Consider the following 47,264-nt stretch of genomic DNA (forward strand, 5'->3'; position numbering starts at 1 on the left):
CCGCGAACCCGATCCGCGGCAGGTCCCGGGTGTTCGGGTAGACCAGGAACCGCGGCTCCCACTCCGGCTGGAACTTCGCGTTGAACTTGTACAGCGACTCGATCTGGAACCACCGCGACAGGAACACCAGCAGCCCGCGCCAGGCCCGCAGCACCGGCCCCGCACCGATCCGCTCGCCGCGCGCCAGCGCCGAACGGAACATGGCGAAGTTCAGCGAGACCCGCCGCACCCCCAGGTTCGGCACCTCCTGCAGCGCGGCCACGATCAGCAGCTCGTTCAGCCCCGGATCGGCGGCCCGGTCGCGACGCATCAGCTCGAGCGAGATGCCGTCAGCGCCCCAGGGCACGAAGTGCAGCACCGCCTTCAGGTCGTCACCCGCCGGCTCGCCCTCCTCCGGCGCCTTGTGCGCGGTCACCACCACGCAGCCGTCGTCACCCGGGTCGCCGAACCGGCCCAGCGCCATCGAGAACCCGCGCTCGGTGTCGGTACCGCGCCAACGGGCCGCCGCGTCAGCGATCCGCATCTTCTCCTCCAGCGTCAGGTCGCCGACCCGGCGCACCTGGCAGGAGTACCCGTTGCGCTCGATCCGCTTCACCATCTGACGCACGTTGCGCATCGCCCGGCCGGACAGCGAGAAGGTGCTGGCGTCCACGATCGCCTCGTCGCCCAGCTCCAGCGCGTCCAGCCCCGCCTCGCGGGTCCAGACCTCGCCGCCGACCTCGCTGCAGCCCATCACCGCCGGCACCCAGGCGTGCTCACGGGCGTGCGCCATGAACACCTTGATCGCGCCCGGCCAGGCCTCCACGTCACCCACCGGGTCACCCGAGGCCAGCATCACCCCGGACACCACCCGGTAGGAGATCGCCGCCTTGCCGGTCGGCGAGAAGAGCACGCTCTTGTCCCGGCGCAGCGCGAAGTAGCCCAGCGAGTCGCGCGCACCGTGGCGCTCCAGCAGCGCCCGCACCCGCTCCTCGTCCTGCGGCGTCAGCTCCGGCTCCGGCTTGCCCGGCCGCAGCAGCAGGTACGCGGTCGAGAAGGCCGTCAGCAGACCCAGCCCGGCCAGCGAGTAACCGACCGCGTCGGCGATCCGGTCCGGGTGGTAGCGCACCGGGCCGTCCAGCCCGAACAGGCCCCACACCGTCTCGTGCAGCCGGTCCCACAGGCTCGGCCGGCCCATCTCCCGGGCCGGGTGCGCGCTGACGATCAGGAAGCCCAGCCCCAGGCTGATCGCACCCATCACCACGAAGTTCAGCAGCGCCCGCCACCGGGTCCGCGGATCGGCCTTCGCGTAGAACTCGCGCCGGTGCACCAGCATCACCGCCAGCAGCACCAGCGACACCACCGCGGGACCGACCTGGTGCCAGCGCAGCACGTGCAGCGCCGCACTGACCGGCAGCAGCACGCAGACCATCCGCCAGGCCCGGCTCTTGCGCCGGCGCAGCGCGTGCGCCAGCAGCACCAGCAGCAGGCCGATCACCAGTGTGCCCGCCGTGGCCAGCGTGGTCGTCATCCCCGGCAGCTGGCCCGCCCAGCTGTGCATCCGGGTGTGCCGCAGCTTGGGGAAGACCCCGCTGAGGATGTCCACCAGGCCGATCAGCAGACAGGCGTAACCCACCGCTCCTGGCAGCCAGGCGCGCGGAACGGCTGCGGCCTGGGTGCGCAACGTCTTCAGGCCCCGTCGGCGGGGCTGCTCCTGGGACGACTCAGCGGACACGGGAACCCTCATGGAAGCCCAGCGTAGAGGCTCCGGGCAACTGCCCGGCCACCCTGGGGAACGAGCCGTCAAGGTCCTGCATGTGTAGTTCCTTCCCTTGACCAAGACAACGTCAAGAGCGAGTAATCCGTGGTCCACCGACGCCGGGCCGGTCCTCCCGCGGTCCGGCCCTGGCCCCCGTGCCAGTGGCGACGCCGAAGTCTAGGGCCTTGGTTCCTGTGGGTGAAGCCGGGCCGCCGCGACGCACCCGACCGTACCGCCCGCCGTTCGACCGGCGTTGCCCCGGTGGACAGCGACGGCTCCGGTGGCCGGCCCCCGATCCGTCTCCGATGATGGGTCAGCCGGGCCCGCCGCAGCCGCACCCGCACCGCACGATCGAAGCAGCCGCAGACCCACTGACGCTCCGACAGCCCGCACGGCGCTCGCCGAGGGGAGGCCCTGGGATGGAACTGACCAGCAGCGCGCTGGTGTACCTGGTCGCCGGCCTCACCCTGCTGGCCCTGACCGCCACCGTGCTGCTCTGGCCCCGGCTGGCCGGCCGCCACCCGCTCCAGATCCTCGGCCGGATCGGCCTCCTGACGGTGAGCCAGCTGCTCGCGCTGGCCGTCTGCGCCCTCACCCTGAACGCCGCCTACGGTTTTTACTCCTCCTGGCACGACCTGCTCCAGCCGACCGGCGGACAGCTCGCCCTCGGCCCCGCGGGCCCCGGCGCCCGCTCCGGACCCCCGGTCGGCGACGCCCTGGTCCGGCCCACCACCGAAGGCGGCCTCGACCAGGTCACCGACCTGCCGCAGGGCAAGCCCGAGGAGGTCGGACAGATCAGCTCCATCCGGGTCAACGGAAAGGAGAGCGGCCTGTCCGACCAGATGTTCATCTATCTGCCACCCGAGTACTTCAACCCGAAGTACGCCCGGGAGCGCTTCCCGGTGCTGCTCACCCTGGCCGGCTACCCCGGGCCCGCCCTGCACCTGCTCAGCGAACTGCACACCCCGCAGACCGCCTGGGACCTGCAACGCACCGGCCGGATGGCCCCCACCGTCGTCGTCATGGCCCGCCCCACCGTCGCCGCCCCCCGCAACACCGAATGCGTCGACGTCCCCGGCGGGCCCGCCACCGAGACCTGGTTCGCCAAGGACCTGCCCAACGCCCTGCGCTCCGCCTACCGGGTCAGCCGCTCGCCCGCCTCCTGGGGCGTGCTCGGCTACTCCACCGGCGGCAGCTGCGCGCTGCGGCTGGCCCTGCGCGACCCGGGCTCCTACGGCTCCGCCGCCGCCCTGCACGCCGACTACCAGGTGCCGGAGGACTGGAGCACCGGCGACCTGTTCGGCGGCAGCCGGCAGCTGGCCCAGGGCTACGACCTCGCCTGGCGGCTGCAGAACCTGCCGGTGCCCAAGTCCCACCTGCTGCTGGTGAGCACCCGCACCGAGGAGGACTACGCCGCCACCCAGCAGTTCCTGGCCACTGCCAGCAGCACCGCCCAGGCCCACCCCGACCTCACGGTCGACTCGCTCTTCCTCCCGGACGGCGGCCACAGCTTCGACACCTGGCGCCGCGAGCTCCCCGCCAGCCTGGAGTGGCTCAGCGACCACCTCTCGCCCGCCCCCGACCGCGAACCCCGCGCGGGCTGACGCACCGCCCGGGAAGGCCTCAGCGGCCGATGATCAGGCTCATCGCCTCGGCCCGGGTCGCGGGGTCGCGCAGCTGGCCGCGCACCGCGGAGGTGAGGGTCTTGGCGCCGGGCTTGCGGATGCCGCGCACCGTCATGCACATGTGCTCGGCCTCGACCACCACGATGGCCCCGCGCGGCTCCAGGACCCGCATCAGCGAGTCCGCGATCTGGGTGGTCAGGCGCTCCTGGACCTGCGGGCGGCGCGCGTAGACGTCCACCAGGCGGGCCAGCTTGGACAGGCCGGTGATCTTGCCACTGGTGGACGGGATGTAGCCGATGTGGGCCACGCCGTGGAACGTCAGCAGGTGGTGCTCGCAGGTCGACACCAGTTCGATGTCCCTGACCAGCACCAGTTCGTCGTGCCCCAGGTCGAACGTCGTGGTCAGCACGTCCTCGGCCTGCTGCCAGAGGCCGGCGAATATCTCCTTGTAGGCCCGCGCCACCCGCGCCGGGGTCTCCCGCAGCCCCTCCCGCTCCGGGTCCTCGCCGACGGCTATCAGCAGTTCGCGGATCGCGTTCTCGGCCCGCTTCTGGTCGAAGGTGCCGACGGTGGCCTGTCCGTCGAGCGTCACCGGGTCGGTCATGCGGGCCTCGCAGTTGCTGAGTAGAGGGATACCTGAGCAGCACGAATGCCGCGCCTCCAGGGTACAAACCCCGAGGGCGCGGCACTCATTCCGCTTACCCCGCTGGGACGGTCAGCTCTCGGTCGACTCGCCGGTGACCGGGGGGAGCTTGAGGGTGTCCATCGGGCCGGTCTCCAGGGAGGCGGCGGCACCGTTGCTCAGGGCCAGCTCCTTGGGGGACTGGACCGGCGGGCGGGTGGACGGGGTGCGGCGGGCCGAGCCGGTCCAGGCGGGCCGGGCCGGGCGCTTCACCACGGGGGCGAAGATCTCGGCGATCTGCTCCTTGTTCAGGGTCTCCTTCTCCAGGAGCTCCAGGACCAGGTTGTCCAGCACGTCGCGGTTCTCGACCAGGATCTCCCACGCCTCGTTGTGGGCGTTCTCGATCAGCTTCTTGACCTCTTCGTCCACCAGCCCGGCGACCTCTTCCGAGTAGTCGCGCTGGTGGCCCATCTCACGGCCGAGGAACGGCTCGGAGTTGTCGCTGCCGAACTTGATGGCACCGAGGCGCTCGGTCATGCCGTACTGGGTCACCATCGCGCGGGCGGTGGCGGTGGCCTTCTCGATGTCGTTCGAGGCGCCGGTGGTCGGGTCGTGGAAGACCAGTTCCTCCGCCGCACGGCCGCCCAGCATGTACGCGAGCTGGTCGAGCATCTCGTTGCGGGTGGTCGAGTACTTGTCCTCCTCCGGCAGCACCATGGTGTAACCCAGGGCCCGGCCGCGGGACAGGATGGTGATCTTGTGCACCGGGTCGGCGTTCGGGGAGGCCGCCGCGACCAGGGCGTGGCCGCCCTCGTGGTACGCGGTGATCTTCTTCTCCTTGTCCGACATGATCCGGGTGCGCTTCTGCGGCCCCGCGACCACGCGGTCGATCGCCTCGTCCAGGGTGACGTTGTCGACCAGCTTCTTGTCCGAGCGGGCGGTCAGCAGCGCGGCCTCGTTGAGCACGTTCGCCAGGTCGGCACCGGTGAAGCCGGGGGTGCGCTTGGCGACGGCCTTGAGGTCGACGTCCGGGGCGACCGGCTTGCCCTTCTGGTGCACCTTGAGGATGTCCAGACGGCCCTGCAGGTCGGGGCGCTCGACGGCGATCTGCCGGTCGAAGCGGCCCGGGCGCAGCAGCGCCGGGTCGAGGATGTCGGGGCGGTTCGTGGCGGCGATCAGGATGACGCCGCCCTTCACGTCGAAGCCGTCCATCTCGACCAGCAGCTGGTTGAGGGTCTGCTCGCGCTCGTCGTGGCCGCCGCCGAGGCCCGCGCCGCGGTGCCGGCCGACGGCGTCGATCTCGTCGACGAAGACGATGGCGGGGGCGTTGGCCTTGGCCTGCTCGAACAGGTCGCGGACCCGGGAGGCACCGACACCGACGAACATCTCGACGAAGTCGGAGCCCGAGATGGAGTAGAACGGGACGCCGGCCTCGCCCGCGACGGCGCGCGCCAGCAGGGTCTTGCCGGTGCCGGGCGGGCCGTAGAGCAGCACGCCCTTGGGGATCTTGGCGCCGACGGCCTGGAACTTGGCCGGCTCCTGCAGGAACTCCTTGATCTCGTGGAGCTCCTCCACCGCCTCGTCGGCACCGGCCACGTCGGCGAAGGTGGTCTTCGGGGTGTCCTTGGTGAGCAGCTTGGCCTTGGACTTGCCGAACTGCATGACCCGGGAGCCGCCGCCCTGCATCTGGTTCATCAGGAACAGGAAGACCAGCACGATGATCACGATCGGCAGCATGGAGAGCAGCAGGCTGACGAAGCCGCTCTGCTTCTCCGGGGTGATCGTGTAGCCCTGGGTGGGCATCTTCTTCGGGTCGTTGGACATCGCCTCGGCGATGTCCTTGCCCTGGTCGCCGATGTAGGAGGCCTGGAACTTGTTGCCCGAGGGGGCCTTGCCGTTGCTGCCGGGGCCCAGGCTCTGGCCGTCCTGCAGCTGGATCTTGATCGTGTTCGAGTCGCCAGTGGTGAGCTGTGCCTGCTTGACCTGGCCGCTATTGATCGCCTGGATCACCTGGCCGGTGTCCACCGTCTTGTAGCCGTTCGAATTCGAAACGACGTTCATCAGCACAATGACGGCGACGACTGCCAGGAGGATCCATGCGATCGGCGCGCGGAAGTATCGCTTGACGTCCATCCATGCGGGGCGTTGCCGCCCCGTCCCTCCTGCCACTCAACGGCACCGCTCGGCCAAGGCCGTCGGCGCATCTGATTTGTGCGAGCGCACCCCGCCCGGTGTCCCGGCGGGGCCGGTACGAAGAGCGGGTAATTTGACCGTACAGCAGTGATGCCGGGCTCCGCGGGAGCACGGCGGTACGGTCTGTTCAGTTGTCCGTCCGCCGACTCCAACGGGTGGAACCGGTGGGGTGTTCCCCGGTGTGACGGGTTCGGCTCAGCCGCCGTACACGTGTGGGGCGAGCGTACCGATGAACGGCAGGTTGCGGAGCTTCTCCGCGTAGTCCAGGCCGTACCCGACCACGAACTCGTTGGGGATGTCGAAGCCCACGTACTTGACGTCGATCTCGACCTTGGCGGCGTCCGGCTTGCGCAGCAGGGTGCAGACCTCGAGCGAGGCGGGGCCGCGCGAGCCGAGGTTGCCGAGCAGCCAGGAGAGCGTGAGGCCGGAGTCGATGATGTCCTCGACGATCAGCACGTCGCGGTCGGCGATGTCGGTGTCGAGGTCCTTGAGGATCCGCACCACGCCGGAGGACTTGGTGCCCATCCCGTAGGAGGAGACCGCCATCCAGTCCATCGTGACCTTGGAGTGCAGGGCCCGGGCCAGGTCGGCCATGACCATCACCGCACCCTTGAGCACGCCGACGATCAGCAGGTCCTTCCCGGCGTAGTCCCCGTCGATCCGCTCGGCCAGCTCGGCCAGCTTGGCGTCGATCTCGTCCTTGCTGATGAGCACCTTCGCCAGGTCGGCGCCCATGTCCTTGTCGTCCACCGGGGATACGTCCTCAAGGGTTCGTGGTCCTGTGCCGGCGGTCAGTCGTTCCGCCGCCGAAACACCAGGTTGCCACACCGGCGGGTGACCTCGACCCCCCCGGGTAGCTGCAGCGGTCCCTGGCCGCGCCAACCGGTGACCAGCTGGTCCACCGACTCCAGGTGCCGGGCGAACAGGTCGCCGGCCGGGGCTCCGGTGCGCAGCGCGGCCCGGCGCAGCACCCGGCGGCGCACCGCGCTGGGCAGCTCGGCCAGGCCGGTCACGGGCAGGGCGCGGCTGCCGTCCTGCGGGTCGGCCCGGCCGAGGTCGAGCTCGGCGCGCTCGGCCCACTGGTCCAGAGCGTCGGCGTCGTCGCGGAAGAGGCGGGCGGTGCGGGCCAGGGCCTCGACCACGCCGGCGCCCAGGTGCTTCTCCAGCACCGGCAGCACCTCGTGGCGGACCCGGGCGCGGGTGTAGGCGGGGTCCAGGTTGTGCGGGTCGTCCCAGACGGGGATGGACTGGGCGGCGCAGGCCTGGCGGGTGGCAGCGCGGTCCAGGTCGAGCAGCGGGCGGCGGTAGCGGCCCTTGCGGCCCGGCATGCCGGCCAGCGAGCGGGCGCCGGAGCCGCGGGCGAGACCCAGCAGGACGGTTTCGGCCTGGTCGTCGCGGGTGTGGCCGAGGAAGACGGCCAGGGCCTGGTGGCGGGCGGCGGCGGCGTCCAGCGCGGCGTAGCGGGCGTCGCGGGCGGCGGCTTCGGGGCCGCCTTGGCGGCCGACGTGCACGGCGACGGCTTCGACCGGGTCCAGGCCGAGGGCGCGCAGGCGTTCGGCCACCTGCTGGGCGCGCTCGGCGGAGCCGTCCTGCAAGCCGTGGTCGACGGTGACGGCCCCGACCCGCAGGCCGAGCTTGGGGGCCTCGAAGGCGGTGGCGGTGGCCAGGGCCATCGAGTCGGCGCCGCCGCTGACGGCGACCAGGACCAGCGGGGCGCCGGGGGCCGCGGGGGTGCGGGGCAGGCCGGAGGGGTGGCGGCGGGCGTTGCCGATCAGCACGCCGACCGAGCCGGCGGCGGCCGCGGTGGCCGGCTGCGGGACGGGGGCGCTGGGGGCGGGGACGACGGCCTGGGCGATGGCGGCCGAGGCCGTGGCGGGGACCAGCGCGGGGGCGCCGGCCCGGCCGTGCTCGGCGACCAGGTCGAGCAGGGCGCGGCGGGCGGCCAGGCGTATCGCCGCGACGGCGGGGTGTGGGCCCATGGGGAACAGCTCCTGGTGGCAGGGAGGGACCGGGGGACGATCTCCGGGTGACCGGATGGTCACGGATCGTCGCAGGCAGATCGTCTCACTTCGGCGGGCACGGCCGACGCGTCCGCGCCACCGGTACGACCACCGTCCCACGGACGGGTGAATGAAGAAACGTTCCCTCGCCCCGCCCCCTCACTCGTCCGGGGGCTTGGGCTGGGACTGGCGTCCGACTCGGGCCACCCAGGCGGCCGGGTCGTGGACCTCCTCCTTGGTCGGCAGGGTGTTCGGCGAGGTCCAGACCAGGTTGAAGCCGTCCATCCCGATCCGGTCCAGCACCCCGCGCACGAACAGCGCGCCGTCCTGGTACTGGCGCAGCTTGGCGTCCATGCCGAGCAGCCGGCGCAGCATCAGGTCCAGGCGTCCGGCGCCCTTGTCACGACGGGTCTGGAACTTCTCCCGGATCTCCGCGACGCTGGGCACCACGGCCGGTCCGACCCCGTCCATCACGACGTCGGCGTGGCCCTCCAGCAGCGACATGACGGCGGTCAGCCGGCCGAGGATCTCGCGCTGGCGCGGCGTCTGCACGAGGTCCAGCAGAGTGCCCGAACCGCCCGGCCGCTCCCCCGGAGCCAGCGCCTCACGCAGCCGCTCCAGCAGCGCGACGGGTTCCACGTCGGTCTCCGCGAGGAAGGACTGGACCTCGGACTGGACATGGTCGCGCAGCCAGGGGACGGCGCTGAACTGGGTGCGGTGGGTCTCCTCGTGCAGGCAGACCCAGAGCCGGAAGTCGTGCGGATCGACGTCCAGTTCCCGCTCCACCTGGACGATGTTGGGTGCCACCAGCAGCAGCCGGCCGGGCCGGCCGGCCGACTCGGCGGCGCGGGGCTGGTCGAACAGTTCGGCGGGGCTGTCGGGGGTGCGGGGAGCCCGCGGTTCGGCGGCGGCGAAGGTCTCGTACTGGCCGAGCACCTTGCTGGAGAGCAGGGCCAGCACCGCGCCGATCTCCACCCCGGTGATCTTCTCGCCGAGCGAGCCGATCACCGCGCCGCCCGGGGTGTCGGCGCGGCGGGCGGCGAGCTTGCGGGTGAGCGGGCCGATCACGGTGCGAAAGCCCGCCACGTTGGCCCGCACCCAGCCCGGGCGGTCGACCACCAGGACGGGGGCGGCACCGTCGCCGCCCAGGCGGGCCGGGTTCATCCGGGTGTGCTCGCGCACGGCGTCCTGGGCGGTGAGCGCGTGTCGGCGCAACTCCGCGACCACCGCCCGGGCCTCCTCGCGGCTGACCTGCGGTCCGGGGCGGGCCAGCCTGGTCGCGGTGGAGACCGCGAGGTTCCAGTCGACCAGGTCCGCTCCGCTGCGCGCGCTCGTCATGCCCTCACCGTACGTGCTGCGGTGGGCGGGTGGCAGCGCCTGGACCGCTTCAGTGGCAGCCGCAGGAGACCAGCTTGGCCACGATCCGGTCGACGGCCGCCCGGGTGTCGCCGGTACCGCCCTTGGTCATCAGGGCGAAGACCAGCAGCCGTCCGTCGGCGTCGACCACGGTGCCGGCCAGCGTGTTGACGCCGCTGAGGGTGCCGGTCTTGGCCCGCACGACGCCCGCGCCGTCGGCCGAGCCCTGGGCGGCGGTGAACCGCTTGTCGAGGGTGCCGGTCAGGCCGGCGATCGGCAGTCCGGTGAGCACCGGGCGCAGCTGCGGATGGTCGGGGGCGGCGGCCAGGGCCAGCAGGTCGGCCAGCACCAGGGGCGGGATCGCGTTGTGCGGGTTGAGACCGCTGGCGTCGTTGAGCGAGACGCCGGGCAGCGGGATGCCGAGCTGGCCGACGGTCTGGCTGACGGCGGCGCCGGCGCCCTCGTAGCTGGCGGGCTGGTGCGCGGCGAGGGCGACCTGGCGGCCGACCGCCTCGGCCAGCGTGTTGTCGGAGTGGGTGAGCAGCCGTTCGACCAGCCGCGGCAGCGTGGGCGACTGGACGCGGCCGAGGGCGGCGGCGCCGGCGGGGGCGGGACCCTCCTTGGGCTTGCCGTCGACCTTGACGCCCTGGGCGCCGAGCAGGTCGGCGAACCGGCCGGCGGCCTGGGCGGCGGGGTCGGGCACCCGGACCGGGCCCTCCACGTCGTCGGCCGGGTTGTTGCGGCCCTCGTCGGACATCAGGGCGGACATCGGACCGATGTTGGTGCCGTCGTTGTTCTTGTGCGCGGCGGCGCCGGTGTAGAGCGAGGTGTCGTAGGACAGGTGGACGGTGCCGGTCCCGGCGGCCTTGAGGGCGGTGGCGGTCTGCTTGGCCAGGTCGATCAGCGAGGCGGGGGCGGTCTCGCTGTCCACCGGCAGGCCGCCGATCCGGATCTGGTCCTGCGGCAGGCCGGTCAGGGTGGGGTCGCCGCCGCCGACCAGCACGATGTCGGCGGGGGTGGCGCCCTGGACGACCTTGGTGGTGATCCGGGTGTCGGCGGGCAGCAGGGAGAGCGCGGCCACCGAGGTGGCCAGCTTGGTGGTGGAGGCCGGGGTGGCGGGGGTGCCCTCGCCGGAGCCGAGCAGCAGCTTGCCGGTGCTGCCGTCGGCGATCGCGTAGGTGAGCGTGCCGAGCGCCTTGTCCTGGGTCAACTGGCCCAGTGCCGCCTGGAGTCCGGCGGTGCTGGGCAGCGCGTCGGCGCCGGTGCTCGCGGCCGGTTGCAGCACCGGGGGCGCGGCGGGGGCCGGCCCGGCCTGCGGGTGTGCCGGTGTGCCCTGGGCCACCAGGGTGAACCCCGCCGCGGCGGCCACCACCACCGCCCGGCCCCTGCGCGTGCCTGCCACTGCCCAACCCCTTTCCACAGCACTCCCTCCGGTAGGAGACACTGGGATTCTGTCAGTCCCTACCTTGGAGGCACCGTTGGAGTTCGACGTCACCATCGAGATCCCGAAGGGCTCCCGCAACAAGTACGAGGTCGACCATGAGTCCGGTCGCCTCCGCCTGGACCGGATGCTCTTCACCTCGACCCGTTACCCGGCCGACTACGGCTTCGTCGAGGGCACTCTCGGCGAGGACGGCGACCCGCTGGACGCGCTGGTCATCCTGGACGAGCCGACCTTCCCCGGCTGCCTGATCAAGTGCCGGGCGATCGGCATGTTCAAGATGACCGACGAGGCGGGCGGCGACGACAAGCTGCTCTGCGTGCCGGCCACCGACCCGCGCTGGGAGCACCTGCGGGACATCCACCACGTGTCGGAGTTCGACCGCCTGGAGATCCAGCACTTCTTCGAGGTCTACAAGGACCTGGAGCCCGGCAAGTCGGTCGAGGGTGCCGAGTGGGTCGGCCGCCTGGAGGCGGAGACCGAGATCACCGCGTCGATCAAGCGCCTGGCCGAGTCCGGCGACGCCCACTGAGGCGCCTGACCGGGTCGGTGGGTGTGGCCACCGACCCGGCTCCCACCTCGCGCTGAGGGCTCGTCAGAGCACCGCGCGGACCTCGCCGACCACTGCCCCGCCGCCGTACAGCGGCGCGGCCGCCACCTGGGCCAGCGCCTGCGCCCGGTGGCCCAGGCGGACCAGCAGGGCCGCCAGCACCGGGCCGAGCGCCCGCCCGTTGCCGTCCTCGATCTTGACGGCCAGGGCCCGTCCGTCCGGCAGCGCCACCGCCTGCACCGCCTCCGCGCCGGCCTTGGAGAGCGCCCCGGGCACCGCCCGCATCAGCCAGGTGTCCAGCCGCGCGGTGCCGGCCACGTACTGCGGGTGGGCCCGCATCGCGTCGGCGACCCGGCGCGGCGCCGAGCCCTCGGGGGCCTGCAGCAGCGCGCGGAAGCCGCGGGCCAGGCCGAGCAGCGAGACCGCGATCAGCGGCGCTCCGCAGCCGTCGGTGCCCAGCGCGGCCGCCTCCTCCCCGGTCGCCTCCTGCACCGCCTCGCGGGCCAGCAGCTGGACCGGGTGCGCCGGGTCCAGGTAGTCCGCGGTGCTCCAGCCGCGGCCGGCGCCGGCGGCCAGCCAGCCGGCGTGCTTGCCGGAGCAGTTCATCAGCAGTGGCTGGCGGGTGCCGCCGGCCGCCAGGTGGCGCTCGGCGGCGTCCCGGTCCAGCGGCAGGTCGGGCGGCGTGCGCAGGTCGGCCGGGGAGAGGCCGGCGCCGGCCAGGATCGCCCGCACCCCGGCCAGGTGGAAGTCCTCGCCGGCGTGGCTGGCGGCGGCCAGCGCGAGCAGTTCGCCGGGCAGCTCGAGGCCGGCCCGCAGGGTGGCCACCGCCTGGAAGGGCTTGTTGCTGGAGCGCGGGAAGACCGGGCGCTCGGGGGTGCCCAGGGCCAGCTCGACCGTGCCGTCCGGGGCCAGCAGGACCAGCGAGCCGCGGTGGTACCCCTCGACGAAGCCGGAGCGGACCACCTCCGCCAGGACCGGGGCCGGGGGTATCGGGGTGCTGCTGTTCATGCGGTCCTCCGCTCAGTCGGCCAGCAGGTCCTCGACCCGCGCCTCGCCCTCACGGTAGCGCCGGGTGATCTCGGCGCTGCACCCGTCGGCGGTGCGCTGCAGCAGCTGGCGGCGGCCGGAGACCTCGCGCTCGTGCGCGGTGAGCCGGTCCAGCGCGGCCAGCAGTTCGGCGGGGGCGTGCGCGGCCAGGTCGGCCAGCTGGACGTCGCCCATCAGGGCGTCCGCCTGGGTCTGGTACTGCTCGCCGCGCGGGGTGCCGAGCGTGACGTGGCGGGCCGACTGGCGGATGTGGGAGGGCGCGTCGGCGAGGATCTGCGGCAGCTGGTGCAGCAGGGTGTCCGGGGAGGCGGGGCGGGGTCGGCCGGCCAGGGTGCGGCGGTCCAGTTCGGCCCGCAGGATGTCCACCCGGCCCTGCAGCAGGCGGCGCAGGTAGGACAGGTCGGCCTCCTGCTCCAGGGCGTCCCTGCGCAGGGTGCGCAGCTCGTCGAGGCCGAGCGCCGCGATCCGCGGTTGCGCGGGGTCGGTACCCGCCAGGCTCTCGCGGGGCATCCCGTTCGTCTCCATCGGCCAACCACCTGCACTCGCGTCCTGGTCCCGCCCTTGCGCCCCCGGCTGCCGGATGCACGCCTGACGGCCGCTCAGGGGTTCCCCACCGGACCGCTTGCACCCACCCGGGCGAGCCGCCCCGGCACTGGTGTGCGATCCGGGCGAACGGCCGTCCCGCACCGCGCGCTGCGGCCACCCTGGCATCGTGCCACCTGCCGGGCGCAGTCCGCGCGCAGATGCACCCGTACGGCCCCCTGGCGAACGGGTACGTCTGATATCACCTGGCAGCGACCACCAGTTGGGCCCGGCACCGGGCGTCCGGACGCCCGGTGCACAATGGCCCGCATGCGAGCAGTGGTGCAGCGGGTGAGCGAGGCGGCGGTCACGGTGGCCGGGGAGACGGTCGGGGCGATCAGCGGGCCCGGGCTGTGCGTGCTGGTCGGGGTGACCCACCAGGACACGCCCGCCCAGGCGGCGGCACTGGCCCGCAAGCTCTGGACGCTGCGGCTGTTCGAGGGCGAGGAGGCCGAGCTGTCCTGCTCGGACTTGGCCGGACCGCTGCTGGTGATCAGTCAGTTCACCCTCTACGGCGACGCTCGCAAGGGCCGCCGTCCCACCTGGAACGCCGCCGCTCCCGGGCCGGTCGCCGAGCCGCTGGTGGCCGAGGTGGTCGCGCAGCTGCGCGCGCTCGGCGCCACGGTGGAGACCGGCCGGTTCGGGGCCGACATGAAGGTGTCGCTGGTGAACGACGGGCCGTTCACCGTGCTGCTGGAGGTCTGAGCGACAGGCCCTACGGCTCGACCACGACCTCCTGGGTGGCCGGCACCGGGCCGGCCCGCAGTTCGGCCTCGACCGGGGTGTTCCGCTTGACCAGGGCCAGCGCGATCGGGCCCAGCTCGTGGTGGCGGGCCGAGGAGGTCACGAAGCCCACCGCACGGCCGTCCGGATCGCTGGCCAGCCGGACCTCGGTACCGTGCCCGGGCAGCACCTCCTCGGTGCCGTCCAGGTGCAGGAAGACCAGCCGGCGCGGCGGCCGGCCCAGGTTGTGCACCCGGGCCACGGTCTCCTGGCCGCGGTAGCAGCCCTTGTTCAGGTGCACGGCGGTGCGCAGCCAGTCCACCTCGTGCGGGATGGTGCGGTGGTCGGTCTCGAAGCCCAGGCGCGGGCGGTGCGCCTCGACGCGCAGCGCCTCGTACGCCCAGATGCCCGCCGGGCTGCCGAACCGCGCCGCGCGCTCGGCCAGTTCGGCACGCGGCAGGAACAGCTCGCGACCCCAGGGCAGTTCCCGCACGGCGGCGGCACCGGTGGCCGCGGCGGTGTGCCCGGCCGGCAGGTGGACCAGCGCGTACTGCTCGGTGGCGTCGGCGAGCTCCACCCGGTACATGAACTTCATCCGCTCCAGGTAGGCCAGCAGCTCGCCCTGGGTGCCCGGCTCGACGTGCGCCCAGCTGGTAGTGCCGTCGTCGACCAGGTAGAGGGCGTGCTCGACGTGCCCGTTCGGGGACAGGACCAGCGCCTCCACCGCCTGCTGGGGGGGCAGTTCGCTGACGTGCTGGGTGAGCAGCAGGTGCAGCCAGGCCAGCCGGTCCGGTCCGGTCACGGTGATCACGCCGCGGTGCGACAGGTCGGTGAAGGCGCGCCCGGCCGCCAGCTCGCGCTGTTCGCGGAACAGGTCGCCGTAGTGCGCCGCGACCCCTTGGTCGGGCCCCTCGGCGGGGACGGCTCCGGGCAGCGACAGCAGCGGGCTCTTCATGCCCGCCAGCTTACGACTGCGGCCCGGACAGCTTGGCGGTGCAGTCGGCGCAGCGGCCGAAGATGGCGAAGTGCTTGAGGTCGGTGTCGAAGCCGTGCTGCTCGCGCAGGCTCTCGATGAGCGGGGCGGCGATCGCGGTGTCGGTCTCGGTCACCTGCTGGCAGTCCCGGCAGACCAGGTGCAGGTGGTGGTGGCGGCCGGCCAGGTGGTAGGTCGGCGCGCCGTGGCCCAGGTGGGCGTGCGAGACCAGGCCCAGCTCCTCCAGCAACTCCAGGGTCCGGTAGACCGTGGAGATGTTCACCCCGCTCGCGGTCTGCCGGACCCGGGCCAGGATCTCGTCCGGGGTGGCGTGGTCGAGCGCGTCCACCGCCTCCAGCACCAGCTGGCGCTGCGGGGTGAGGCGGTAGCCGCGCTCGCGCAGGTCCGTGGACCAGGTCTCGCGCCAGTCGGCCGTGCCGCTGCGTGCTGCGTTGCCGTTCACTGTTGCCGTCCCTAGTCCAGGCCCGGGTGCCCGGTTCAGCGGAAGAAGGCGATCCCGTCGTCCGGCAGGTCGTTGATGTCCTTGATCAGCTGGGCGGGGCTGAGCACCTTCTTCAGCTGCGCGGACATGTACGGGCGCAGCGGCACCTCGGGGGCGGCCTTCTCGCCGACCCAGAGCAGCTCCTCCTTGACGAAGCCGTACAGCCGCTTGCCGCCGCTGTAGGGGGCCGAGCCCTCGACCCGGGCGACCGCGTCGGTGGCCAGGTCGATCTGCGGCTTGCCGTCGGCCAGGCGCCCGTACCAGATCTCCACGGTTCCGTCGTCGCGGACCATCGAGACCTCGACCTCGCGCTCGCCGCTGGCACCGTGCTGGTTGGTGGTCACCCGCCAGAAGCCGTGCTCGTTCTCCAGCGGGCGGATCCGCTCACCGGAGCTGTCCAGCACCCAGCTGCGGGAGCGGTACTCGATGAACGGACGGCCGTCGTGCCGGAACACGATCTCCTGGCCGAAGTTGCACTTCTCGGTTCCAGGGCTGTCCTGACCGGGCAGCGGGGCGTAGACGCCCGCCCCCTCCCAGGTACCGAGGAGGAAGGCCAGCGAAACGACGTCCTTGTGGAGGTCAGAGGGGATCTCGATCATGGTCCTGGTCGCGTTCGGGGGCAGTCGGGCTACCCCTACGGTACTGGGAAGGTCAGCGCTGGCCCTGGTACAGCTTCATCACCGAGAAAGCGGCGAACCAGACGATCACGATCGACATGACGGCCAGCAGGATGTCGAAAAAGAGTTCCAGGCCACCCATGGTGCGCTCCCGGTTCGGCGAAAAACTACGGACGGACGGTAACGGCGCGAGTCTATCGGGCGCGCTCACGCCCATCACGGTGAGGGCCGCCACACGGGGCGCGTAGGCTGACGGCGTGTCGAAGAAGCTGGTCATCAAGGTCACTGCCGGGGCTGACGCGCCGGAGCGGTGCTCGCAGGCGTTCACCGTCGCCGCCGTGGCGGTCGCCAGCGGGGTCGAGGTCTCGCTCTGGCTGACCGGGGAGTCCTCCTGGTTCGCGCTGCCCGGGCGCGCCGTCAAGTTCGAGCTGCCGCACGCCGCGCCGCTGCCGGAGCTGCTGGCGTCGCTGCTGGCGGCCGGCCGGGTGACGCTGTGCACCCAGTGCGCGGCCCGGCGCGGCATCGAGCCGGGCGACACGCTGCCCGGGGTGCGGATCGCCGGCGCGCAGGTGTTCGTCAGCGAGATCATGGCCGACGGCGTGCAGGCGCTGGTCTACTGACCCGGGCCCGGCAGGCGCGGGCCTCGCGCGGCTACGGACCCTCGGGGTCGCGCGGTTCGCGGTCCGGGCGGTCGCGGTCGTGGCCGGGGCGGTCCCAGTTCGGGTCGTCCCAGCGCGGGTCCTGCCACCAGTCGTCCTCGGGGTCGCGCCGGTTGGCGAAGACGGCGGCCACCGGCGGGATCACCATGGCCACCACGCACATCGTGATCGCCGCGGCCACCGAGAAGAACCGCACCACGCCCCAGGCGAGGACGAACAGGGCCAGGCAACTGCCCATCATCGCGAAGTAGTACCGGTGCCTGCTGCGCTGCTGCACACCTCCACGGTAGAGCGACGAGCCCCTGCCGGGGCAGGGGCTCGTCGGTACAGCTCGCGGGGTCCGCGGGATCAGACCGCGATCGGCACCTCGGTCAGCGCGCCCTGGGAGGCGACCACCTTGCGGTCCACGGTCGCGCCCGGGACCAGCGCGCGCACGGTCCAGTTGCCCGGGGCCGCGAAGAAGCGGAACTGCCCGGTGGCCGAGGTGGGCACCTCGGCGGTGAACTCGCCGCCCTCGTTCAGCAGCCGGACGTAGCCGCTGACCGGCTCGCCGTCCCGGGTGACCGAACCCTGGATGATCGTCTCGCTCGCCACGTCAACTCCTGCCAGGTCCGGGCCGCCGGCCTTCGCACCACACATGTCTGGATCTCCTTGCTTCTCGGTACGCCGCGGGGCTCAGTTGGCGCCGAGCTCGATCGGGACGCCGACCAGGCTGCCGTACTCGGTCCAGGAGCCGTCGTAGTTGCGCACGCTCTCCTGGCCCAGCAGCTGGTGCAGCACGAACCAGGTGAGCGCGGAGCGCTCACCGATCCGGCAGTAGGCGATGGTGTCCTTGGACAGGTCGACACCCTCCTCGGCGTAGAGGGCGCGCAGCTCCTCGTCCGACTTGAAGGTGCCGTCGTCGTTGGCGTTCTTCGACCACGGGATGTTGCGGGCGCTGGGCACGTGGCCGGGGCGCTGCGACTGCTCCTGCGGCAGGTGGGCCGGGGCGAGCAGGCGGCCGGAGAACTCGTCGGGCGAGCGGACGTCGACCAGGTTGGCGGTGCCGATCGCGTTCACCACGTCGTCGCGGAAGGCGCGGATCGCGGTGTTCTGGGGCTGGGCCTTGTACTCGGTGGCCGGGCGGGCGGGCACCTGGGAGCCGTCGACCAGGTCGCGGGAGTCCAGCTCCCACTTCTTGCGGCCGCCGTCCAGCAGACGCACGTCACCGTGGCCGTACAGCTTGAAGTACCAGAACGCGTAGGAGGCGAACCAGTTGTTGTTGCCGCCGTAGAGCACCACGGTGTCGTCGTTGGCGATGCCCTTGGCGCTGAGCAGCGCCTCGAAGCCGGCCTGGTCGACGAAGTCGCGGCGGACCGGGTCCTGGAGGTCCTGCTTCCAGTCGATCCGGACGGCGTTCTTGATGTGGTTCTTGTCGTACGCGGAGGTGTCCTCGTCGACCTCGACGATGACGACCTTCGGGTCGTCGAGGTGGGCCTGGACCCAGTCGGCGTCGACCAGGACGTCGCTGCGGCTCATGTGATCTGTCTCCATCCGGGGGCGGTTGGCGGAAGGTGAGGCACCCGGGCGGCAGCGCAGCCCGCCCACTCTCCGGAATGATGTCCAGATAGTGGGACGTACGGGCGCGGCGCGGGCCGACGGGCAAGGAGGATCGGTGCTGGTTCCAGCGATTCGGCCGCAGGCGGAAACCGCCTGCTCAGGCCGGGAGATGGGGTGAGGCGGCGGGTCGATTCTGCCGGAGCGGGCCGCCGGTCAGCGCATTCGACACAGGCAGGCAGCCACGCGGCAGAGGTCTACCGCCCGCCGCTTGGTCAGATCTGCCTGTCGCTTCATGGGGACGATGCTAGGGACCAGGACGCGCCGCTGTCACCAGCGTATCGAATGGCGAGATGAAAACGTTCGCATGCTGGGATTTGACCGGCTCTTGCCCAGGCGGGCCACGGCCGCAGGCCCGGTCGCCGCCGCCGGTCACCCCATCAGCTGGACGTTGCTGCCCTCGAAGTCGAGCTGCAGGCCGTCCGACTGCGGCACCACGCTCTTCAGATTCAGCCCGACCGGCAGCCCCTGCAGGTCGAAGCTCTTGGACCCGATCGCGCTGCCGACCAGGCCGCTCACGCCGGGCAGACCGCCCAGGGCCGGCACGTCGCCGACGCTGTCCACCAGGATCCGGTTGTGGTCGGTGCGCAGCTTGACCGTGGTGCTCACATGCTGGCCCAGCACCTGGTAGCCGACCTTGAGCAGGCCCGGGCCGCCGTAACCGATGGTGGCGCGGGAGTCCAGGCCCATCAGCCGCTGGACCTCCTGGTAGCCGATCCGGCCCGAGCCGGTGCCGGTCGCCACGGTCGCGCCGGTGAGCTTGTCGTCCACCTGAACCCCGTTCAGCTGAGCGCTGAAGCCCTCCAGTTGGAAGCTCTGGCCGGCCCCGCTGAGCTGCATCTGACCGGCCGCCAGGTGGACGCTGCCCAGGTGCTTGTCGAGCAGGTCGGGCAGGAACGGGAAGTCGCCGATGGAGACCGAGGGCTTGCCGGTGATGCCCTGGTGGCCGGCCAGCCGGTCCGCGGCCCGGCCCTCGGCCACCGAGAGCGCGATCCGGTCGGCGCCCACCAGCAGGCCGCCGAGCACCGAGACCGCGATGGCCGCCTTGATCCAGATCCGCATCAGCACGCTCCCCGTCCGTTCACCCGTCTCCGGTACGACGATCCGATCAGATGCATGGTTCCTGGCGCCCCACCCGCCACTCAGCCACCGGCGAACGGCGGCAGCACCTCCACCGTGCCGCCCTCGGTCAGCCGGACCTGCGCGCGGTCGCGGCCGCCGACCGGCTCGCTGTCCACCAGGTAGGAGCAGATGTCCAGCAACCGGACGAAGGCCGGCCGGTCGGCGTGCCGCTCCTTGGCCTGGGCCAGCGCCTCGGCCAGGGTGGCCGCCCGGTACGCCTCCTCGGCCAGCCCGGCCTCGGCCTTGGCGGCGGCCCAGTAACGGATGGTCCCGGTCACCGCTGCGCGGTCCTGGGTGGTCGCGGTCATGGCGGCCCCTCTTCCTGGTGGTCTCGAAGGTGTACACCTGCGTGTACCGGTCGCTGCCGTGCTCCATCATCGCCCCACCCCGCCCGGGGCCCGGAATGTCGCAGGCCAGTGGGGTCGCACCCGGGGCGCACAAACCCGACGCGAACGGAATCACGGTGTCCGACCCCTTCGCCGACCCGGCGTGTTGGGCTATTCTCATGGCGTAAGGGATCCGGGCAGAGTCGCCCCCGGGTCCTTTTGTGCTTTCAGGACTCCCGATACGGACGTCCTTGCGAGTGGTAGCCCACCCGCGCCCACCGCGCACAACGACGTGCACACCGGTGGAACGCGGGGCAGCCAGCCGGCCACGGAGAAGAAATGGGGATGCCCCGGGTATGAGTTCTCTCCTCCTGCTCACCAACGCCCTGCAGCCTTCCGCGGAGGTGCTGCCGGCCCTGGGCCTGCTGCTGCACCAGGTACGGGTCGCGCCCGCCGAGGGGTCGGCGCTCGTCGACACCCCCAGCGCCGACGTGATACTGGTCGACGGCCGCCGCGACCTGCCGCAGATCCGCTCCCTGTGCCAGCTGCTGCGCTCCACCGGGATCTCCGCGCCGCTGCTGCTGGTGGTCACCGAGGGCGGCCTGGCCGCCGTGACCGCCGAGTGGGGCATCGACGACGTCCTGCTGGACACCGCCGGCCCCGCCGAGGTGGAGGCCCGGCTGCGCCTGGCCATGGGCCGCCAGCAGCAGGCCGCGGTCGACGACAGCCCGATGGAGATCCGCAACGGCGACCTGTCGGTGGACGAGGCCACCTACTCGGCCAAGCTCAAGGGCCGGGTGCTCGACCTCACCTTCAAGGAGTTCGAGCTGCTCAAGTACCTGGCCCAGCACCCGGGCCGGGTCTTCACCCGGGCCCAGCTGCTGCAGGAGGTCTGGGGCTACGACTACTTCGGCGGCACCCGCACGGTGGACGTGCACGTGCGGCGGCTGCGGGCCAAGCTCGGGGTCGAGAACGAGCAGCTGATCGGCACCGTGCGCAACGTGGGGTACCGCTTCGTGGTGCCCTCGCAGGCGGACAGGGGCGAGCGGGGCGCGCTCGAGCAGCAGCCGGTGGGCAGCGGCCGCGAGGCCTGAGCGGCAGCCGGGTCGGGGATAGTACCGGGCCCGGACCGCTTGCCCGTGCACAAACACGCGTAGACTCCCCCCGTGGCCAAGGTGACGCGCGACGATGTAGCCCGACTGGCTGGGACCTCGACCGCGGTCGTCAGCTACGTGATCAACGACGGACCCCGACCGGTGGCGCCGGCGACCCGGGAGAAGGTACTCGCCGCGATCGAGCAGCTCGGCTACCGGCCGAACAGCGTCGCGCAGGCGATGGCCTCCCGGCGAACCAACCTGATCGGCATGATCGTGCCGGACGCCCGGCAGCCGTTCTTCGCCGAGATGGCGCACGCGGTGGAACGGGCCGCCTCGGACCGCGGAAAGCTGGTGCTGATCGGCAACTCCGACTACGTCGAAGACCGCGAGATGCACTACATCCAGGCCTTCCTCGGCATGCGGGTCTCCGGCCTGATCCTGGTCAGCCAGGGCGCCCCGCAGCGCGCGGCCAAGGAGTTCGCCGCGATGGAGGGCGCCAAGGTGGTGCTGCTGCACCGCCGCCCGGAGGCGATCGACGACGTCTCGGTGGTCACCGACGACATCGGCGGCGCCGAGTTGGTGGTGCGCCACCTGCTGGAGGAGCACGGCCACCCCTACGTCGCCTGCTTCGGCGGGCCGGTGGACACCCCCGCGCCCGGCGACCCGGTGATCGACCACGTCGAAGGCTGGCAGCGGGCCATGGAGGGCGCCGAGCTGGACATCGAGGGCCGGCTGATCGACGCGCCGTTCCACCGCTACGGCGCTTACGAGGTGGCGCTGGAGCTGCTGCGCTCGCCCGACCGTCCGCCCGCCGTCTTCTGCTCCACCGACGACCAGGCGATCGGCGTGCTGCGTGCCGCCCGCGAGGTGGGCCTGCGGGTGCCCGAGGACTTCGCGGTGGCCGGCTTCGACGACATCCCGGAAGCGGCGCTGGCCGACCCGCCGCTCACCACGGTGGCCAGCGAGCGGGAGGCGATGGCCCGGGCCGCGGTGGAGCTGGTGCTGGACGACTCGCTGATGGTGCCGGGCTCGGAGACCGAGCGGGTACGCAAGTTCCCGTCCCGGCTGGTCGTGCGGCGCTCCTGCGGCTGCCCCGGCGAGGGCGGCGCAGCCTGACGGGTCCCGCAGCCTGACCGGTGTTGCGGCCTGACCGGTGCTGCTGCCCCGCCTGGTCTGGCAGACTGACAGGTCTTTATGAGAAGCCAACGGGCTTCTCTGCCCGTTCTGACCCGGCTCTCACCGGATCCTCATCCGGCGGGCGGACGGTTTGGTCCATGAGCGACCAGCACCGCACCACCGCAGATGAGTCGGGGTCCCCCCTCCCGCCGAAGCCGGCCGAGGCGCCCACCGCTCACCACGACTACTTCGCGGCCCCGGCCGCCGCAGCGGCCACCGGCCCGACCGATGGGCCGGCCCCCGGGCACCCCACCGAGACCTTCGCCGAGCCCGACCACGGGCAGCAGGACGGACCCGGTGACGGGCACCGGGCCCGCAACGGCTTCCTGCGCGGCCGGCTCGCCCTGGTGACCGCGGTCGCCGCGGCTGCCGCCGTGCTCGGCGGCCTGGCCGGCGGCGCGGTCGCCGACGGCCGGCACGGCGGCGCCACGGCCGGGCGTGCCGGCTCCGGCGCCGTGGTCAGCCCGGTGGCCGCCAGGTCGGACGGCACTGCCAACGTCTCCGCGATCGCCGCCGCGGTCTCGCCCAGCGTCGTCCAGATCACCGTGCAGACCTCCTCGGGCACCGCGACCGGCACCGGCGTGATCCTCACCGCCGACGGCCGGATCCTCACCAACTTCCACGTGGTCTCCGGCGCCGTGGACTCCGGCGGCACCGTCACCGTCAGCTACCAGAACGGCTCCAGGACGACCGCCACGGTCACCGGCACCGACAAGTCGCTGGACGTCGCCGTGATCACCGCCGCGAACGCCCACGGTCTGACCCCGGTCGCCCTCGGCGACTCCGACGCGGTCGCGGTCGGCGACTCGGTGGTGGCGATCGGCAACCCCGAGGGCCTGACCGGGACCGTCACCTCCGGCATCATCAGCGCCAAGAACCGCCAGGTCACCATCCAGGTGGACGAGGGCAGCACGCGCGGCAACGGCGGCTTCGGGTTCCCCAACTTCCCCGGCTACGGGTCCTCCTCGGGCAACGGCACGAGCGGCGGGCAGACCGCCACCTACCAGGCCCTGCAGACCGACGCCGCCCTCAATCCCGGCAACTCCGGCGGTCCGCTGATCAACGCGAGCGGCCAGGTGATCGGGATCAACTCCGCGATGTACTCCGGCAGCGGGGCCAGCTCCAGCGCCACCGGCAGCCAGGCCGGCAGCGTCGGCCTCGGCTTCGCCATCCCGATCGACGCGGTCAAGCAGGTCCTGTCGAAGCTGCAGGCCGGGCAGAACGTCTGAACCGCCGTCCGTAGCGGGGCAACTCACAGGTTCCTACCAGGTATCGCACAGTTGCCCCGCTTCACCCCATTCGCCCCGCACAATGGCAAGACCCGCGCCAGCAGCCAGAGAGGTCCCACCGCCGATGACACCGCCCGCCGACGACCGCACCCCCGCCGAGCAGCCGGCCACTCCCGCCCGCCTGCTCGTGGTCGACGACGAACCCGCGCTGCGGGACGCCCTGGAGAGCAGCCTGGCCTTCGAGGGCTACGAGGTCACCACCGCCACCGACGGCTACGAGGCGCTGGAGGCCGTCGAGCGCGACAAGCCCGACCTGGTGCTGCTGGACATCATGATGCCCCGGATGGACGGCCTGACCGCGGTGCGCCGGATGCGCTCGCGCGGCGACACCGCCCCCGTGCTGATGCTCACCGCCCGGGACGCGGTGGGCGACCGGGTCACCGGACTGGACGTGGGTGCGGACGACTACCTGGCCAAGCCCTTCGAGCTGGACGAGCTGCTGGCCCGGGTGCGCGCCCTGCTGCGGCGCAACGCACTGGCTGCCGAGGCCGCCGCCCGGGCCGCGGTGGTGGAGGACGAGTCCGAGGTGCTGGCCTTCGCCGACCTGCGGATGAACACCGCCACCCGCGAGGTCACCCGCGACGGCCGCCCGGTGGAGCTCACCCGCACCGAGTTCATGCTGCTGGAGATGTTCCTGGCCCACCCGCGCCAGGTGCTGACCCGCGAGCAGATCCTCAAAGCGGTCTGGGGCTTCGACTTCGAGCCCTCCTCGAACTCGCTCGACGTCTACGTGATGTACCTGCGCCGCAAGACCGAGCAGGGCGGCCTGCCCCGGCTCATCCAGACCGTCCGCGGCGTCGGCTACGCCCTGCGCGCGCCCAGCGGGACGACGGGCTGAGGGTGATGGTTTCAGGATCAGTCTCAGGGGGGCGGGGGCGGCTGTCGCGGTGGTACCACGGCAGGTCGTTGCGCAGCCGACTGGCGATGTTGGCGTCGGTGGCGGTGGCGGTGGCCATCGCGGCTTGTGCGGTGGCGTGCTGGTTCATCGTCAAGAACCAGATGTACACACTCCAACAGCAGACCCTGGCCACCGCCCCGGTCCAGATCCGCACCCCGCCGCTGCTGCCCTGGGCGAGCACCCCGCAGCAGGCTGCGGCAATCGCGCAGAGTGCGTACGAGGGGCAGGTCCAGGCGGGCATGGAGGGAAACGTCCCCGACAACCGCTGGGACACCGAACTGGTCAGCAGCGACGGCAAGCAGTTCTACGTGCCGGTGGCCCAGAAGCCCCGTGGGATCGTCGTCTACAACAGCGACCTCGATGTGCTGGCCGACGCCACGCCGCCACCGCCCGGCCAGCCGCCCAAGTCCACCTTCCGGCTCGGCCACTACACCAACGGCGAACCGGCCATGGTCCGACTCACCCCGGGCACGCTCGGCAAGCCCCGCCAGCCGACGCTGCTGGTCACCGCCACCTCCCTGACCAAGGTGGACGACTCCCTGCAGGACCTGGCGCTCATCCTGGTCGGCGTCTCCGCCGTCGGAATCGCGGTCGCCGGCGTCACCGGCCGGATAGTGGCCCGGGCCGCGTTGCGGCCGGTGCACGACCTCACCGGTGCCGTCGAGCACATCGCGCGCACCGAGGAGGTCGGCACCACCATCCCCGTGCACGGGAACGACGAGATCGCCCGGCTCTCCTCCTCCTTCAACTCGATGTCCACCGCGCTGGCCAACTCGCGCGAGCGGCAGACCCGGCTGATCGCGGACGCGGGGCACGAGCTGCGCACGCCGCTCACCTCGCTGCGCACCAACGTGGACCTGCTGATCCGCAGCAACGACACCGGCCGGCCGCTGCCGGAGGCGACCCGGACCAAGCTGCTGGGCAGTATGAAGGCCCAGATGCAGGAGCTCACCGTGCTGATCGGCGACCTGCTCCAGCTCTCCAGGCCGGACTCGCCCCGCCCGGGGCAGAACGTGGCCATCGTGGCGTTCCACGAGATCGCCCAGCGGGCGGTGGACCGGGGCAAGCTGCGCGGACCGGGGCTGGACTTCCGGGTGGCGCTGGAGCCCTGGTACGTGCGGGCGGACCCGGCGGCGCTGGAGCGGGCGGTGATGAACCTGCTGGACAACGCGGTCAAGTACAGCCCGCCGGGCGGCGTCGTCGAGGTGGCGCTGGAGCGCGGGCGGCTGACGGTGCGCGACCACGGTCCCGGGATCCCGGCGGAGGAGCTGCAGTACGTCTTCGACCGGTTCTGGCGCTCGCCGTCCTCGCGTCAGCTCCCGGGCTCGGGGCTCGGGTTGTCCATCGTGGCGCAGACCGTGCAGGACAGCGGCGGCCAGGTCACGCTCGGCCCGGCGGCCGACGGCGGCCCGGGCGCGCTGGCCGTGGTCCGGCTGCCCGGTGCTCCGGAGCCGCCGCCCAGCGAGGTGCCCCGGATCCCCGGCACCCCCGGCCCTGACGCCCCGTCCCCCGGCCCTCAGACCCCGGGCTCCGCGGCCAGCTGACGCTCCGCCCGAATGCGCTCGGCCACGGCGTCCTCGGTCATCGCGCGGTCGGTGTACACCAGCGGGCGCTCGGTCTCGGTGACGATGTGCTTGACCACCTGGACGTTGCCGTTGACGTCCCAGACCGCGATGCCCGGGGAGAGGGTCGGGATGATCTCCACCGCCCAGCGGGGCAGGCCGAGCACCCGCCCGGTGGCCCGGGCCTCGTCGGCCTTCTGCATGTAGATGGTGCGGGTGGAGGCCATCTTGAGGATCGCCGAGGCCTCCTTCGCGGCGGCGCCGTCCACCACGTCGGACAGGTGGTGGACCACCGCCACGAAGGACAGGCCGAGCCGGCGGCCGAACTTGAGCAGGCGCTGGAAGAGCTGGGCCACGAACGGGCTGTTGATGATGTGCCAGGCCTCCTCGACCAGGAAGATCCGCTTCCTGCGGTCGGGGCGGATCCAGGTGTGCTCCAGCCAGACGCCGACGATCGCCATCAGGATCGGCATCGCGATCGAGTTGCGGTCGATGTGCGAGAGGTCGAAGACGATCAGCGGGGCGTCCAGGTCGATCCCGGAGCTGGTCGGACCGTCGAACATGCCGCGCAGGTCGCCGTCGACCAGGCGGTCCAGCACCAGGGCCACGTCCAGGCCCCAGGACTGCACCTCCTCCGGGTCCACCCCGAGCGACTCCACCGAGGACAGGTCGGGGCGGCGCAGCGTGTCGATGATGTCGCCGAGGATCGGCTGGCGGTCCGTCACCGTCGCCCGCACGTGCGCGTGCGCGGCCTTGAGCGCGAAGCCGGCCCGCTCCTCCAGGCCGCGCCCGAGCGCCACCTCGATGATGGTGCGAAGCAGCGAGAGCTGGCCGGTGGTGGTGATCGCCGGGTCCAGCGGGTTCAGCTTGACCCCGCCGTCCCGGGCCGCCATCGGGTCCAGCCGGACCGACTTTATGCCCAGCGCGTCGGCGATCAGGTTCCACTCGCCGACCCCGTCCTCGCCCTGCGCGTCCAGCACCACCACCTGGCGGTCGCGGAATCTCAACTGGCGCAGCACGTAGGTCTTCTCCAGCGCCGACTTGCCGTTGCCGGACTCGCCCAGGACCAGCCAGTGCGGGGCCGGCAGCTGCTGGCCGTAGAGCTGGAACGGGTCGTAGACGTACCCCTTGCCGCTGTACACCTCGCGCCCGATGATCACCCCGGAGTCGCCCAGCCCGGGCGCGGCGGTGGGCAGGTAGACCGCCTGCGCCTGGCCGCTGGAGGTGCGCACCGGCAGCCGGGTGGTCTCCACCCGGCCGAACATCAGGCTGGTGAAGGACTCGGAGAGGTTGCCAATGGCCACGGGGACCTCCAGGGGTCAGCGACGGATGCCGGTGGCGAACGGCAGGGTGTTGACGAAGGCCCGGTGGTGCTCGCGGTCGCACCACTCCAGCTTCAGGTAGCTCTTGCCGGCCGAGGCGCGGATGGTCCGCTTGTCCCGGGCCAGCGCCTCGGGGCTGCGCGAGGAGACGGTGATGTAGCCGACCAGGTTGACCCCGGCCGCGCCGGAGGCCAGGTCGTCGCCGCGCTGGTCCACCCGGCCGCTGTGCGCCAGGTCGCGCGGGTCCACCGTGCGGTTCATCTTGGCGGCCCGGCTGGTCTCGGCGTCGTCGTTGGTCTTCTCGGTGAGCATCCGCTCGATCGCCACGTCGGTGGGTTCCAGGTCCATGGTGACCGCGACGGTGCGGATCACGTCCGGGGTGTGCACCAGCAGCGGGGCGAGGAAGTTGACGCCCACCGGGGTGAGCGGCCACTCCTTGATCCAGGCGGTGGCGTGGCACCAGGGCGCCCGGGTGGTCGACTCGCGGGTCTTGGCCTGCAGGTACTGCGGGTGGGTGGCGTCCAGCTCGGCCGGCCAGGCGTTGCGCCGGCTCATCGCCTGGATGTGGTCGATCGGGTGGTCCGGGTCGTACATCGAGTGCAGCAGCGAGGAGAGCCGGGCCTGGCCCAGCGGCTGCCGCACCCGGATGTCGGCCTCGGTCAACCGGGCGCAGATGTCGGTGAGCTCACGGGCCATCACGGCGGCCAGGCCGTCGTCGTCGCGGGCCGGGGTGCCGGTGGCGGTGCGGCCCATCGCGTGCGCCTCGGCGGCCAGGTCGCGGGTGTAGTGCATGCAGGCCACCAGGTAGGCCCGGTGCTGCTCGGAGGAGGTGGAGACCATCGACTGCAACTGGTCGTAGGAGTCCTGCAGCCAGCGCGGGGCGCCGTGGTCGCCGCGCCGCTCGACGTCCTTGGCGTGCGCGTCCGGGTCGGCGGGCAGCGTGCGGGCCAGGATCTGCAGCCGGGTCACGAAGCCGTCGCCGTTGGCCACGTGCTTGAGCAGGGTGCCGAACCGGTCGACCAGCGCCTCCTGGTCCTCCGAGTCGCGCAGGCCCACGCCCGGGCCCTCGATCTCGATCGCCGCGGTCACCGTGCGGCGCTCCAGGTGCATCAGCACGCCGACCTCGTCCGGCCCGAACGGCGCGCTCAGCCAGCGCAGCCGGCCGACGCCCGGGGGCGGGCCGACCTCGATCTCGCGGCCGTCCAGCCGGGTGCCGGCGTCCATCGCGGTGGACTGCCAGACGGCCCGGCCGCTGCGCAGAGTGCGCCGGTAGGTCCGGTTGATCTCCAACCACCGGTAGAAGGTGCGGCGCCGGTAGGGCAGGTAGACGGCAGCTATGGCCAGCAGCGGGAACCCGATCAGGCCGGCGATCCGCAGCGCCAGCACCGGCATCAGCAGGCCCCAGAGCATGCCGAGGAAGGCGCCGAAGATGATCAGCATGATCTCGCCGGACTCCCGGTTGCGGCCGATCGGGGCGTTCGGCCGGGCCTTGCCGATCAAGTAGGTACGGCGCTGGTGCGGGTACGGCTGGGCGTACTGGCCCCCGTACTGGCCGAGCGGTTCGCTGCTCATGCTGCGGTCAGCCTCCCTTCGCTGGGTTCTGGGCGGGTGTGGTCGGAGCGGTGTTCTGGGCCGGCGGCGCGGGGCTGCGCGAGGCGTGCGCGGCGATGCCCGGGGCCACCGAGCCGCCGCCCGCACCCGAGCCGGAGGCCGACGCGGTCTCCGGTCCCGAGCCGCGCGAGCCGTGGGTGGAGATGCCCTGCTTCACCAGGTTGGCCGGCCCGTTGATCATCGCCGAACCGGCGCTCACCGCGTTGGCCCGGGCGTTGCGCAGGTGCGCCATCTCGTCGCCGAAGCCGGGCACGAAGCGGTAGATCGCGCTGGTCGCGAAGATCGACAGGAACAGGATGGCCAGCCCCGCCAACACCCGGGCGAAGTCGTCCGAGGCACCGGCACCGCCGGCCACCGCGCTGGCCAGGCCCAGAATGATCACGATCACCGGCTTGGCCAGGTCGACCGCGGCCATCAGGCCGGCCCACCGGCGCACGTGCTTCCACAGCTGCTTGTCCACCAGGCCGGCGTAGACCGCGGTGCCGAGCAGCGCGCCCACGTAGAGCATCGCGGTGCGGATCCACAGCTCGATCCAGAGCACCACCGCCGCCAGCACCGCCACCAGCGAGACCAGCACCAGGATCAGCGGGCCGCCGCCGATCGACCCGTGCTCCAGGGTGTCGGCGAACCCGCCGAGGTACGTCCCGGTGTCCGACTTGGTCCCGGCCGCGATCGCCGCCGTCAGCCCGTCGGTCGCGCCCACCAGGGTGTACAGGCTCAGCGGCGTGAAGGCCGAGGCGATGACGGTCAGCCAGAGGAACCCGATCGCCTCCGAGAAGGCCTGCGACAACGGCACCCCGCGCACCGCCCGCTTGGTCACCGCGAGCAGCCACAGCACCAGGGTCAGCACGGTGGAGGCGGCGAACACCACGGCGTACTGGGCCAGGAAGTCCGTATTGGTGAAGTCCACCTGCGTGGTGGTGTCGATCACCGACGACAGGTTCCGCACCACCCACGCCGCCGCCTGCGCACACGCCTTCGCCAACGACCCGAGCGGATCCGTCACCTGCCCCACCGTCCCACCCCCGGGGACGGTGACACCGCCGGGGTTGGTCCCGCACACCGTGTCGGCGCCGGGGAGGGGGAAGTCACAACCCTTGCTCGGCGACGGACTTGGACTCGGACTCGGCGCCGCGAAGACGCGTTGGGCCGCGACCATCGCCCCCAGCTGGACCGTCGCCATGACCGCGCCCAGTCGCAGGGCGCGCCGCTTCACCCGCCCGAAGTCGGCCAGCGCGCCGTCCTGCGCTCCGTCAGCGGGCATAGCGGAAGCCTCCGAACTGCTGGACGGCGCCGGTGATCTCATCGGCACCGGCGGCCTGTTGGTCGGCGGGCACCGGGGCCGGCCCGCTCTGCCGGGAGAAGTCGGTGAGCTTCCAGTCGCCCCCGACCCAGTGCAGCGTCAGCGTCAGCGTGTACCAGGTGGCCTTCACCGGCAGGGTCGAGCCGCTCCCCGCCAGCCCGCCCAGCCCGGTGCACCAGACCAGCGCCTTGGTGGTGTCCGCGCTGTACCCGTCTGTCCTGGTGCCGATCGGCACCGCGCGGCTGACGAACACCAGCCCGGTCGGCGCCCGGCCCTGAGCGTCCAGGCCGTAGCCGGCCAGCGCCTCGGGCGTCATCGCCTGGTCCAGCCGGCCGCGCAGGGCGTCGGCCACCGCGGGGTCGGCGATCGCGCCCAGGACGGTGCGCCGCCCGTCGGTGCGGAACATGTCGGCCCCGCCCAGGGCCACCGCGTAGTTGGCGGCCGCCGACTGGGCGCCCTGCTCGGTGTGCGGGTAGCCGGTGCCGATCCCGTTGGTGCTGGTGCTCACCGGCAGCTCGCCGCTGGGCGCCGTGGGCGCGCTCGAGCCGGGCGGCGGGGCGTCCTGGTGGCCCGCGCCGGACTGGTTCACGTGCTTGCCGCTGTTGGCGATCGAGATGGCCACCACCAGCAGGGTGACCACCACCAGCACCGTCAGCAGGGTGCGCAGCGGCCGGGCCTGACGACCAGTCGGCGGCAGGGAGCCCTGTTCGCCGACCGGCAGCCGCGTACGGGTGTGCGGCTGGTCGTCGGGCAACGGCACGGCGGCCCTCCTGGGACAGGGAGCCGGGGTACGGGCTCCAGCGTGGTGATCGGGGCGAGCGGCGCGAGGCTGCGGCAGACCCGGTGGCGATCACCGGGCCGACTGTCTGATCGTCAGATAGCCATGCCGTAAACAATGGTGAAGAGCGTGCCGAGCGAACCGATGATGAACACGCCGGTCAGCCCGGCGATGATCAGCCCCTTGCCCTGCTCGGCGCTGAAGGTGTCCCGCATCGCGGTGGCGCCGATCCGCTGCTTGGCCGCGCCCCAGACCGCGATCGCCAGGCAGGCCAGGATGGCGACCGCCATCACCACCTCGACCATGATCCGGGCTTCCGACCCCAGGGTGGAGAAAGGACCCCAATCCGGGGCGATGCCACCGATAATGGTGTCGATACTGCCCTTCTTGGGCGGATCCGCAGCCAGGAGGCCACTTGCGTATCCGTTCACGGTGTTGCCCACACTGCTCACTGTGTCACCCACGTGCATTTCCTGTCTCACCGCCCGATCAGGCAATTCAAGGCCCGCACCACCGGAGTGCGAAGGCCCGAGGCCTATTCTTGGCCAGATCTGATGTCGACTTGGCTACTTCTGGAGGATTGGTCGCAAGACATCGGACACGTACGCCAGGATGTCCACCGTACGAAGGATAGCGCTCACTCTCAGTATCTCCGATGATTGCGCTGAGCAATGACTGTCGGCAGACTCCGGAGGTGTCGGCCGAACGACCTGGCGCGTGCGGGGGGCATATGCGTACCGGTGCCGTGCCCAAGGCTCCAGGTCCCGGATTCCCCCGTGACCCCAAGCTCTCTGACACTGCATCGGGATGGTGCTGATGGTACTCCGGAATGGCACGCGAGCGGCCGTCGCAGGCGGAGCTGTTGCATTCGGCTTCCTGCTGCTGGTGGGGGTGGGGACCTATGCGGCCAGTGGGGCTCCGCAGACCGTCGGCAACTCCCAACTCGGCCTGGCCCCAGGCACCGTCCCGGCCGCCTACACCCAGCTGATCCAGCGGGCCGGCAGCAGCTGCCCGGAGATCTCCGCCCCGATGCTGGCCGCCCAGCTGTACCAGGAGAGCGGCTTCGACCCGGGTGCCCGCAGCCCCGTCGGCGCCCAGGGCATCGCCCAGTTCATGCCCGGCACCTGGGCCGAGTACGGCCAGGACGGCAACGGCGACGGCAGGCGCGACGTCTGGGACCCGGCCGACGCCATCCCCGCCGCCGCCGCCTACGACTGCGCGATGGCCCGGGCCACCGTCGGCATCCCGGGCGACCGGCAGGCCAACCTGCTGGCCGCCTACAACGCCGGCTCGGACGCGGTGCTCCGCTACCAGGGCGTGCCGCCGTACAGCGAGACCCAGGGCTACGTGCGCTCGATCCGGGCGCTGGCGCAGAGCTTCACCGCCGCCACCGCCCCCGTGACGGTCTCCCAGCAGGCCTCCGGCGCGATCTACTTCGCCCAGACCAAGCTCGGCACCCCCTATCTGTGGGGCGGCGAGGGCCTGCCCTCGCAGGCGGGCCGGTTCGACTGCTCCGGCCTGACCCAGGCCGCCTACGCCTCGGTGGGAATCACCCTGCCCCGGGTCGCCAACGACCAGTGGTACGCCGGCCAGCACCCGACCCGGGACCAGCTGCGTCCGGGCGACCTGGTCTTCTTCGCCACCGACCTCAACGATCCGCGCAGCATCCACCACGTCGGCATCTACGTGGGCGGCGGCTACATGATCAACGCCCCGCACACCGGCGCGGTGATCCGCTACGACACCATCGACCAGCCTGACTACATCGGCGCCACCCGGGTCAGCTCGGACGGTGCCGCCGCCCTGCCGGTGCGCGGCTCCGACGGCTCGATCACGGGCGGCTCGGACCCGACCCCGAGGAGTTGACGGTGTGACAGGTCGTCCACGGTCCGTCAAGTAGGCTGCCGCGCGGACGATCTTCCGGCACGGAGCACAGGAGGTGCGGCATGTCCACGCTGCTGGCCGACGGCAACCCCGACCTCGACCTGCTCTACACCGTCAACGGCTGGGCCCGGGCGGCCCCGCCCTGGCTGGACTCGGCCGTCTCCTGGATCGGCGAGTACGGCATCCTGCTGGGCCTGCTGACGCTCTGTGCGCTCGGCTGGCTGCGGGCCCGCAAGCAGCCGGCCGCCCCCGTGGCGGTGGCCGGGGTGCTCTGGGTGCCGCTCTCGGTCGCGCTGGCGGAGCTGGCCAACCTGCCGATCGCCGCCATCGTGGACCGCCCGCGCCCGTTCGTCGGCCACGCCGGGCTGGACGTCCTGGTGGCCGGCAAGGCCGGCACCCACTCCTTCGTCAGCGACCACGCCACGATGGCGATGGCCTTCGCGGTCGCGCTGTTCCTGGTGGACCGCCGGCTCGGGGCGCTGGCCGGGTCGCTGGCCCTGCTGCAGGGCTTCTGCCGGGTCTTCATGGGCGTGCACTACCCGACCGACGTGCTGGGCGGCTACGCGCTGGCCGCCGCCGTGGTGCTGCTGCTGGCCCCCATCGCGATGGTGGTGCTGGTCCCGCTCTGCCACGCGCTGACCCGCTCGCCGCTGGCCCCGCTGGTCACCGCATCCCCCGGACCCCGCCCCGGCGGCCGCCGCCGGCGCACCGGCGTGGACCCCGCCCCGCAGCCCCGGCACCCGCTGGACGACTCCGACCTGGCGGCGTAGCGCGCGTGCCGAACAGTGCTAGGCCCGCTCCGCCGCCGCCCGGTGCTCGGCGGCGTCGCGGCGGGCCTTGTCCCGGGACCGGCGGGCCGGTGCGGCCCAGCCGCAGGTGCAGGCGGCGGAGGCGAACGAACCGCGCTCGGTGACCGCGACCTGGTGCCCCGCGGCGCCCTCCGGCTCGGGCACGGCGGGGTGGGCTCGGGAGGGTCGTACCAACACGAAAGCAACGGTAACTCACCGGCGCACAACGCCCGCCATGCGCCGAGAAGGCGTAACCAACACTTCCACTCCTCGTTGTCGCAAGTACCGGCCTACGTCCACCAAGGGGCGCCGGCGGTTCGAGGGGGTTGGGATCACCATGAGGACTTCGCGCCGGGCCCGGCTGCTCGCGTCGACCGTCGGCCCGCTGCTCGCGGCCGTGCTCACCGGCTGCGGCGGCGCCTCGGCCGGCTCCTCCGACTCCGGTGCCGCGGGCTCCGAGGCGCACCCGCAGGTGGCCGACAAGCTGGCCGACGACCCGCTCACCGCCGTCCGCAACGCCGCCGACATCACCGGCCACACCGGTTCGGCCCAGGCCGCCACCCGGCTGACCACCGAATCGGGCGACAAGAAGGCGGACTTCACCGGCAGCGGCCCGTACGACTACGCCAAGCGGATCGGCCGGCTGGAGGTGCAGGTGCCCCCCGGCGCGGCCACCACCGGCAAGGTGGTGGAGGTGGTCGAGCCCGGCCTGGTCTTCCTGCAGAACAGCGGCGCCAAGGTGCCGGCCGGCAAGTGGGTCAAGCTCGACGTGCGGCAACTGGCCGACGGCAACCTGATCAGTAACGGCGCCACCGACCCGGCCACCGCCGCGGGCGCGCTGCGCGGTGCCCAGCAGGCCTCGCTGCTCGGCACCGAGGCGGTGGACGGGGTCCAGCTCAAGCACTACCAGGGCACCCTGGACCTGGCCAAGGCGGCCGACGCCACCGGCGGCCCGGCCGCCAACGGCCTGCGCACCGCGGCCGCGACCTTCACCGTCAAGGCCGTCCCGTTCGAGGCCTGGCTGGACGGGCAGGGCCGGCTGCACAAGCTGACCGAGACCTTCGCCTTCGCCGGGGTGCCCGGTTCCAAGGACCCGAAGGACCAGGTGAAGGTGGTCTCCTCACTGACGCTGAGTGAGTTCGGCACCGCCGTGCAGGTGGCCGAGCCGCCGGCGGCCGACGTGGTGGACATGCAGGACGGCAGTTCGCCGAAGTGAGCAACCCCGACGACTCGTCATGTCCCTGACGGAGAGTCACCCGTCTGTGCGGCAGAGATGACCCGTCCGTGCCATGGGGAGCGGGCCCGACACTCTCTAGGCTGGGATGCGGGGGGCTGAGGACCCCGGGGTGCGGGCGCTGAAGGGGTGGTGCAGGTGTCGTCCTCCGCGGATCGGACAGTGGACCACACGACCGGCTCCGCCCTCGGCCACGACCGCACCGCGCTGGACGAGATCGAGCTCACCGGCGAGCTGATGATCGCCGCCACCGACTCGCCCGCCGAGCGGCTGCCCACCGACCGGATCGACGAGGTGCTGCTGCACCGTCCCCGCCCGGCGGCGGACCGGCCGGTCAGCTCCGCAGCAGCCGACTGATCGCGGCCATCGCCTCGGCCACCTTCGCGTCCATCGCCTCGCCGCCCTCGTTCACCGCGTCCGCGACGCAGTGCTTGATGTGCTCCTCCAACAGCGAGAGCGCGAAGGACTGGAGCGCCTTGGTGGTGGCCGAGACCTGGGTCAGGATGTCGATGCAGTAGACGTCCTCCTCGACCATCCGCTGCAGGCCGCGGGCCTGACCCTCGATCCGGCGCAGCCGCTTGAGGTGGTCGGCCTTGTGCGGGCTGTACCCGTGCGGCCCGTGGTGCGCCGCCGCGCCGTCCGCGCCGGTACCCGTGCCTTTGCCCGTGCCGCCGGTGCTCTCGGTGGTCTCGGTGGTCATCGGCCTGCCCCGCTCTCCTCGTCGCCCCGGTCGCCACGCTGTCGGGTCAGGGCGCCGGTCCCCCCAGTGTCCCGCACCGGGGACCCCCGGGGGGGGTTCCCCCGTCCGGGCGCTGATCGGGATCACCGACCGCCGGAGGGGGGCGTTCGAGCCGATCGTCCGTCAGACTTGTGGCTCTACGCCCGTCACATCGACGTCCGGGGGCCCAATGTGTTCCGGTCAAGCTGCGTCCGGAAGGGGAGCATCCGATTCCCTCTGTGCCGAAGACGTGCTACCCCGTTGAACAATCGCGGCGCAGAACACCTAGCATCGTTCAGTCCGTCCCCCGCTCATCGGAGATCTCCGTGCGTTTTAGCCTGACCCCGAAGGAGACGAGCTTCTACGACATGTTCGCCGCGGCCGGGGAGAACCTGGTCGTCGGGTCGAAGCTCCTGCTGGAACTGCTCGGCTCGGACGTGTCAGGCCGTGCCGAGATCGTCGAGCGCATGCGCGCCGCCGAGCACGCCGGCGACGACACCACCCACGCCATCTTCCACCAGCTCAACTCCTCCTTCATCACCCCGTTCGACCGCGAGGACATCTACACCCTGGCCTCCTCGCTGGACGACATCATGGACTTCATGGAGGAGGCGGTCGACCTGGTCGTGCTCTACGACATCCAGTCGCTGCCCCCCGGCATCGGGCAGCAGATCGAGGTGCTGGCCCGGGCCGCCGAGCTGACCGCCGAGGCGATGTCCAACCTGCGCAGCATGGCCCACCTCAACGAGTACTGGATCGAGGTCAACCGCCTGGAGAACCAGGCCGACCAGATCCACCGCAAGCTGCTCGCCCACCTGTTCAGCGGCCAGTACGAGACCCTCGAGGTGCTCAAGCTCAAGCAGGTGGTGGACGTGCTGGAGGAGGCCGCGGACGCTTTCGAGCACGTGGCGAACACGGTGGAGACCATCGCCGTCAAGGAGTCCTGACCAGCGTGGACATGGCAGCACTCATCGTCGTCATCGGCGTGGCCTTCGGCTTCACTTACACGAACGGCTTCCACGACTCGGCGAACGCGATCGCCACCTCGGTCTCCACCCGGGCGCTGACCCCGCGGGCCGCGCTGGCGATGGCCGCGGTGATGAACCTGGCCGGCGCCTTCCTGGGCAGCGGGGTGGCGCAGACCGTCTCCAAGGGGCTGATCGAGACCCCGCACGGCAGCCAGGGGATGACGATCCTGTTCGGCGGGCTGGTCGGCGCGATCACCTGGAACCTCACCACCTGGTACTTCGGCCTGCCCTCCTCCTCCTCGCACGCGCTCTTCGGCGGGCTGGTCGGCGCGGCGCTGGCGGGTGGCACCGGGGTGATCTGGCACGGCGTGGTGGACAAGATCATCATTCCGATGGTGCTCTCCCCCATCGTCGGCCTGATCGCCGGCTACCTGGTGATGCTGGCCATCCTGTGGCTGTTCCGGCGGGCCAACCCGCACAAGGCCAAGCGCAACTTCCGGGTCGCGCAGACCGCCTCGGCGGCCGCGATGGCGCTGGCACACGGCCTGCAGGACGCCCAGAAGACCATGGGCGTGGTGGTGATGGCGCTGGTCATCTCGGGCCACCAGACCGGCAACGGAATCCCGATCTGGGTCAAGCTCTCCTGCGCCACGATGCTCTCGCTGGGCACCTACGCGGGCGGCTGGCGGATCATGCGGACCCTGGGCCGCAAGATCATCGAGTTGGACCCGCCGCAGGGCTTCGCGGCCGAGTCCACCGCGGCGACGATCATGTACATCACGTCGTACGTCTACAAGGCGCCGATCTCCACCACCCACGTGATCACCTCGGCCATCATGGGCGTGGGCGCCACCAAGCGGCTGCGCGCGGTCCGCTGGGGCGTGGCCAAGAACATCGTGCTCGGCTGGTTCATCACCATGCCGGCGGCCGGCCTGGTGGCCGCCGCGGTCTACTGGATCACCCACCTGATCGTGGCCTGAGCCGCCGTCACGGGCCCCGGAGATGCGGGAAGGGCCCGCCCTCGCGTCCCGAGGGCGGGCCCTTCCCATACCCCGCGGCGGCACCGCCATGCAGCACCGAAGGGCAGCCTGAGGTGCGGCGGGGATCAGCCGAAGCGACCGGAGATGTAGTCCTCGGTCGCCTGCACCGACGGGTTGGAGAAGATCCGCTGGGTGTCGTCCAGCTCGATCAGCTTGCCCGGCTGGCCCACGCCCGCCAGGTTGAAGAAGGCGGTGCGGTCGCTGACCCGGGCCGCCTGCTGCATGTTGTGGGTCACGATGACGATGGTGAACCGCTCCTTGAGCTCGCCGATCAGGTCCTCGATCGCCAGCGTGGAGATCGGGTCCAGGGCCGAGCAGGGCTCGTCCATCAGCAGGACCTGCGGCTCGACCGCGATCGCGCGGGCGATGCACAGGCGCTGCTGCTGGCCGCCGGAGAGGCCGGCGCCGGGCTTGTTCAGCCGGTCCTTGACCTCGTTCCACAGGTTGGCGCCCTTCAGCGAGGACTCCACCACGCCGTCCAGCACCGACTTCTTCTTGACGCCCGCCAGCTTCAGACCGGCCACCACGTTCTCGTAGATGGACATGGTCGGGAACGGGTTGGGGCGCTGGAAGACCATCCCGACGGTGCGGCGCACCGCGACCGGGTCCACCGTCGAGCCGTACAGGTTCTCGTCGTCGAGCAGCACCTTGCCCTCGACCCGGGCGCCGGGGATCACCTCGTGCATCCGGTTCAGGGTCCGCAGGAAGGTCGACTTGCCGCAGCCGGACGGGCCGATGAAGGCGGTCACCGAGCGGGGCTCGATGGTCATCGAGATGTCCTCGATGGCCTTGGTGCCACCGTAGTAGGCCGACAGTCCGCTGACGTCGATGCGCTTAGCCATGATCTTTCTTCTTCTCTCGTCTGTTCGTACGTCAGTCGGACGCTCAGTGTCCGGTCTTGGGCGAGCGCCAGCGGGCGATCCCGCGGGCGATCAGGTTGAGACCCATCACCACGGCGATCAGCACCAGCGCGGCACCCCAGGCACGGGCGTAGCTGTACTGGTTGTTGTAGCCGTACTGCTGCCAGATGTAGACCGGGAGATTCATCTGCGGCCCGTTGAACGGGTCGGTGTTGATCGAGTCGGAGACGAACACCAGCATCAGCACCGGCGCGGTCTCACCGGTGATCCGGGCGACCGCCAGCATCACACCAGTGGTGATGCCGCCGATCGCGGTGGGGATCACGACCCGCAGAATGGTCTTCCACTTCGGCACGCCGAGCGCGAACGCGGCCTCGCGCAGCTCGTTCGGGACGAGCTTGAGCATCTCCTCGGTGGAGCGCACCACGACCGGCATCATCAGGATGGCCAGCGCGAGGCTGCCCGAGAAGCCGGAGTAGTCGAAGCCGAGGGCCAGGTTCCAGACGGAGAGGATGAACAGACCGGCGACGATCGACGGGATACCCGTCATGACGTCGACGAAGAAGGTGACCGCCGCGGCAAGTCGGCCGCGGCCGTACTCCACCAGGTAGACGGCGGTCAGCAGGCCGATCGGCGCGGCGATCAGGGTGGCCAGGCCGACCTGCTGCAGGGTGCCGAGCAGCGCGTGGTAGATGCCGCCGCCGGGACCGGAGGAGAGGACCCCGCGCATCGAGTGGTTGAGGAAGTTGCCGTCCACCACGCTGCTGCCCTGCTGGAACGTGTAGACCAGCAGCGCGACCAGCGGCACCACGGCCAGCACGAAGGCGGTCCACACCAGCGAGGTGAAGAACCGGTCCTTGGCCTGACGGTGGCCCTCGACCTTGGCGGCCACGCCGTAGCTGATCGAGACGAACAGGAGTGCGGCGATCACGCCCCACTGGAGGTGGCTGGCGAGCCCGGCGCCGGCACCGATCGCGCAGGCGAGCGCGATGGACAGGACGGCGATCCCGGCCGGCGCCCAGCGGGGCAGTCGGGCCGCGGTCAGCGGGCGGCGCAGCTGCGGAGCCGGCGAGCGGTCCGCGGTAGAGGTCGCGGTGGTCACGAGTTCGCCCCCGAGTACTCCTTGCGGCGGGCCACGATCATCCGGGCCGCACCGTTCACCAGCAGCGTGATCACGAACAGCACCAGGCCGGAGGCCATCAGCGCGTCCTTGCCGACCGAGCCGGCCTCACCGAACTTCAGCGCGATGTTCTGGGCGAAGGTGCCGCCGCCCGCGTCCAGCAGGTGCAGCGAGAGCACGTTGCTGGCGGAGAGCACGGTGGCGACCGCGATGGTCTCGCCCAGCGCCCGGCCCAGGCCGAGCATCGAGGCCGAGATGATGCCCGGGCGGCCGAACGGCAGCACCGCGGTGCGGATCATCTCCCAGCGGGTCGCGCCGAGCGCGAGCGCCGCCTCCTCGTGCATCCGCGGCACCTGGCGGAACACCTCGCGGCTGACCGCGGTGATGATCGGCAGCACCATGATGGCCAGCAGGATGCCGACCGTGAACAGGCTGCGCGCCGGGGCGCCCGGGTGGCTGAGCTTGAAGATGTAGGTCCAGCCCAGGTAGTGGTCGAGCCAGCTGTTCAGCCCGCCCAGGTGCGGCACCAGGAAGAGCGCGCCCCACAGGCCGTAGATGATGCTGGGCACGGCCGCCAGCAGGTCCACCAGGTAGGCGAACGGCTGGGCGATCCGGCGCGGCGCGTAGTGCGAGATGAACAGCGCGATTCCGATCGCGACCGGCACCGCGATGACCATCGCGATGGCCGCGGAGACCAGGGTCCCGAAGACCAGGACGGCGATCCCGAAGCTGGGCTTCTGGATGTTGTCCGGGTCCCACTCGAAGGTGGTCAGGAAGCTGGTGGTGTCCTTGTTGATCGCGATGCTGCTGCGGTAGATCAGGAAGCCCGCGATGGCGGCCATGATGACCAGCAGCAGGATGCCGGATCCGGCCGAGGCCCCGCGGAAAATGCTGTCACCCCGACGGCTGTTCCCCTGCAGGGAGCTGCGGCGCCTGGGCGAGGTCTCGGTGGACGCTTCGGTGGTTTCCCTGGGAACGCCAGGGGGCGAGGAAGTCATGAAGTTCTACTCCGGTCTGGCGGTGCTGCCCCTGGCAAGGGCGGCACCATGGCGGCGGTGCCCCGGACGAGTGGTGGTGGATCAGCGGATGCGGCCGGCCGGCGGTCCCGTCCCCCCGTGTGCGGGACCGCCGGCCGAAGTGTGTTGACCTCAGGTCAGGACAGGGTGCCGATCACGGTCTTCACCTTGTCGGAGACCTCCTTGGGCAGCGGAACGTAGCCCTTGTCGCCGATGGCGTGCTGGCCGGCGTCGCTGATGGTGTAGTTCAGGAACGCCTTGAGGGTGTCCAGGGTCTCGGGCTTGTTGCCCTTGTCGCAGACGATCTCGTAGGTGACCAGGACGATCGGGTAGGCACCCTCGGCCTTGGTCGCGTAGTCCAGGCTCAGCGCCAGGTCGTTCGGGTTGCTGGCACCGGCCGACTTCGCGGTGGCGATGGTGGTGGCGGCGTTCACGGCGGTCGCGTCGACCGGCTTGCTGGCACCGGTGGCGATCGAGGCGCTCTTCAGGTTGTTCTGCTGCGCGTAGGACAGCTCGGCGTAGCCGATCGAGTTCGGCACCGACTTGACCTGGGCGGAGACGCCCGCGGACTGCGCGGCCGACTGGCCGCCCTTGCCGGCCCAGGTCTTGGCGGCCGGGTAGGCCCAGGCACCGTTGGAGGCCTTGGCCAGGTACGCGGTCAGGTTCTGGGTGGTGCCCGAGTCGTCCGAGCGGTGGAAGGCCTGGATGTCGGCGGCCGGCAGGGTGACGCCCGGGTTCAGCGCGGCGATCTCCGGGGCGTTCCACTTGGTGATCTGCGAGTCGAAGATCTTCGCCAGGGTCGGCGCGTCGAGCACCAGGTGGTCGACACCCTGGACGTTGAAGATGATCGAGACGAGGCCGCCGACCATCGGCAGGTCGATGCCCTGGCCGCCACCGGTGCAGACCGCCTTCGAGGCCTCGACCTCGGTGGCCTTCAGGGCGGCGTCGGAACCGGCGAAGGTGACCTTGCCCTGGTTGAACTGCTGGACACCGGCGCCCGAGCCGCCACCGCTGTAGTTCAGGGTGCTGCTGGGGCAGGCGGCACCGAAGGCGGCCTTCCAGACATCGATGGCGGTGCCCTGGGCGGTGGAGCCGGCGGCCAGCATCGGGGCCTGCTTGTCGGCGCACTTGATCGCGGCGGCCGAGGTGCTGCTGCCGCCCGTACCACCGGTGCTGCCGGCCGAGCTGTTGTTGTTGTCCGAGCCGCAGGCCGCGAGCGACAGCGAGCTGACGAGCGCCACGGCACCGATCGCGAGGGCCTTGGAGCGGCCGTTCCGCTGGAGCTTCACAGGGTGTCCCTTTCTTTGGCACAGTCCGCCGGTAGCCCCGTCGAGTGCGCGGGCCGGGCGGACGAGCTGTGGTCCGGGGCCTCTCCGGCCCTCCGGTAGGACCGAAGTTAGGTGGGACAGGTGACGCGTCAGCCGGACGCAAGTGAACGGGGAGTGAACCTCGAACGGATGCCAGGAAACACGGGTCGGTAGTAACGGTTGCATCACGGGAGGAGTTCGGCCAAGACACGCCGCCAGGTGACGGCCGCAGGTCAGGCAGGCGAACGGCCCAGGTGCTCGAGCAGCGCGTCGATCAGCAGCCGGTCCCGGTCGTGGGTCAGCTTGGCGCGCGCCTTGGCCGGCTTGAGCCACTTCATCCGGTCCACCTCGCGGTTGGGCCGGAACTCGCCGTGCACCGGAACCGCCGCCCAGTACCGCACCTCCTTGGGCCGGCCCTGCGCCAGGTAGTACTGCGTCGGCAGCGGCGCGCCCAGCCGGCAGGCCAGCCCGGTCTCCTCCTCCACCTCGCGCAGCGCCGCCTGCCAGGGTGCCTCCCCGGCCCGCAGCTTGCCCTTGGGCAGGCTCCAGTCGTCGTACTTGGGCCGGTGGATCAAGGCGATCCGCGGCTTGCGCACGGTGCCGTCCCGGCGCGGCTCGCCCGGCACCCAGAGCACCGCGCCGGCCGCCAGCACGGTCGGCAACCCGCTTCCCCGGCCGCTCGACCGGTGCGCCGCGACCGCCGGCGTCCCGCGCGCGATCCACCTCCCCGGCCGCTTCGCCTCGCGCACCTGCTTACGGGCCGGCCGACCGGACGGCTCCGCGGCGCGGCCGACCGCGCCCGCCGCCCGAGCTTGCGCCTGCCGGTTCTCGTGCCGCTCAGCCATTCACGCCGTCCGGGGTACTGGGGACTCCTCCCAGCCGTCCAGGCCGAAGGAGATCGAGGGCCACTGGCTGCCGAAGGCGTACCGCGCCGCCTCGACCTCCAGCCGCTGATCAGCATGCACCACACCGAGTACGTAGGCCGTCGCCGGGGTGATCCGCGGGGTGCGCGCCGCGGTCGCCGCCGTCACCGCCGCGTCCGCCGCCTCCTGGTGGTGGTCCAGCACCCGGTCCAACCCGTCCAGTTCGGCGACCGCCCGGCCGCACACCTCACCCGCGTACCGGGCCCGCTTGACCAGGATCCGCACCCGGTGCCACGGCGCGTCGTCGGCCGCCAGCGCGCTGTCCGCGATGTCGCCACCGGCCGACGCCGGTGCCGCCGTGCGCGCCTGGGCCGGGACCTGCGGCGCGCCGCCGCCCAACCGGTGCAGCGCGTCCCCCTGGTAGGCGGTGGCCGCCCGGCGCAGCGGCAGCGCCGCCGCCGCCGCGGTCAGCGTCTCCAGCGCCCGGGCGGCCTGCGGCAGCAGCACCTCGCCGGCCTCGCCCGCGGCCGCGGTCAACAGCGGCGCCTCGCCGACCAGCAGGGTCATCCGGTCCGCCAGCGCGTGCAGCCGGGCCGACCGCAGCTCCTGCAGCACGGTGCTGTGCGCCCTGGTCCGGGCCAGCGTCAGCTGACGGTCCAGCAGGGCCCGGGCCTTCGGCGCCCCCTGGTGTCCGGCGAGCATCCCGGGACCGCCGAGCTCGCCGGTGGCCCCGGTGGCGCTGAGCGTGTCCAGCGCGCCCAGCAGCCGGGCCGCCCGGCGGGTGTAGGCCGGCTCCTGGGCCAGCAGGTTGAGCAGCCAGCGCAGTTCCGAGCGGAACTCCTCGGCCCAGGTTCTCTCGAACAGCTGCCCGAAGGTGTGCAGCACGCCGCCGATCCGTCGCACGGCACGCAGCAGGTCCTCGGTACCGGCGCTGCCGCCGGGCGCGTTGAGCGAGGGCAGCGCCCCCGGCCGGGCGCCGGCTTCGCCCACCGCCTGCGGCAGGGCGCGCAGGAACCCGCCCGCCTGCCCGGTCAGATACCTGGCGAGGACCTCTCCGGCGGTCGCGGTGGACGCCGAAGCCGTCATGGGCGCGTCAGTCATGTCCTGGGTTCTCCCCGTTCCCCCGTGGTCGGCCGATCCCCCCGTGGGCGGACCTCACCCGGGGCAGGTGACGGATGGTCAGAGCGTGCCGGCCGGGCTCCGGCGGCGCTGGCGCGAGCCGATGAGCAGCTCCTGGATGTCCCGCAGGCGGTGGCCCTCCGCGTCGTGGCCATGCCTGGTCCAGGCGCCGTCGGGGCCCAGGTGCCAGGACGCGGTGTCCTCCGCCATGCCGAGGTCGAGGAGCCCGGACAGCTCAGCGCGGTGCGCCGGGTCCGCCACCCGCACCAGCGCCTCGATCCGGCGGTCGAGGTTACGGTGCATCATATCCGCGCTGCCGAACCAGACTTCGGGATCACCGCCGTGCCCGAAGACGAAGATCCGGGAGTGCTCCAGGAACCGGCCGAGCACCGAGCGGACCCGGACGTTCTCGCTCAGCCCGGCCACTCCGGGACGGATCGCGCAGATCCCGCGCACCCACACGTCCACCGGCACGCCCGCCTGCGACGCCCGGTACAGCGAGTCGATCACGGCCTCGTCCACGATCGAGTTGACCTTGAGCTTCACGTAGGCCGGCAGACCGGCCTGGTGGTTGGCCACCTCGTTCTGGATCCGCGAGATCAGCCCGTCGCGCAGCCCGCGCGGCGCGGTGAGCAGCCGGCGGTAGGACTCCCGGCGCGAGTAGCCGGAGAGCCGGTTGAACAGGTCCGACAGGTCGGCGCCGACCTGCGGGTCCGCGGTCAGCAGCCCGAGGTCCTCGTACAGCCGGGCCGTCTTGGGGTGGTAGTTGCCGGTGCCCACGTGCGCGTAGCGGCGCAGCGTGTCGCCTTCCTGGCGGACCACCAGCGACAGCTTGCAGTGCGTCTTCAGCCCGACCAGTCCGTAGACCACGTGGCAGCCGGACTCCTCCAGCTTGCGGGCCCACTTGATGTTGGCCTGCTCGTCGAACCGGGCCTTGATCTCGACCAGCACCAGCACCTGCTTGCCGGACTCGGCCGCGTCGATCAGCGCGTCCACGATCGGCGAGTCACCGGAGGTGCGGTACAGCGTCTGCTTGATCGCCAGCACGTTCGGGTCGGCCGCGGCCTGCTCCAGGAAGGCCTGCACCGAGGTGGAGAAGCTGTCGTACGGGTGGTGCAGCAGCACGTCCCGCTCGCGCATCGCCGCGAAGATGTCCGGCTGCGAGGCCGACTCCACATCGGTCAGCCCGCGCGCGGTGCCCGCGACGAAACTCGGGTACTTCAGCTCCGGGCGGTCCAGGTCGGCGATGCCGAACAGCCCCGTCAGGTCCAGCGGGCCGGGCAGCGCAAACACCTCGGCCTGGCTGATGTTCAGCTCGCGCACCAGCAGGTCCAGGATGTAGGGGTCGATCGACTCCTCCACCTCCAGGCGCACCGGCGGGCCGAACCGGCGCCGCATCAGCTCCTTCTCCAGCGCCTTGAGGATGTTCTCGGTGTCGTCCTCCTCCACCTCCAGGTCCTCGTTGCGGGTGACCCGGAAGGCGTGGTGGGCGAGCACCTCCATGCCCGGGAAGAGCTCCTCGAGATGCGCGCCGATCACGTCCTCCAGCGGGACGTAGCGCTGGGTGGAGGCCTCCAGGAAACGTGCCAGCGGCTGCGGAACCTTCACCCGGGCGAAGTGCTTGTGCCCGGAGACCGGGTTGCGCACCACCACCGCCAGGTTCAGGCTCAGGCCCGATATGTACGGGAAGGGGTGCGCCGGGTCGACCGCCAGCGGGGTCAGCACCGGGAAGATCTGCTGCCGGAACAGGGTGTGCAGCCGGGCCTGCTCCTTGTCGGTCAGCTCCGCCCAGCGGACCACCTCGACGCCCTCGGCGGCCAGGTCCGGCAGCACCTCGTGCTGGAACGCCGCGGCGTGGCGGGCCATCAGCTCGCGCGAGCGGGACCAGATCTGGTCCAGCACCTCGCGCGGCTGCAGGCCCGAGGCGCTGCGCTGAGCGACCCCGGTGGCGATCCGGCGCTTCAGGCCGGCCACCCGCACCATGAAGAACTCGTCCAGGTTGCTCGCGAAGATCGCCAGGAACTTGGCCCGCTCCAGCAGCGGCACCTCGGTGTCCTCCGCCAGCTCGAGCACCCGCTCGTTGAAGGCCAGCCAGCTCCGCTCGCGGTCCAGGAAGCGGCCCTGCGGGAGCTCAGCCAGCTCGCCCTCCGGAAGCTTGTCCGGCGACAGACCGAGCGCGTTGGTCATGCTCATGGGTTCCTGCTCCTTGGCCCTGAGGTCCGCGTGCTCGCCCTCTCCCGCACCCGCCGAGCGCTGCGGGTACAGCCAGCCACCGGGTGCGGCCGTTATCCGACCGGGCCCGGCCGTGTGGCCCATGCTGCGGGAGCGAGACACTACGGTCGTCATCCTGTGATCTTTGCGGCGTCAATTGAATCCACGGTAAACACCGCATGGCCAGGAGGAAAGCTGAGGCGGTCAGCCCCCGGAAGTGCATCCGACGGTCGGTCAGTCCGTCCTGACCTGGTACATCAGGTCTACCTCATGGATGGTGAAACCCACTCGTTCATATACCCGGATGGCCGCCGGGTTGTCGGCGTCGACATACAGCAGCACCGTCTCCAGTCTGCGGTCCTCGCCCAGATGGCGCAGACCGGCCGCGGTCAGCGCCCGGCCCAGGCCGTTGCCCTGCTCGGCCGGGTCGACCCCTACCACGTAGACCTCGCCGAGCGCCGGGTCGGCACCGGTGGCCGGGTGCACCTTGGTCCAGTGGAAGCCGACCAGGCGCTCGGCGCCGGCGGGGCCCTGCGGGTCCGGGCGGGTGGCCAGGAAGAAGCCGGCCGGGTCGAACCAGGGCTCGGCCAGCCGGTCGGCCAGGTCCTGTTCGGTCCACGAGCCCTGCTCGGGGTGGTGGGCGAAGGCCAGCGCGTTCAACCGCAGCCAGGCCTGGTCGTCCCACCCCGGGCGGAAGGTCCGCAGGGCCACACCCGACGGCAGCGGCTCGGCTGCCGGCGCCGGGGCGGTGCGCCGCATCTGGCGCAGTTCGCGCACCAGCTCCGCCCCGTACTCGGCTGCCAGTCGGGCCGCGCCCGGGTGGCCACCGTGGGCCCAGAAGTCCACCGTCCGCTGCGGGCCCGCCGCTGCGAGCACCGCGTCGAGCAGCTGCCTGCCGAGCCCCTGGCGGCGCAGCTCGGGATGGACGGCGAGCTCGACGGTGGCGGTCCGCCCGTCCGGGCCGGCCTCCAGCTGGGCGTAACCGGCGGGCCGGGCGTCCAGCATCTGCACCAGGTGGCGGATCCCGGGGCGGGGGCTGTCGGCGCGCAGCCGCAGCCGGCCCGCCTCGGAGACGGCCTCGCGCCCGTCCACGGTGGCGGCGGCAGCGAGCACGGTACGGACGGCGCCGAGGTCCTCGGCAGTGAGCGAGTCGGTGGTGTGGATGGCCATGTGTGCGACCTTACGCCGTGTCAGCTCACCGGACCGGAAACGCGAAGAAGCCCCCAGCCATAAAGGCTGGGGGCTTCTTCTGAAAGATTGTTCGGCGGCGTCCTACTCTCCCACAGGGTCCCCCCTGCAGTACCATCGGCGCTGTAAGGCTTAGCTTCCGGGTTCGGAATGTAACCGGGCGTTTCCCTCACGCTATGACCACCGAAACACTATGAAACTATCGGCCGCACCCACCCCTGACATATCCCGGGATGGGGG

General features: G+C 71.9%; 49 protein-coding genes and 1 rRNA gene (1 of these 50 cut by a window edge). 15 read left to right on the plus strand and 35 right to left on the minus strand.

The features are described from left to right. A protein-coding gene (locus C7C46_RS06760; RefSeq protein ID WP_110666764.1) for a phosphatidylglycerol lysyltransferase domain-containing protein crosses the window boundary here: on the minus strand, nt 1-1,726 show its 5' portion. The gene continues 119 nt to the left of window position 1, outside the view; the window shows 1,726 of its 1,845 coding nt (coding positions 1-1,726); the start codon lies at nt 1,724-1,726; the stop codon falls past the left edge of the window. A gap of 431 nt (nt 1,727-2,157) precedes the next feature. Here C7C46_RS06760 and C7C46_RS06765 point away from each other — a divergent pair, with 431 nt between their 5' ends. Then, nucleotides 2,158-3,342: an alpha/beta hydrolase gene (locus tag C7C46_RS06765; protein ID WP_110666766.1), complete on the plus strand. Its 1,185-nt coding sequence runs from the start codon at nt 2,158-2,160 to the stop codon at nt 3,340-3,342. A 19-nt stretch (nt 3,343-3,361) separates the two neighbouring features. On the opposite strand, the gene folE is transcribed toward C7C46_RS06765, so the two are convergent. From folE to dacB, 6 genes are all read right to left on the minus strand, one after another. Continuing rightward, nucleotides 3,362-3,967, minus strand: coding sequence for a GTP cyclohydrolase I FolE (gene folE / locus C7C46_RS06770; protein WP_110666768.1), 606 nt, complete (start codon nt 3,965-3,967; stop codon nt 3,362-3,364). Nucleotides 3,968-4,078: 111 nt separating this feature from the next. Continuing rightward, nucleotides 4,079-6,118: an ATP-dependent zinc metalloprotease FtsH gene (gene ftsH, locus C7C46_RS06775; protein ID WP_110666770.1), complete on the minus strand. Its 2,040-nt coding sequence runs from the start codon at nt 6,116-6,118 to the stop codon at nt 4,079-4,081. A 255-nt stretch (nt 6,119-6,373) separates the two neighbouring features. After that, entirely contained in the window at nt 6,374-6,928 is a 555-nt protein-coding gene (gene hpt, locus C7C46_RS06780) for a hypoxanthine phosphoribosyltransferase (protein ID WP_181442227.1), read from the minus strand. 41 nt (nt 6,929-6,969) lie between these two features. Next, the gene (gene tilS, locus C7C46_RS06785) at nt 6,970-8,157 is read right to left on the minus strand and encodes a tRNA lysidine(34) synthetase TilS (protein WP_110666772.1); all 1,188 of its coding nucleotides are present in this window, start codon (nt 8,155-8,157) and stop codon (nt 6,970-6,972) included. 180 nt (nt 8,158-8,337) lie between these two features. Next, nucleotides 8,338-9,516, minus strand: coding sequence for a zinc-dependent metalloprotease (locus C7C46_RS06790; protein ID WP_110666774.1), 1,179 nt, complete (start codon nt 9,514-9,516; stop codon nt 8,338-8,340). Nucleotides 9,517-9,565: 49 nt separating this feature from the next. Continuing rightward, complete coding sequence (gene dacB / locus C7C46_RS06795; protein ID WP_181442228.1) at nt 9,566-10,936, minus strand: D-alanyl-D-alanine carboxypeptidase/D-alanyl-D-alanine endopeptidase; 1,371 nt, start codon at nt 10,934-10,936, stop codon at nt 9,566-9,568. 76 nt (nt 10,937-11,012) lie between these two features. On the opposite strand from dacB, the gene C7C46_RS06800 reads away from it, so the two are divergent. Then, nucleotides 11,013-11,507, plus strand: coding sequence for an inorganic diphosphatase (locus C7C46_RS06800; protein ID WP_035846397.1), 495 nt, complete (start codon nt 11,013-11,015; stop codon nt 11,505-11,507). Between the two features lie 63 nt (nt 11,508-11,570). Here C7C46_RS06800 and C7C46_RS06805 read toward each other — a convergent pair whose 3' ends face one another. Further along, nucleotides 11,571-12,533, minus strand: a complete 963-nt coding sequence (locus C7C46_RS06805; RefSeq protein ID WP_110666778.1) for an asparaginase — start codon at nt 12,531-12,533, stop codon at nt 11,571-11,573. A gap of 12 nt (nt 12,534-12,545) precedes the next feature. Then, nucleotides 12,546-13,097 carry an RsiG family protein gene (locus C7C46_RS06810; RefSeq protein ID WP_245984246.1) on the minus strand — a complete coding sequence of 184 codons (552 nt, stop codon included), beginning with the start codon at nt 13,095-13,097 and terminating at the stop codon, nt 12,546-12,548. A 327-nt stretch (nt 13,098-13,424) separates the two neighbouring features. Here C7C46_RS06810 and dtd point away from each other — a divergent pair, with 327 nt between their 5' ends. Next, on the plus strand, nt 13,425-13,859 hold the full coding sequence (gene dtd, locus C7C46_RS06815) for a D-aminoacyl-tRNA deacylase (protein WP_110666863.1): 435 nt from the start codon (nt 13,425-13,427) through the stop codon (nt 13,857-13,859). Between the two features lie 10 nt (nt 13,860-13,869). Here dtd and ygfZ read toward each other — a convergent pair whose 3' ends face one another. From ygfZ to C7C46_RS34185, 4 genes are read right to left on the minus strand one after another with little or no spacing between them, the layout of a single operon-like run. After that, nucleotides 13,870-14,832 carry a CAF17-like 4Fe-4S cluster assembly/insertion protein YgfZ gene (ygfZ, locus tag C7C46_RS06820; protein WP_110666780.1) on the minus strand — a complete coding sequence of 321 codons (963 nt, stop codon included), beginning with the start codon at nt 14,830-14,832 and terminating at the stop codon, nt 13,870-13,872. Between the two features lie 10 nt (nt 14,833-14,842). Beyond that, a complete protein-coding gene (locus C7C46_RS06825; RefSeq protein ID WP_110666782.1) occupies nt 14,843-15,313 on the minus strand; it encodes a Fur family transcriptional regulator in 471 nt (156 codons plus the stop codon). Between the two features lie 35 nt (nt 15,314-15,348). Further along, nucleotides 15,349-15,951 (minus strand): heme-binding beta-barrel domain-containing protein, encoded by a 603-nt coding sequence (locus C7C46_RS06830; protein WP_110666784.1) that lies wholly within the window; start codon nt 15,949-15,951, stop codon nt 15,349-15,351. A 52-nt stretch (nt 15,952-16,003) separates the two neighbouring features. Then, nucleotides 16,004-16,246 carry a hypothetical protein gene (locus C7C46_RS34185; protein ID WP_146259006.1) on the minus strand — a complete coding sequence of 81 codons (243 nt, stop codon included), beginning with the start codon at nt 16,244-16,246 and terminating at the stop codon, nt 16,004-16,006. Here C7C46_RS34185 and C7C46_RS06835 point away from each other — a divergent pair. After that, on the plus strand, nt 16,227-16,589 hold the full coding sequence (locus C7C46_RS06835) for a DsrE family protein (RefSeq protein ID WP_110666786.1): 363 nt from the start codon (nt 16,227-16,229) through the stop codon (nt 16,587-16,589). The genes C7C46_RS34185 and C7C46_RS06835 overlap by 20 nt on opposite strands. 31 nt (nt 16,590-16,620) lie before the next feature. Here the strand turns inward: C7C46_RS06835 and C7C46_RS06840 are convergent, their stop codons facing one another. From C7C46_RS06840 to C7C46_RS06860, 6 genes are all read right to left on the minus strand, one after another. Then, on the minus strand, nt 16,621-16,905 hold the full coding sequence (locus C7C46_RS06840) for a DUF3099 domain-containing protein (protein ID WP_110666789.1): 285 nt from the start codon (nt 16,903-16,905) through the stop codon (nt 16,621-16,623). Nucleotides 16,906-16,976: 71 nt separating this feature from the next. After that, nucleotides 16,977-17,267, minus strand: coding sequence for a DUF1416 domain-containing protein (locus C7C46_RS06845; protein ID WP_110666791.1), 291 nt, complete (start codon nt 17,265-17,267; stop codon nt 16,977-16,979). Between the two features lie 36 nt (nt 17,268-17,303). Beyond that, nucleotides 17,304-18,146 carry a sulfurtransferase gene (locus C7C46_RS06850; protein ID WP_110666793.1) on the minus strand — a complete coding sequence of 281 codons (843 nt, stop codon included), beginning with the start codon at nt 18,144-18,146 and terminating at the stop codon, nt 17,304-17,306. Nucleotides 18,147-18,380: 234 nt separating this feature from the next. Next, nucleotides 18,381-18,461: an Ms5788A family Cys-rich leader peptide gene (locus C7C46_RS37695; protein WP_369405619.1), complete on the minus strand. Its 81-nt coding sequence runs from the start codon at nt 18,459-18,461 to the stop codon at nt 18,381-18,383. A 135-nt stretch (nt 18,462-18,596) separates the two neighbouring features. Continuing rightward, on the minus strand, nt 18,597-19,286 hold the full coding sequence (locus C7C46_RS06855; protein WP_146259007.1) for an LmeA family phospholipid-binding protein: 690 nt from the start codon (nt 19,284-19,286) through the stop codon (nt 18,597-18,599). Nucleotides 19,287-19,366: 80 nt separating this feature from the next. Next, nucleotides 19,367-19,654 carry a MoaD/ThiS family protein gene (locus C7C46_RS06860; RefSeq protein WP_110666797.1) on the minus strand — a complete coding sequence of 96 codons (288 nt, stop codon included), beginning with the start codon at nt 19,652-19,654 and terminating at the stop codon, nt 19,367-19,369. A 374-nt stretch (nt 19,655-20,028) separates the two neighbouring features. Between C7C46_RS06860 and C7C46_RS06865 the strand changes: the two genes are divergently transcribed. From C7C46_RS06865 to C7C46_RS06885, 5 genes are all read left to right on the plus strand, one after another. Continuing rightward, entirely contained in the window at nt 20,029-20,766 is a 738-nt protein-coding gene (locus C7C46_RS06865; RefSeq protein WP_110666799.1) for a response regulator transcription factor, read from the plus strand. 72 nt (nt 20,767-20,838) lie between these two features. Then, complete coding sequence (locus C7C46_RS06870; protein ID WP_110666801.1) at nt 20,839-21,885, plus strand: LacI family DNA-binding transcriptional regulator; 1,047 nt, start codon at nt 20,839-20,841, stop codon at nt 21,883-21,885. Nucleotides 21,886-22,043: 158 nt separating this feature from the next. Then, nucleotides 22,044-23,174 (plus strand): S1C family serine protease, encoded by a 1,131-nt coding sequence (locus C7C46_RS06875; protein WP_110666803.1) that lies wholly within the window; start codon nt 22,044-22,046, stop codon nt 23,172-23,174. Between the two features lie 124 nt (nt 23,175-23,298). Continuing rightward, on the plus strand, nt 23,299-24,072 hold the full coding sequence (locus tag C7C46_RS06880) for a response regulator transcription factor (RefSeq protein WP_110666805.1): 774 nt from the start codon (nt 23,299-23,301) through the stop codon (nt 24,070-24,072). A gap of 86 nt (nt 24,073-24,158) precedes the next feature. Next, nucleotides 24,159-25,676 (plus strand): sensor histidine kinase, encoded by a 1,518-nt coding sequence (locus C7C46_RS06885; protein WP_245984248.1) that lies wholly within the window; start codon nt 24,159-24,161, stop codon nt 25,674-25,676. Here the strand turns inward: C7C46_RS06885 and C7C46_RS06890 are convergent. The 5 genes from C7C46_RS06890 to C7C46_RS06910 form a co-directional block, all read right to left on the minus strand. Next, nucleotides 25,649-26,959 carry an ATP-binding protein gene (locus C7C46_RS06890; RefSeq protein ID WP_181442230.1) on the minus strand — a complete coding sequence of 437 codons (1,311 nt, stop codon included), beginning with the start codon at nt 26,957-26,959 and terminating at the stop codon, nt 25,649-25,651. The genes C7C46_RS06885 and C7C46_RS06890 overlap by 28 nt on opposite strands. Nucleotides 26,960-27,013: 54 nt before the next feature. Next, the gene (locus tag C7C46_RS06895; protein ID WP_110666809.1) at nt 27,014-28,588 is read right to left on the minus strand and encodes an SCO6880 family protein; all 1,575 of its coding nucleotides are present in this window, start codon (nt 28,586-28,588) and stop codon (nt 27,014-27,016) included. Nucleotides 28,589-28,595: 7 nt separating this feature from the next. Next, a complete protein-coding gene (locus C7C46_RS06900) occupies nt 28,596-29,891 on the minus strand; it encodes a hypothetical protein (RefSeq protein ID WP_245984249.1) in 1,296 nt (431 codons plus the stop codon). Further along, on the minus strand, nt 29,881-30,690 hold the full coding sequence (locus tag C7C46_RS06905; protein ID WP_245984250.1) for a hypothetical protein: 810 nt from the start codon (nt 30,688-30,690) through the stop codon (nt 29,881-29,883). Before C7C46_RS06905 ends, C7C46_RS06900 begins: the two co-directional genes overlap by 11 nt. Nucleotides 30,691-30,803: 113 nt before the next feature. After that, complete coding sequence (locus C7C46_RS06910; protein WP_110666871.1) at nt 30,804-31,115, minus strand: hypothetical protein; 312 nt, start codon at nt 31,113-31,115, stop codon at nt 30,804-30,806. 409 nt (nt 31,116-31,524) lie between these two features. Here C7C46_RS06910 and C7C46_RS06915 point away from each other — a divergent pair, with 409 nt between their 5' ends. Continuing rightward, complete coding sequence (locus tag C7C46_RS06915) at nt 31,525-32,574, plus strand: C40 family peptidase (RefSeq protein WP_110666873.1); 1,050 nt, start codon at nt 31,525-31,527, stop codon at nt 32,572-32,574. A gap of 80 nt (nt 32,575-32,654) precedes the next feature. Continuing rightward, on the plus strand, nt 32,655-33,362 hold the full coding sequence (locus tag C7C46_RS06920; protein ID WP_110666811.1) for a phosphatase PAP2 family protein: 708 nt from the start codon (nt 32,655-32,657) through the stop codon (nt 33,360-33,362). An 18-nt stretch (nt 33,363-33,380) separates the two neighbouring features. Here the strand turns inward: C7C46_RS06920 and C7C46_RS34190 are convergent, their stop codons facing one another. Further along, nucleotides 33,381-33,578, minus strand: a complete 198-nt coding sequence (locus C7C46_RS34190) for a hypothetical protein (RefSeq protein WP_146259008.1) — start codon at nt 33,576-33,578, stop codon at nt 33,381-33,383. 139 nt (nt 33,579-33,717) lie between these two features. On the opposite strand from C7C46_RS34190, the gene C7C46_RS06925 reads away from it, so the two are divergent. After that, entirely contained in the window at nt 33,718-34,596 is an 879-nt protein-coding gene (locus C7C46_RS06925; protein ID WP_110666813.1) for an SCO4651 family lipoprotein, read from the plus strand. A 180-nt stretch (nt 34,597-34,776) separates the two neighbouring features. Beyond that, nucleotides 34,777-34,971, plus strand: a complete 195-nt coding sequence (locus C7C46_RS06930; RefSeq protein WP_110666815.1) for a hypothetical protein — start codon at nt 34,777-34,779, stop codon at nt 34,969-34,971. Here the strand turns inward: C7C46_RS06930 and C7C46_RS06935 are convergent. Then, complete coding sequence (locus C7C46_RS06935) at nt 34,949-35,314, minus strand: metal-sensitive transcriptional regulator (RefSeq protein WP_110666817.1); 366 nt, start codon at nt 35,312-35,314, stop codon at nt 34,949-34,951. The genes C7C46_RS06930 and C7C46_RS06935 overlap by 23 nt on opposite strands. A gap of 344 nt (nt 35,315-35,658) precedes the next feature. On the opposite strand from C7C46_RS06935, the gene C7C46_RS06940 reads away from it, so the two are divergent. Together C7C46_RS06940 and C7C46_RS06945 are read left to right on the plus strand one after the other, a co-directional pair. Further along, complete coding sequence (locus C7C46_RS06940) at nt 35,659-36,279, plus strand: DUF47 domain-containing protein (protein ID WP_110666819.1); 621 nt, start codon at nt 35,659-35,661, stop codon at nt 36,277-36,279. Between the two features lie 5 nt (nt 36,280-36,284). Then, nucleotides 36,285-37,280: an inorganic phosphate transporter gene (locus tag C7C46_RS06945; RefSeq protein WP_110666821.1), complete on the plus strand. Its 996-nt coding sequence runs from the start codon at nt 36,285-36,287 to the stop codon at nt 37,278-37,280. 125 nt (nt 37,281-37,405) lie between these two features. On the opposite strand, the gene pstB is transcribed toward C7C46_RS06945, so the two are convergent. From pstB to rrf, 9 genes are all read right to left on the minus strand, one after another. Next, entirely contained in the window at nt 37,406-38,182 is a 777-nt protein-coding gene (pstB, locus tag C7C46_RS06950; RefSeq protein ID WP_110666823.1) for a phosphate ABC transporter ATP-binding protein PstB, read from the minus strand. A 43-nt stretch (nt 38,183-38,225) separates the two neighbouring features. Then, on the minus strand, nt 38,226-39,302 hold the full coding sequence (gene pstA, locus C7C46_RS06955) for a phosphate ABC transporter permease PstA (RefSeq protein ID WP_110666825.1): 1,077 nt from the start codon (nt 39,300-39,302) through the stop codon (nt 38,226-38,228). Next, entirely contained in the window at nt 39,299-40,318 is a 1,020-nt protein-coding gene (gene pstC, locus C7C46_RS06960) for a phosphate ABC transporter permease subunit PstC (protein ID WP_110666827.1), read from the minus strand. The genes pstA and pstC overlap by 4 nt, the downstream gene beginning before the upstream one ends. Before the next feature lie 155 nt (nt 40,319-40,473). Beyond that, the gene (pstS, locus tag C7C46_RS06965) at nt 40,474-41,625 is read right to left on the minus strand and encodes a phosphate ABC transporter substrate-binding protein PstS (protein WP_110666829.1); all 1,152 of its coding nucleotides are present in this window, start codon (nt 41,623-41,625) and stop codon (nt 40,474-40,476) included. A 251-nt stretch (nt 41,626-41,876) separates the two neighbouring features. Further along, nucleotides 41,877-42,305, minus strand: a complete 429-nt coding sequence (locus C7C46_RS06970) for an NUDIX hydrolase (protein WP_425470028.1) — start codon at nt 42,303-42,305, stop codon at nt 41,877-41,879. Nucleotides 42,306-42,488: 183 nt separating this feature from the next. Then, nucleotides 42,489-43,607 (minus strand): CHAD domain-containing protein, encoded by a 1,119-nt coding sequence (locus tag C7C46_RS06975; protein WP_110666833.1) that lies wholly within the window; start codon nt 43,605-43,607, stop codon nt 42,489-42,491. A 78-nt stretch (nt 43,608-43,685) separates the two neighbouring features. After that, complete coding sequence (locus C7C46_RS06980) at nt 43,686-45,971, minus strand: RNA degradosome polyphosphate kinase (RefSeq protein WP_425470029.1); 2,286 nt, start codon at nt 45,969-45,971, stop codon at nt 43,686-43,688. Nucleotides 45,972-46,070: 99 nt separating this feature from the next. Further along, complete coding sequence (gene mshD, locus C7C46_RS06985) at nt 46,071-47,006, minus strand: mycothiol synthase (protein WP_110666835.1); 936 nt, start codon at nt 47,004-47,006, stop codon at nt 46,071-46,073. Between the two features lie 89 nt (nt 47,007-47,095). Continuing rightward, a 5S ribosomal RNA gene (gene rrf / locus C7C46_RS06990) occupies nt 47,096-47,212 on the minus strand. Nucleotides 47,213-47,264: the final 52 nt, after the last annotated feature.

Origin of the sequence: Streptomyces tateyamensis (assembly GCF_003205575.1) — a bacterium.
Taxonomy (GTDB): Bacteria; Actinomycetota; Actinomycetes; order Streptomycetales; family Streptomycetaceae; genus Kitasatospora; species Kitasatospora tateyamensis.

Coding starts and splice junctions, on each gene's coding strand:
- C7C46_RS06765 (WP_110666766.1), top strand. CDS start 2,158: ATGGAACTGACCAGCAGCGCGCTGGTGTACCTGGTCGCCGGCCTCACC.
- folE (WP_110666768.1), bottom strand. CDS start 3,967: ATGACCGACCCGGTGACGCTCGACGGACAGGCCACCGTCGGCACCTTC.
- ftsH (WP_110666770.1), bottom strand. CDS start 6,118: ATGGACGTCAAGCGATACTTCCGCGCGCCGATCGCATGGATCCTCCTG.
- tilS (WP_110666772.1), bottom strand. CDS start 8,157: ATGGGCCCACACCCCGCCGTCGCGGCGATACGCCTGGCCGCCCGCCGC.
- C7C46_RS06790 (WP_110666774.1), bottom strand. CDS start 9,516: ATGACGAGCGCGCGCAGCGGAGCGGACCTGGTCGACTGGAACCTCGCG.
- C7C46_RS06805 (WP_110666778.1), bottom strand. CDS start 12,533: ATGAACAGCAGCACCCCGATACCCCCGGCCCCGGTCCTGGCGGAGGTG.
- C7C46_RS06810 (WP_245984246.1), bottom strand. CDS start 13,097: ATGGAGACGAACGGGATGCCCCGCGAGAGCCTGGCGGGTACCGACCCC.
- dtd (WP_110666863.1), top strand. CDS start 13,425: ATGCGAGCAGTGGTGCAGCGGGTGAGCGAGGCGGCGGTCACGGTGGCC.
- ygfZ (WP_110666780.1), bottom strand. CDS start 14,832: ATGAAGAGCCCGCTGCTGTCGCTGCCCGGAGCCGTCCCCGCCGAGGGG.
- C7C46_RS06830 (WP_110666784.1), bottom strand. CDS start 15,951: ATGATCGAGATCCCCTCTGACCTCCACAAGGACGTCGTTTCGCTGGCC.
- C7C46_RS34185 (WP_146259006.1), bottom strand. CDS start 16,246: ATGACCAGCTTCTTCGACACGCCGTCAGCCTACGCGCCCCGTGTGGCG.
- C7C46_RS06845 (WP_110666791.1), bottom strand. CDS start 17,267: ATGTGTGGTGCGAAGGCCGGCGGCCCGGACCTGGCAGGAGTTGACGTG.
- C7C46_RS06850 (WP_110666793.1), bottom strand. CDS start 18,146: ATGAGCCGCAGCGACGTCCTGGTCGACGCCGACTGGGTCCAGGCCCAC.
- C7C46_RS37695 (WP_369405619.1), bottom strand. CDS start 18,461: ATGAAGCGACAGGCAGATCTGACCAAGCGGCGGGCGGTAGACCTCTGC.
- C7C46_RS06855 (WP_146259007.1), bottom strand. CDS start 19,286: ATGCGGATCTGGATCAAGGCGGCCATCGCGGTCTCGGTGCTCGGCGGC.
- C7C46_RS06860 (WP_110666797.1), bottom strand. CDS start 19,654: ATGACCGCGACCACCCAGGACCGCGCAGCGGTGACCGGGACCATCCGT.
- C7C46_RS06865 (WP_110666799.1), top strand. CDS start 20,029: ATGAGTTCTCTCCTCCTGCTCACCAACGCCCTGCAGCCTTCCGCGGAG.
- C7C46_RS06875 (WP_110666803.1), top strand. CDS start 22,044: ATGAGCGACCAGCACCGCACCACCGCAGATGAGTCGGGGTCCCCCCTC.
- C7C46_RS06880 (WP_110666805.1), top strand. CDS start 23,299: ATGACACCGCCCGCCGACGACCGCACCCCCGCCGAGCAGCCGGCCACT.
- C7C46_RS06885 (WP_245984248.1), top strand. CDS start 24,159: ATGTTGGCGTCGGTGGCGGTGGCGGTGGCCATCGCGGCTTGTGCGGTG.
- C7C46_RS06890 (WP_181442230.1), bottom strand. CDS start 26,959: ATGTTCGGCCGGGTGGAGACCACCCGGCTGCCGGTGCGCACCTCCAGC.
- C7C46_RS06895 (WP_110666809.1), bottom strand. CDS start 28,588: ATGAGCAGCGAACCGCTCGGCCAGTACGGGGGCCAGTACGCCCAGCCG.
- C7C46_RS06900 (WP_245984249.1), bottom strand. CDS start 29,891: ATGCCCGCTGACGGAGCGCAGGACGGCGCGCTGGCCGACTTCGGGCGG.
- C7C46_RS06915 (WP_110666873.1), top strand. CDS start 31,525: ATGGTACTCCGGAATGGCACGCGAGCGGCCGTCGCAGGCGGAGCTGTT.
- C7C46_RS06920 (WP_110666811.1), top strand. CDS start 32,655: ATGTCCACGCTGCTGGCCGACGGCAACCCCGACCTCGACCTGCTCTAC.
- C7C46_RS06925 (WP_110666813.1), top strand. CDS start 33,718: ATGAGGACTTCGCGCCGGGCCCGGCTGCTCGCGTCGACCGTCGGCCCG.
- C7C46_RS06935 (WP_110666817.1), bottom strand. CDS start 35,314: ATGACCACCGAGACCACCGAGAGCACCGGCGGCACGGGCAAAGGCACG.
- pstB (WP_110666823.1), bottom strand. CDS start 38,182: ATGGCTAAGCGCATCGACGTCAGCGGACTGTCGGCCTACTACGGTGGC.
- pstC (WP_110666827.1), bottom strand. CDS start 40,318: ATGACTTCCTCGCCCCCTGGCGTTCCCAGGGAAACCACCGAAGCGTCC.
- C7C46_RS06975 (WP_110666833.1), bottom strand. CDS start 43,607: ATGACTGACGCGCCCATGACGGCTTCGGCGTCCACCGCGACCGCCGGA.
- C7C46_RS06980 (WP_425470029.1), bottom strand. CDS start 45,971: ATGACGACCGTAGTGTCTCGCTCCCGCAGCATGGGCCACACGGCCGGG.
- mshD (WP_110666835.1), bottom strand. CDS start 47,006: ATGGCCATCCACACCACCGACTCGCTCACTGCCGAGGACCTCGGCGCC.